The organism is Phocaeicola plebeius, assembly GCF_003437535.1.
Classification (GTDB): domain Bacteria; phylum Bacteroidota; class Bacteroidia; order Bacteroidales; family Bacteroidaceae; genus Phocaeicola; species Phocaeicola plebeius_A.
Genome location: NZ_QSQT01000012.1, coordinates 1 through 57,359 on the forward strand (window position 1 = coordinate 1; position 57,359 = coordinate 57,359).

Below are 57,359 nucleotides of genomic sequence, written 5' to 3' on the forward strand. Positions count from 1 at the left end.
AAATTTATGCCTAAACAATAAATCCCTCAGGTTTTTACGTTGACCCGGTATTAGTATGTATGGTTAGCAAAAGGGCATAAAAAAAGTCTGTAGGCTGAGCTTACAGACTTTCAATTCTCTCTGATGTTCGAGATTATTCAGCTACTACTGCTGAGTCAGCGCAAACTGCAGCTGAATCGCAAACTACTGCTGCTGAATCAACAACCGGAGCTGCTTCTTCAACTACTGCTACTGAATCTGAATCAGATGCAACTTCACTGTTAGCTGCTTTGTTTCCGCAAGAAGCGAAAGAAACTGCAGCAAATGCTACGAACAAAAATACTAATTTTTTCATTTTCTTTGCTTTTTAAATCTGTAATACTTATGTTGTTTTCTTAAAACGCTGCAAAGATATAGACTTTTTCAATACGTTGTTCTCTTTTTAGCCACTTTTTTTCTTCGTATTTTGAGAAATTTCTTAAAAGATGAAGAAATATGTGTAGAAGCAGTGAATAGAGGTTGCAAATTCAGAAACTCGTTTCAGGAATCGTGAATAATGTGTACCTTTGCAGACTTCTAAAATTGTAAAGAGATATGATTGATACAACTATTTTTCAGGATAAAGTAGCTGTTTATTATACGTTGGGCTGTAAGCTTAATTTTGCAGAGACCTCTTCTATTGGAAAAACATTAAAGGAAGCGGGAGTTCGGACAGCCAGAAAAGGTGAAAAAGCAGATATTTGTGTGATTAATACCTGTTCGGTGACAGAAATGGCAGACAAGAAATGTCGGCAAGCCATTCATCGTCTTTCTCGTCAGCATCCTGATGCTTTTATTGTGGTAACCGGCTGTTATGCCCAGTTGAAACCTGAACAGGTGGCTGACATAGAAGGAGTGGATTTGGTATTAGGAGCAGAACAGAAGGGTGAGTTGATGAATTATTTGGGCAACTTGCAGAAACATACGCATGGAGAGGCTGTAGTTACCGCTACCAAAGACATTCGTACTTTTTCTCCTTCCTGTTCCCGTGGGGATCGTACCCGTTATTTTCTGAAGGTACAGGATGGATGTGATTATTTCTGCTCTTACTGTACCATTCCTTTTGCACGAGGAAGAAGTCGTAATGGAAAGATAGAAGATTTGGTGGCACAAGCTCGGCAGGCAGCAGCTGAAGGAGGAAAAGAAATTGTGCTGACCGGAGTGAATATCGGTGATTTTGGAAAGTCAACGGGTGAAACCTTCTTTGATTTAGTAAAGGCTTTAGATGAAGTGGAAGGCATCGAGCGTTATCGTATTTCTTCTATCGAACCCAATCTTCTGACGGATGAAATCATTGAATATGTAGCTCAATCCCGTCGTTTCATGCCTCATTTCCATATTCCTTTGCAATCCGGGTGCGATGAGGTGCTGAAGTTGATGCGCCGTCGTTATGATACGGCTTTGTTTGCAGCCAAGATTGCAAAGATAAAGTCTCTGATGCCCGATGCTTTTATTGGGGTAGATGTCATCGTGGGTACTCGCGGAGAGACTCCTGAATATTTTGAAAAAGCTTATGAGTTTATTAAGGGGTTGGATGTAACTCAGTTGCATGTGTTCAGTTACTCAGAACGTCCGGGAACTCAGGCTTTGAAAATTGATTATGTGGTTCCTGCTCAGGAAAAGCATGCCAGAAGCCAGCGTTTACTGGAACTTTCAGATGAAAAGACGAAAGCTTTCTATGCCCGTCATATTGGTGCAGAAGCAGAAGTGCTGATGGAGAAATCTAAAGCAGGTACACCCATGCACGGTTTTACAAAAAACTACATTCGGGTGGAACTGGCGCACGATGAAAAACTGGATAACCATCTGGTAAAAGTGCGTTTGGGTGATTTTAATGAAGACGGAACGTCGCTTAAAGGAACTATTTTATGATAAAGACAGCTGTAGTCATCTTAAACTGGAATGGGGAAGCCATGCTTCGCCAGTTCTTGCCCTCAGTGATTGCTTGTTCGCGTTTGGAGGGAACGGAAATTTATGTAGCCGACAATGCTTCCACGGATGCTTCGTGTGAGGTGGTAGAAAAAGAATTTCCTTCTGTCCACCTGATACGCCTGGATAAGAATTATGGTTTTGCCGATGGCTACAACTATGCTTTGCAGAAAATAGACGCGGAATACGCTGTCCTGCTCAACAGTGATGTAGAGGTGACAGAAGGATGGCTTCAGCCAATGGTTGATTATTTGGATACTCATCCGGAGACTGTGGCCTGTCAGCCGAAAATCCGTGCGTATCGTCACCGGAACCTGTTTGAATATGCCGGAGCAAGTGGAGGCTTTATTGACCGTTATGGTTACCCCTTTTGTCGTGGACGTATTTTTGAAAACGTAGAGGAAGACAAAGGACAGTATGACGAGGTGATTCCTGTGTTCTGGGCTACGGGGGCAGCTTTGATGATTCGTCTGGACGTATATCGGAATGTCGGTGGACTGGACGGACGGTTCTTTGCGCACATGGAAGAAATAGACTTGTGCTGGCGTTTACGCAGTCGAGGCTATCAGCTTGTCTGTATTCCTTCAAGTACGGTATATCATGTGGGAGGAGCTACCTTGAAAAAGGAAAATCCCCGTAAAACGTTCCTGAATTTCCGAAACAATCTGCTGATGCTGTATAAGAACCTGCCGGAAGAAGAATTGAAGCCTGTGATGCGTGTCCGTACTTTTCTGGATTATTGTGCCGCTGCAGTCTGGGTTTTGAAAGGAGATTTTGCCAATGCCAAAGCTGTGTGGAATGCCCGTCGGGAGTTCTCCCGGATTCGAAGCCAGTTTACTGCCGGTCGTCAACAAAACCTAGCTCATACAGTATTGAAGACCATTCCCGAACGCTATTCTTTCAGTTTGGTGTGGCAGGCAAAAGTAAAGGGCCGAAAAACCTTTTCAGCCCTTTCACATTAAAGTTTCTTGAGTTCCTGATACAAACGTTGCACCGGAAGGCCCATGACATTGAAATAGGAGCCTTCCAGTCGGGAAACTCCCACAAAGCCAATCCATTCTTGTACTCCGTATGCTCCCGCTTTGTCCAGTGGCCGGAATTTCTCTACATAGAATTCAATTTCATCCTCTGTCAGTACGTCGAATGTGACTTGAGTAGTAGCCGAGAACGTACGTTGCAGGTCACGGGTCATCAGACATACTCCGGTAATTACCTGGTGTGTCTTGCCGGAAAGTTCCCGCAACATTTCTTTGGCTTCTTCCAGTGTCCGGGGTTTTCCCAATACCTTTTCGTTGATGCACACCACCGTGTCGGCTGTAATGATTAACTCGTCTTCCGCCATGGAATTACGATAAGCTTCCGCTTTTTCACGTGAAATGTACATTGGAATTTCTTCCCCTTTCAACGTGTCAGGATAGCTTTCATCTATATCCGGAAGTACCCTGACCGTATATTCTAAATTTAGTCCGCTCAGCAATTCCTTTCTTCTGGGAGAATTGGAGGCAAGTACGATTTTATAATGCTGTATGTTTTCTAATGGTTTCATCTTTTGCATACTTATTGGTTACCAGCCAAAGGCAGCCTGCCCGGCCATCCATTTTCTCTGTGCTTTTAAGACCTGTTCAATGACGTCGCGTCCGCAGCCATATCCTCCCTGTCGATGAGAAATGTACTTGCTGATGGCTTTGATTTCAGGTGCCGCATCTGCTGGACAACAGGGGAGTCCTACTAACTGCATGACCTCGTAATCGGGTATATCGTCTCCCATGTAAAGCACTTCTTCTGGTTTCAGGTTATATTTTTCTAACAGTTCCTTGTATTCACGGGTTTTTACGGCAGCACCTAAATACACATCCTTGATACCCAGTCCTTCGTAGCGTTTCCGTACGGCTTCCGTCTTTCCCCCTGTGATAATGGCCACATGCAGTCCGCATTTCACAGCCAGCTGCAGCGCATATCCGTCTTTGATATTGACAGAACGCATGGGCTCTCCGTCGGGATGCAAAAAGATTGTTTCGGCGCTCAGTACTCCGTCTACATCGAAAAACAGCGCTTTTATTTGAGTCAAATCGTAATTTATCATATCTGAAAAATTAAATGGTCAATGATTGGTTGTTTCATATAAATGGATGTGTTCGCTCAGTAACCGATAGATTTCTGCCAGCTTAGGTTCTTCTTCCAGCATATTCAGGTGGCGGTTAATCACATTTTTATCGTAGCGCCTAGCCGGACCGGTTTGTGCTTCCACCGGAGATAATTCATGCACCTTTCGGGCGGTTTCATCTATCAGTGGCAGCATAGATTCGAAAGGAAGTTGGTGTGCCTGAAGCAAATGCTGGCAGATGGCGTACATGTGATTGCTGAAGTTACAGGCAAAGACGGCCGCTATGTGCAGGTATTTTCGCTGTTCCGAACTGGCTTCGTACACTTTTGGGCTAAGGCTTCCGGCTATTTCCTGAAGCAGGGACAAGTTCTGCGGCGAATTGGCTTCGAGGAAAAACGGCACTTCTTCAAAATTAACTTCCCGTTGTTTGCTGAAAGTCTGCATGGGGTAAGCCACTCCGTAATTTTTGAATTTTCCCTTCCATACTTCCATCGGCATACTTCCGGCTGTGTGCAGGTACAGAGCATCCGGATTACAGTGGGCAAGTTGTGAAATGACTGTTTCCAAAACGGAATCTTTCACCGATACGATGTACAAATCGGCATGTTCGTCTACCTGTTCCAGGCAGGTGGTCCACGCACATCCTAATGTCTGTGCCAAGGCTTGTGCCGATTCCTGTGTCCGGCTGTAAATTTGTGACAAGTGGAATCCCTTTTGCTGCAGAGCCTGAGCCAGATGAGTAGCTACATTGCCTGCACCTATACATACAATGGAAAAATCTTTTTTATTCATCATCCGCGTGAAGATAAGAAGTAAAGTAAAACTCCGATGACCAGCAAGGTGGCGGGCAGGAGGAAAGTCGACATCTGTCCCAGCAGAGAGATGACCAGTCCGATATTCTGAATCAGCCAGATACCTAATAAAATGAGTCCTACCGATTTGTCACTTTTGAACCACAGAAAAATAATGGCTGCATACAGCAACATCGTATCTTTTTGCATCACCCACGGCAGTCTGAGGTGACCGAATCCTACCCATTTGTCTATCAGGTAGAGCAGCCCTGTCAGAACAAGAAAAACGGCTGTAGCCCGATAGGTATCTTTGTGTTTGCCCGATGCTGCTGCCATTATTTCCCTCCGAATTTATTGATATGTACCTTTTCCCATTGCAGGTGTGAGTCATCAAAAGGCTTGCGTTCCATTCCCTTGTGTCCTATAGCGATGACGGACAGCACTTGCAATTGTAAAGGAAGGTCCAACAGTTCATGGATGTATTCGTTGGCCGGTGTGCCGTTGGCGGTAAATCTTTCTCTTACCTGTACCCAGCAGCTTCCCAGTCCCAAATCTTCTGCCTGAAGCTGAATCATGATTGACGCAATGGAAGCATCTTCAATCCACACATCGCTGGCGAGCGAGTCGGCAGTCACTACAATAGCCAGTGCAGCATCTTTTACGAATGCCGCTCCCGATTCCTTGCAGAAAGACAACTTTTCCAGTGTGTCCTTGTCGTCTACGACAATGAACTGCCAGCAATTGGAGCGTTTGGAAGACGGAGCCATCAGGGCCGCCTTCAGTAATGTGAGCACCTGATCCTGTGTCGGTTCCTCATCCGTAAACTTTCGCATGCTTCGCCGGTTTCTGATTAAATCACTGAAGTTTTCCATAAAAATTTCGTTTGTTTGGACAAATATAAGGCTTCCCCGTTAAATCCTCAATAAAAAAATGTAAATTTGCATCACATGAACATCCGTTTAGCTACATATTATCACGCTAAGGATGTACCCGCCCTTCCGGGTTCAAACATCTTTCATTCTACAGAACTGTTTCATGTGCTGGAACAGACAAGGGGGGTTCGTCCGCTTTTGCTGGTAGCCTACGAGGGGAAATCTCCTGTGGGAAAGCTGTTATGCATCACTCGCCGTTCCACTAATCTGTTACGTTTTGCCGAAAAGAGTTATGCGTACGGCACAGGTGAATACTTTCCTTCCTCCTATCCGAAAGAACATATTTTTCAGGAACTGCTTTCCTACTTTACGCAGCAGTTTGCAGAGAAATCTTTTCTTTTAGAATTTCGTAATCTGGAAGAACCTTTGTTTGGTTACCGTTATTTCCGGCAAAACGGATATTTCCCGATACGCAGGCTTCGGGTGCGCAACTCTTTACACCATGATTCGTTGGACAAATGGATGAGCACCTCCCGCAAGCGGCAAATTCATCAGGGGATGAAGAATGGAGCCGTAATTGATGTGGCACGTACAGAAGCAGATGTACAGGCTTTTTTCAGTATGCTCAAGCATTATTATTCGCCCAAGATTCATCGTTACCTGCCCGACATCGGTTTCTTCACTACTTTGCTGACGCATTCATCCCATTGCGGACGGATTTTTATCATTCGTTATAAAAACAAGATTATCGGAGGTTCGGTCTGTCTGTTTTCCGGGGAAGATGCCTATTTGCTTTTGTCTGGTGGAATGAGAAAAACGTATCCGCTGCAGTTCCCGGGAGTGCTTGCCGTATGGGGAGCCATGCAGTATGCCCGTGAGCACGGATATGCTCATTTTGAATTTATTGAGGCCGGGTTACCTTTCAAGAAATACGGTTTCCGTGACTTTATTCTGCGTTTCGGCGGAAAGCAGATGAGCAGTCGCCGCTGGTTTCATGTGCGCTGGAACTGGCTGAATCGTCTGCTGACAAAAATCTATGTATAGCCCCCTTCTCATACTTCTGTCAATGGATTAAACTCTTTTTAAACAACGGGATTTCTTTGAAAAAATCGTCAAAAAGTTTCTTTTTTCAGCACAATTTTCTTTTCTTTGTCTGTGTGTATATTAAACACGTACTTTAATTTAATACCCATAAAAAACAATTCTATTATGAAAATCTCTCACATTGAACATTTGGGCATTGCGGTCAACAGTATCGAAGAAGCCCTTCCTTATTATGAAAACGTCCTCGGATTGAAATGCTATAACGTAGAAACCGTAGAAGACCAGAAGGTAAAGACTGCGTTTTTGAAATGTGGTGACACAAAAATTGAATTATTGGAACCAACCGGTCCTGACAGCACGATTGCCAAGTTCATTGAAAACCGTGGCATGGGCGTACATCATGTGGCATTTGCAGTAGAAGACGGAGTGGCCAATGCGCTGGCACAGGCAGAAGGAGCAGGCATTCGTTTGATTGACAAGGCACCGCGTAAAGGAGCAGAAGGCCTTCACATTGCATTCCTCCACCCGAAATCTACCATGGGCGTATTGACGGAACTTTGTGAAAAATAACCACCGGGAAAAGACCCTTATTTAATTATCAAATATAAATACTAATACCATGAGTAACCAACTTGAAAAAGTAAAAGAATTAATAGAGCTTCGCGCACAGGCCCGTCTGGGTGGAGGTGCGAAAGCCATCGAAAAACAACACGATAAAGGTAAGTACACAGCCCGCGAACGTATTTCCATGCTCCTTGACGAAGGCAGCTTTGAAGAAATGGACATGTTCGTACAGCATCGTTGCACAAACTTCGGAATGGACAAGAAGCATTATTTGGGAGACGGCGTCGTAACCGGATACGGAACAATCGAAGGCCGTCTGGTTTATGTTTTTGCCCAGGATTTTACGGTATCTGCCGGTTCCTTGTCTGAAACCATGTCACTGAAAATCTGTAAGGTGATGGATATGGCCATGAAGATGGGAGCTCCTTGTATTGGATTGAATGACTCTGGTGGTGCACGTATTCAGGAAGGTATCAACGCTTTGGCTGGCTATGCAGAGATTTTCCAGCGTAACATTCTGGCTTCGGGAGTTATTCCGCAGATTTCCGGTATTTTCGGTCCTTGTGCAGGAGGTGCAGTGTATTCTCCGGCTTTGACAGACTTCACTTTGATGATGGAAGGTACTTCTTACATGTTCCTTACCGGTCCGAAGGTAGTAAAGACTGTGACAGGCGAAGACGTATCACAGGAAGATCTGGGAGGTGCCAGTGTACATTCCACTCGTTCCGGTGTGACTCATTTCACAGCCTCTACAGAAGAAGAAGGGTTGGCGTTGATTCGTAAATTGTTGAGCTATATTCCACAGAACAACCTGGAAGAACCGCCTTATGTAGATTGTACCGACCCGATAGACCGTCTGGAAGATTCTTTGAATGAAATCGTACCCGACAGCCCGAATAAGGCTTACGATATGTACGAAGTAATCGGTGCTATTGTCGATAACGGTGAATTCCTTGAAATCCAGCGTGATTTTGCCAAGAATATCATTATCGGTTTTGCACGTTTCAACGGACAGTCAGTGGGTATCGTAGCTAATCAGCCGAAGTTCCTGGCCGGTGTGCTCGATTGCAATGCTTCTCGTAAGGCAGCCCGTTTCGTACGTTTCTGCGATGCCTTCAACATTCCTATCGTATCACTGGTAGACGTTCCGGGATTCTTGCCGGGAACAGGTCAGGAATACAATGCAGTCATCCTGCACGGTGCAAAGTTGCTGTATGCATACGGTGAAGCTACTGTGCCTAAAGTAACAGTAACCCTTCGTAAGTCGTATGGAGGTTCTCACATCGTGATGAGCTGTAAGCAGTTGCGTGGCGATATGAACTATGCATGGCCTACTGCTGAGATTGCCGTAATGGGAGGAGCTGGTGCCGTAGAAGTACTGTATGCGAAGGAAGCAAAAGAAGCACCCGATCCGAAAGCCTTTATGGCCGAAAAAGAAGCTGAATACACCAAGCTGTTTGCCAACCCGTATAATGCAGCTAAATATGGTTATATTGATGATGTGATTGAGCCGCGTAACACGCGCTTCCGCATCATTCGTGCCCTGCAGCAGTTGCAGACTAAGAAGCTGACCAATCCGGCCAAGAAACACGGTAATATTCCTTTGTAACATTCACCTTTTTAATGCGTTTAGTTATGAACAAATACATAGCCGGAATATTCTTCGCATCTGCTATGGTCGGTGCACTCAGTTCGTGCACCGCACCGGATACGGGCAGTAAAATCGTCATCAACGAAGTCTTGGTGGATAATCAAGACAACTTTCAGGACGATTATGGCGTGCATAGCGGATGGGTGGAAATATTCAACACATCTTATAATAGTGTCAACCTGGCAGGATGTTACCTGAAAGTGAGCAGTGAGCCGGGCGACACCCTGTCTTATTTCATTCCCAAAGGAGATGTACTGACTGCCATCAGTCCTCGCCAGCACGCTCTCTTCTGGGCAGACGGAGCGCCGCGACGGGGCACGTTCCATACCAATTTCGTATTAAGCAAGACCCGTGACAACTGGGTAGGATTGTACGATTCGGGGCGGAAACTGTTGGATGAAGTGGTTGTGCCTGCCGGTGTACTGAAGACGGACCAGTCGTATGCGCGGGTAAGCGACGGGGCAGACCAATGGGAAGTAAAGGATGACAGCGAGACCAAATACGTGACTCCAAGCACAAACAACCAGACGCTGGAAGGAAACCCGAAGATGGACAAGTTCGAACAACACGACTCGGCGGGGCTGGGCATGACCATTACTGCCATGACCGTGGTTTTCATCGGGCTTATTCTATTGTACATCAGCTTCCGCATCATCGGCAAGGTTGCCGTCAAGCTGCGTAAACGCAACGCCATGAAGGCTCAGAATGTCACCGACAAGCAGGAAGCGAAGGAGCGCGGACTGGGAGAAGCTCCGGGCGAAGTCATTGCCGCCATTTCCATGGCCTTGCATGAAGCACAGGGAGCCGACCACGATGTGGAAGAAACCATCCTGACCATCAGCCGGGTGAAACGGAGCTACTCACCGTGGAGTTCCAAGATTTATACCTTGCGTGAAACGCCTCATAAGAAATAACCTCTAAAGTATAACGAAAACCATGAAAGAATACAGATATAAAATCAACGGAAATCTCTACAAGGTGACCGTGGGAGATATAGAAGACAATAACGTGCATGTAGAAGTAAACGGAACGGCCTATACCGTGGAAATGGAAAAGAAGACCGGGCCGAAAATCAAACCGGTACTCCGTACGGCAGCTACCACACCGGCAGCTCCTCCTCCCGCCGTGAGCCGTCCGGCTGTAGCAGGAAGCAAGTCAGGCATCAAGTCGCCGCTTCCGGGCGTGATTCTGGAAATCAAGGTGAAGGAAGGAGATGCCGTGAAACGCGGACAGACATTGCTCGTACTGGAAGCCATGAAGATGGAAAACGACATCAAGGCCGACCGTGACGGTAAGGTAACTGCCATCAAGGTGAGCAAGGGAGAATCAATACTCGAAGGTACAGACCTTATAATCATTGAATAGTTATGGGAGAATTTATCAATTTCTTACAAAGCAACCTGGCGGATTTCTGGACTTATACCGGCTTCTACAATGCGACTTACCAGCATTTCATCATGATAGCCGTCGGTATATTCTTCATTTATCTTGCCGTGGCGAAGGAATTCGAGCCGATGCTGCTGATTCCAATCGGATTCGGTATGCTGGTGGGCAACATTCCTTTCAATATGGAGGCCGGCCTGCAAGTCGGTATCTACGAACAGGGTTCGGTTCTCAACATCTTATATCAAGGAGTGACATCGGGATGGTATCCGCCACTCATCTTCCTCGGCATTGGAGCCATGACCGACTTCTCGGCATTGATTTCCAATCCGAAGCTGATGCTTATCGGTGCGGCAGCCCAATTCGGTATCTTTGGTGCCTATATGATTGCACTTGAATGGGGATTCGACCCCATGCAGGCAGCTGCCATCGGCATCATCGGAGGTGCAGACGGTCCGACCGCCATCTTCCTTTCATCGAAGCTGGCACCCAACCTGATGGGAGCCATCGCCGTGTCCGCCTATTCGTATATGGCATTGGTGCCGGTTATCCAGCCGCCTATCATGCGTTTGCTGACCACCAAGAAAGAACGTCTCATCCGCATGAAAGCCCCACGCGCCGTATCTCATACCGAAAAAGTATTGTTCCCCATTATGGGTCTGTTGCTCACCTGCTTCCTGGTTCCTTCGGGTCTTCCGCTGTTGGGTATGCTGTTCTTCGGTAACCTGTTAAAGGAAAGCGGTGTGACCCGCCGTTTGGCAGAGACAGCCCGCGGTCCGCTGATTGACACCATCACCATTCTGTTGGGGTTGACCGTAGGCGCTTCCACCCAGGCTTCAGAATTCATCACATGGGATTCACTGAAGATTTTCGGCCTGGGTGCCTTGTCATTCGTGATAGCAACCGCGTCGGGAGTGCTCTTCGTGAAGATATTCAATCTCGTATTGAAGAAAGAAAACAAAATCAACCCGCTTATCGGTAATGCAGGTGTATCTGCCGTGCCCGACTCTGCCCGTATCTCGCAAATTGTCGGTGCGGAATATGATCCGACCAACTACTTGCTGATGCATGCCATGGGGCCGAACGTAGCCGGTGTAATCGGTTCGGCAGTGGCCGCCGGTATCTTGTTGGGATTCCTGATTTAAAAATTGTGTTTATAAGATAGAAGGAGGGATGCATCGGGTGATGTATCCCTCTTTTTTATGCTTAATGGAGTAGGCGTAAAAACGCAAGTGCGTTTGCTTTTAAACGTAAGTACGTTTTACTTGAAACGCAAGTGCGTTTGACTTTAAACGTAAGTGCATTTGGGATTGAACGCAAAGGCGTTTTGGCTTGAAGTGCAAATACGTGCTGAAGTGTACTGAGATTTCTCTTTTTCTTCATTTGATTTTACCTTGTTTTATAAGTAAGCTTCGGTGTCTCATTGGTATAGAATGACTACTCTTTTTTAGGTATCTTTCAGGTGTTAGATGAGGTGAATCAGCAGGCTGAATTATTCCTGATTTTTATATGTGATAGTAAATCAGTGACTTATGCGATGTGCCTCTTGAACTATAAAGAAACTTCCTTCTACCTATAATTGGGTATTTTTTTGTTCGTTAAATTCGTAATTTTTAGGTATTGATAGCCTTTTTTGTGTAGTCTACCTTTGCGGTGTTCAAAAATCGCAGAGAAATGAAAAAAAAAGTTAGTTTATTTTTAACCGCTCTTTGCTGTGCCGTAGGAGCTGTTTCGGCCAGTGAAGTTGATTCGGTGCAGGTGGCTGAAGTGCATGGAAATGTAGCAGCACGTAAACAGCGTACGGACAATGATGAATATACCCGTTTCCGTGTGGGAGGCTATGGAGAAGCTGTGGCTAGTTTTAAGGATTATGGCATCAACCGTTATTACGGAAATCCAAATGGAAACACCCGTGATCATCGGAACACAATTTCTATTCCGCGCTTTGTGCTGGCAATGGATTATAAGTTTACTCCGAAATGGATTCTGAGTGCAGAAATCGAATTTGAAGCTGGAGGAACCGGGTCTGCCATGGAGCTGGAGAACTCGGAAAACGGCGAATATGAAACGGAAATGGAAAAAGGAGGAGAAGTGGCCTTGGAGCAGTTTCATATCACCCGCCTTATTCATCCGGCTTTCAATGTGCGGGCGGGACACATGATTGTGCCGGTGGGACTGACCAATGCACATCATGAGCCGATTAATTTCTTCGGCACAGTGCGACCGGAGGGTGAAACCACCATCCTGCCATCTACCTGGCATGAAACGGGTATTGAGTTTTTCGGTACGTTGGGAAAAGGATATGCCACTTTCGACTATCAGGTGCTGGTGGTGGCCGGACTGAATGCCAACGGATTCGACCGGAATACCTGGGTAGCCAGCGGCAAGCAGGGTTTGTTTGAGGAAGATAATTTCAACTCTCCGGGTTATGTGCTTCGTGTAGATTACCGTGGAGTGCCGGGGCTGCGTGTGGGAGGTTCTTTTTATTATTGTGCCAATACGGCAGGTAATTCCGACAAGCCCAATTTCTACGAGGGACAGAAAGCATCGCTACGGATTTATTCAGGCGACTTGCAGTACAAGAATGACTATGTGACCGCACGGGCCAATGTGGTCTATGGTAACCTGACGAACTCCAAATTTATCAGCAGCAAGAATGTACGTTTGTCGAACAACGCTTCTTATAGCCGCGTGGTTCCGGTAGCTAAAAATGCGGTCAGCTATGCCGGAGAAGTGGGTGTGAACCTGCGTTCCATTTTCAATCACAATCCCAAAGTTCCTGTGATTTATCCGTTTGTTCGCTATGAATACTATAATCCGCAAGAAAAAGGAGAAGCAGGGCAGACCATGGACTTGCGCAACAAGGTCAGCATGTGGGTGGCCGGGTTGAATTGGTTTGCTTTGCCTAATCTGGTAGTGAAGGCAGACTATACTACCCGTCAGATTGGTACAGGAAAAATGTTCGGTACCGGACCGTATACCAGTGAAAATGAGTTTTCCATTGGCTTGGCCTACATCGGCTGGTTTTTCAAGAAATGAATCATTAATTCCTAAAACTATTATGTATATGAAAAAGAATTTCTTTTATGCGGCAGCCTTGGCAATGGGGCTGACCTTTTCGATGACAGCGTGCAGTAACGAAGACACACCGACAGAACCGACTGATGCGGCCAACATTGACTATACGTCGGAAAACGCGACGAGCTGGAACAACTACATGAAGGCAGTGGTTACCTTGCTTCGTAAAGATGCTTCCGACTTGTACGGCTACTGGGCTACCAGTTACAAAGGAGGTGAAAGTTATGCCGTGACCTTTAAAAATCATGGGGCACCGTTCAACAGTGCAGGTTCTTGCGTGCAGCAAGTGATAGACGGTTGTGTAGATATTGCCAATGAGGTGGGAGAAACAAAAATCGGTGACCCGTATTCCAAATACCAGGCAGGGAAGGTGACAGAAGCCCTCTATGCCGTGGAATCCTGGTATAGCTGGCATTCGCGCGAAGACTATTCCAATAACATCGTATCTATCTGTAATGCTTTCTGTGGTGTGCGTAGTGAGGCTTTGATTAGTGGAGCCGCTATTGATAAAACTCAGGTGGCCGCACAATCCTTGTACGCGGTATTGGTGAGCAACGGGCAGCAGGAACTGGCAGATAATACTTTGTCGGCTATCAAGAATGCTTACGATAAGATTTTAGCCATCCCGCAACCGTTCCGTAACCATATCAACAGCGAACAGAGTCTGGCGGCTCAGGAGGCCTGCAGTGAACTGAGTGTCTTGCTGAAAGATGAGGTAAAACCGGCTTGTGATGCATTATCGGAAGCAGTACTGAGTCCGGTGGTAAAGAACTACGTGGATGTAGTGGTATTACCCACTTATTCAGACTTGAAAGACAGAGTGGCTACTTTGTATGATAAAGTGAATGCGCTGGCAGCCAACCCAACCAACCAGGCTTTCAAGGATGCTTGTGATGCCTGGATTACTGCCCGTGAGCCATGGGAAAAAAGTGAGGCTTTCTTGTTTGGCCCGGTAGCCGATCAGGGGCTTGACCCGAATATGGACAGCTGGCCGCTTGACCAGGCTGCCATCGTGAATATCCTGAATTCAGGAGATTACAGCCAGATGGAATGGAGTGGCGACTACTCAGAAGACAGTGAAGCCATTTCTGCCGCACAGAATGTACGTGGTTTCCATACCCTGGAATTCCTGTTGTTCAAAGACGGACAAGCACGTACGGTAGATTAAGCATGAAGACAAATTTTTGATGAATGACAGGCAGGGGAGTAAAGAAGGGGAAGCCCTCCTTTGCTTCCTCTGTATGTTTCCGAAAATGAGAAGAATAAATGAGAATAGTAAAACTTTTGTTATACGGGCTTTTTCCCTGTCTTCTATGGAGCTGTGAGAAAGAAGGAACTGACCAACAGTACGTGGAGGTGCCGGAAGGCTTTGCACTGTCAGCCGGTACAGCTACCAATTTTCTGACTTCTTCGAAAGCTTACGACTTTGAAGCGTCGTGGCTGTCGGGTATTTACAGCAGCCGTTTCAACGACGGAGATGGATTGTATGACGATGTGCGTACCAGTAGTAACCAGGATGGCGGATTGGGTCCCGTGTATGCCGGTTATTCCTGTGGAAGTTGTCACCGGAATGCAGGACGTACCAAGCCTACCTTGTGGAGTGAAGGCGGTTCGGGAAATTACGGTTTTTCTTCCATGTTGGTATATATCACCCGAAAGAACGGAGCGTTCTTCCAGAACTATGGGCGTGTGCTTCATGACCAGGCTATTTATGGGGTGAAGCCGGAGGGTAAATTGTCTGTGAAGTATGATTATCAGACATTCGAATTTCCCGATGGAGAAACTTATGAGCTTTGCAAGCCAACCTATACCATTACGGAGTGGTATGCCGACAGTATCCGTCCGGAAGATTTGTTCTGTTCTGTCCGTATACCGTTACGTCATGTGGGAATGGGGCAGATGATGGCGCTCGACCAGAAAGAAATTGAAGCATTGGCTGCCAAAAGTAATTACCCCGAATACGGCATTAGCGGACGGTGTAATTATATCAGTGAGCGTGGAGTAACTCGTTTGGGACTTTCGGGCAACAAGGCACAGCATGCCGATTTGACGGTGGAGTTAGGATTCTCCAGTGATATGGGGGTGACCAACAGCCGTTATCCCGAGGAGATATGTGAGGGACAGATACAGATGGACCAGGGCAGTATGATGGGACTTTCGTACGACCAGTTGGACGTATCGACCGAGGACATGGAGGATGTGGACTTGTATATGCACTGTCTGGGTGTGCCGGCCCGCCGGAATGTGAATGATCCGCAGGTACAGAAAGGAGAACAGAAATTCTATGAGGCGAAATGCCATCTTTGCCATGTGACTACGCTGCACACAAAAGTAAGAGGAGCCACCCTGCTGAACGGTACGGAACTGCCGTGGTTGGGCAATCAGACCATCCATCCGTATTCAGACTTTCTGCTGCATGATATGGGGTCGGAAATTATGGGTGTGGGTTTGAACGACAATTACGTGAGTGGTTTGGCCCGGGGTAATGAATGGCGTACCACTCCATTATGGGGCATCGGCTTGCAGGAAGTGGTGAACGGACATACCTATTTCCTGCACGACGGACGCGCCCGTAACCTTGTAGAGGCTATCATGTGGCACGGGGGAGAGGCAGAAGCTTCGAAAAACTTGTTTAAGCGCATGAGCAAGGAAGACCGTGATGCCTTGATTGCGTTTTTAAATTCACTTTAATCATTAAGTATAGAAACTGATAACTTATGAAAAAAATACTGACTGCCTTGTGCCTGTCTGCGGTAATGCCATTGGCAGCACTGGCACAACATGAAGAAGATACGGAAAATGGTATCGTGTCGCTGGCTGGAAGAGAGGGATTTACCATCGCTTCCAAGAAAGGCGATTTTGTGTTCAAGCCTTATCTGTTAGTACAGACAAGTGCCAATTTCAACTGGTATGACGATGAAGGGCTGGACAAGGCCTATAATCAGGACAATGTGGCCAATTCCGGTTTTGCTATTCCTTATGCCGTGTTGGGCTTTACAGGAAAAGCGTTTGGAAAAGTGTCGTTCAACTTATCACTGAATGCAGCGGCTACGGGCGCAGCCTTGTTGCAACAGGCTTGGTTTGATGTGGAACTGAAAAAACAGTTTTCTATCCGCGTGGGTAAGTTTAAGACTCCTTTTTCGCATGCTTACTTGACTACGTTGGGAGAAACCTTGATGCCTTCCTTGCCGCTGTCGCTGACCGCTCCGGTGATTCTGCCCTATTCGTTGAATGCCGTGACTCCCAATATCGGAACGGGATTCGACTTGGGAGTGGAAGTACACGGTCTGCTGGCGGACAAGTTTGGTTATGAAGTGGGACTATTCAACGGTACAGGTATTTCGGTGAATACGGCAGGAAAGACGTTCAGTGATGACTGGCACATTCCTTCCTTGCTTTATGCCGGACGTTTTACCTACATGCCCAAAGGAGTGATGCCTTCTACGCAGGGAAATCCTAACCGGCTGAATGAAGACAAGCTGATGCTGGGAGTATCCACTTCATTGAATGTGGAGAGTGAGAACGAAAGTACGAACGATTACCGTGCCGGACTGGAGTTTGCCATGTTGAAAAGAAAACTCTATCTGGGAGCGGAAATGTATTACATGCACGTGGGCTTTACCAAACGGCAGAAAATTGACCAGGGGTATCACTATCTGGGAGGATACGTGCAGGGAGGCTATTTCGTGACTTCCCGTCTGCAAGCTACGGCACGTTATGATTTCTTTAACCGCAACGGAATGGATACAAACGGGTTCATGAATATGCCAGCTGTGGGAGTAAACTACTTCTTTAAAGGCTGCAATCTGAAACTGCAAGCTATGTATCAGTTTGTAGGGCGCTGGGGGCACGATACACAACTTGACCGCGATAATGATGACTTGGGAATAGCGACCCATAATGCCACGGTGATGCTTCAGTACACGTTCTAAAGAGGAGGGTGTGATGAAAAGAAAGGTGTATGGATGGATACTCTTGGGGCTGGGAATCCTATGCTTGGTTTCCTGCGATGAAGGACGTATCTATGAAGCGGTGCCTGCTACGGCAGAGGGCGGACGTACGGTGAAGTTCACCGGAAAGGTAACGGGTATGGATACCTGGCCTTCCGGATATACGGTAGCCGTGGCCGGTTTTGATGCGAAGAGTGAATATGCACTGACTTCTGCCAATGTGATGCCTTCGCAGGCAGGAGAAGATGGTACGGTGCAGGTGGTGATGTCGGGAGTGACAGATGAAGTCACTCAAATCGAATTGTGCGTGATTAACCGCATTCGGGAGCGGGTAGTGACCTTTGCCAGGGTCGATTGCTCGGAAACGGCAGAAGACACGATTCGTATGGACGTGGGTGAACAGCAAGTCGGCATGTTCCAGGCTGTGCAGCAGCAGGTGTTTGACTCCCGCTGTGCCAGTTGCCATGGAGGAAGCACTTCAGCGGCAGGACATTTATTCCTGACAGCAGGAAAAAGCTATGAACAGCTGGTAAATGTCCCGTCTGTAGTGAATCCGGAAGTCATGAGGGTGAAACTGGCAGATGCGGAAAACAGCTTTCTGTATCAGGTACTGCATGAAAACGGTCACGTGCACCATGACCATCAGGATATTCTTTCGGCTGAGCCGGTATTATTGAACTTGATAGATGATTGGATAAATGGAGGTGCCAAACCTTGAATATTAATATAGTATGAATATGAGCCACAAACAACTACGAAACCACAAGTCACAAGAAAATACATTAGTAGAAATTTCACGTTTTGAACCGGCTGAAGGAGTCGCTGAATACCATGTGATGATTCACGTTACTCGTCCTTCTTTGACGTATCAGGAACAATTGGATACTTTACTCGATACGTATTATCAATTGTTGGAGAATGAGTTGAAGGGAGCTGTTGCTGTGTTCAAGCGTTATTTTTTAAGCGATGCCGCCAATCAGGTCGACTGGCTGGCGGTACAGGTGCCGGAAAGCTCGGTCTGTGCCTGTTCGATTGTGGAACAGCCCCCGCTGAACGGAACAAAAATAGCTTTATGGGTATATCTGCAATCCGGTGTGCAATGTCGTGCGCTGGAAAGCGGATTGTTTGAAGTGTCACATGGGGCTTACCGCCATCTGTGGGGTGGTTCGGCTTCTAACCGGGCGGCCAACTCGGAATACCAGACCCGTTTGCTGCTGAATGATTATATCCTGCAACTGATTGCACAAGGAGGGCATCTGGCCGAGAACTGCATTCGTACCTGGTTTTTTGTACAGAATGTAGATGTGAATTATGCCGGAGTGGTAAAAGCCCGTAACGAAGTGTTTGTGACGCAGGGGTTGACACCACAAACACATTATATAGCCAGTACCGGTATCGGCGGGCGTCATGCCGATAAGCAGGTGCTGGTACAGATGGATACGTATGCCGTATTGGGTATCCGTCAGGAGCAGATTCATTATTTATATGCACCGACTCATCTGAATCCTACGTATGAGTATGGAGTAAGTTTTGAGCGTGGTACGTATGTGGATTATGGCGACCGACGTCAGGTTTTCATATCCGGTACGGCCAGTATCAATCACAGGGGGGAAGTGGTGTATCCGGGTGATATCCGGAAACAGACCGAACGCATGTGGGAAAACGTGGAGACCTTGTTGAAGGAAGCAGAAATGTCGTTCGATGACATCGGACAGATGTTGGTTTACCTGCGCGATGCGGCAGATTATGCCGTGGTGCGGGAGATGTTCGACCAGCGTTTCCCGGAAATGCCAAAAGTGATTCTATTGGCTCCTGTCTGTCGTCCGGGTTGGCTGATAGAGATGGAGTGCATGGGCACAAAAATGATGAAGCATACACCGTATCCTGATTTTTAGTTTGTATGAAAGAACGTCTGTGGAAAAACGTCTGGGTAGTTCTTTATGTGGTGCTGATGGGAGTATTGGCCATAGCTACTTTTTTAGAGCATGCATACGGAACAACTTTTGTCCAGACACATATATATCATGCTTGTTGGTTTTGTGGCTTGTGGGGTGCGCTGGCTTTCGGGCTTGTGCGGGCATGTGGCAAATGCCGGCTGTGGAAGCGTCTCCCGGTCTTGTGGTGGCATGGCTCTCTTTTAGTGATACTGGGAGGGGCCATGCTTACCTACCTGACAGGTGAAAAAGGGTATGTACATCTGGTGCAGGGGCAAGAAGTGAAGAGTTTTATCCGGACTTCCGATCAGCAAACGAGGATGTTGCCTTTCAGCCTTTCTCTGGACAGCTTCAGGGTGGTTTATTATCCGGGAACGGAAGCCCCTTCTGATTACAAGAGTTACGTGAGTTATAAAGTGAATGGAAAATGGAAAGAAGAGGTAATTTCAATGAATCACATTCTTTCTGTAGAGGGTTATCGTTTTTATCAGTCATCATACGAACCGGATTTGTCTGGAAGCTGGTTGAGTGTAAACTATGACCCTTGGGGAATTGCTGTGACCTATGCCGGGTATTTGTGTCTGGCTTTCTCTTCCTTGTGGTTGTTAGGTAGCCGGAAGGAGACATTTTTCCGTTTGTTACGTCATCCGCTATGGAGAAAAACGGGACTGGTATGGCTAGGAATATGCGCTTTCCAGTTGATAGCTCAAGCTCGTCCGGTCAGTGTCCTGGCTCGTCAGGATGCGGAAAAGCTGAAGATGCGTCAGGTGATATACCACGACCGTGTGGCGCCCTTCCATACCCTGGCCCGTGACTTTGTTATCAAGTTGAGTGGAAAACCTTCTTATCATGGTTTGACACCGGAACAGGTGGTGGCCAGTTGGTTACTTTATCCCGAAGAATGGCAGCACGAACCGATGTTTCGAGTGAAAAGTGAACGGTTGAGGCAGGAATTGGGATTGAAATCGGAGTATGCCGCACTGGTAGACTTGTTCGATGGAAAGACCTATCGATTGGAGAGGTTGTTGCAGAGACTACAGGACGAAGTGCGAAATACGCATGAGAAAGGCTGGTTGGAGAACCGTCAGGCAAAAAAGTTGGAAAAAGAAGTGCTGGAACTGGATGAGAAGGCCGGTATGGTACTGATGCTTCAGAAAGGTACTTTTATCCGTCCTTTGCCGGAGGATGGAAGTGTCACTCCGTTATCTCCGTTAAGAATACGTGCAGAGATTTTCTATCATGCGGTACCGTTCACTAAAATTTTGTTTATGGCTAATCTTTCTTTAGGTTTGCTAGCTTTGGGCTGGTGGATCTATTCCTGTGTGATGCAAGAAGGCGATAAGGCAAGAAACTGGAGGAGTAGGTGGCGATGGATATGGGTGTGGGCTGTATGGATGGCCTGTCTGTTTCATTGGACTTCTTATTTGCTTCGTTGGTATATTGGAGGACGGATTCCTTTGGGAAACGGACACGAAACGATGCTTTTTTTAGCGGGATTTCTGTTATTGTGTACTTGTATATGGCAGCGGCGCTTCTCGTTTTTGCTTCCAGCCGGTTTATTGCTTTCCGGTTTTACCTTGCTGGTAGCTTATCTGAGCGAGATGAATCCGCAGATAACCCCGTTGATGCCGGTATTGCTGTCACCCTGGTTGAGTCTGCATGTATCATTGATTATGGTGTCGTATGCCTTGTTTGCTTTGATGTGTCTGTGTAGTATCCTGGCACTGGGTATTCGGCGGCATACGTGGCAGCGGCAACGGCTGACTTTATTTTGTCGGGTCTTGCTTTATCCGGCAGTGTTGTGCTTGGGAATCGGAATTTTTATCGGTGCGGTATGGGCCAACGTGTCCTGGGGAAGCTATTGGGCCTGGGACCCGAAAGAAGTCTGGGCTCTGATTACTTTCATGCTTTATGGAATGGCTTTTCATGTGCAAAGTATCCCTCGTTTCAGAAATCCGTACTTTTTTCATTGGTTTTTAATCGTTTCGTTCTCTGCCATACTGATGACCTATTTCGGCGTAAACTATGTACTCGGAGGAATGCACAGTTATGCCGGATAAGTGATAGCTTTTTATCCTTTTGGGCGAATGATTTGTTTATTGATAGTTTTTCATTACCTTTGGATAGTGAATTTAAAAATGGACGAAGTATGAAATCTTTGAATTATGCATTAGTCAGTTCGCTCTGTGCATTAGTTATCGGTATATTATTGGTCACATGGCCAGATGTAGCAGTGAGTTATTTGGTAATTACTATCGGGGTGTTGTTCCTTATTCCCGGACTGGTCGGATTGTTTTCTTATCTGGCCCTGTTGAACAAGAGTAAGGCGGATGCTCCTCGTCCGGTTTTCCCTATAGTTGCGTTAGGCAGTACACTTTTCGGTGTATGGCTGATTATCATGCCTTCTTTCTTTGTCGGAGTGCTGATGTATGTGTTAGGCATTCTGTTGGTGTTGGGCGGTATCAGTCAGTTGGCTAACCTGATTGCTGCACGTTCATTCATGCCGGTTCCATTTGGGGTATATATAGTGCCCGTATTGATTTTGGCGGCGGGAATCACAGTCCTGTTCAATCCGTTTGCCACGGCTGAGATACCCTTTATTGTGTTGGGAATTTCTTCCATTGTATATGCATTGATGGATATGGTCCGTTTGTTGCGTTTCCGCAAAAAGAACAAGAACATACAAGATGTGACACCTATAGAAGAAATTAAGGAATGAAGCGATTTGACAGACTTGATTTGTTACCGGAAGGCCAGGATATGGTGGCGGGTATAGACATGACGGGTGGTTTTTACCGCTTGTTCCAGACTTCGGCACCTTTTCCGGGATGTGCTTTTCTGCTCTGTCTTAGAGGCAGTTGCCGGGTGAAAATCCATTTGACATGTTATGACTTGAAAGAAGGGTCTTTGGCCATTATATTCCCGGGAGTATTTTTTCAGATTCAGGAGCAGAGTAAGGACTGCCGGTTTATTTTTGTCGGTTTTTCCAAAAAACTGATAGAAGGAGCCAAGTTGTTTTCTTATACCGTGGAGTATACTCCTTATATCTTTGAGCGACCGGTAATTGAGATGAAGAAAGACGTATATGAACTGTTCCGGGATAGTATCCGTCTCTTGATTCGCCGGCAGAAGATAAAAGAAGAAATGAGCGGAATGCAAATCAGTTTGATTTATACGCAGCTGCTTCTTTCTTTAGGCAGTGTATACAAGAAAAGAGGAGAGGAAGAAGATTCACCGAGATACAATCGAAATCAGGAAATTGTAAAGGAACTGGTTCGTATTATTGTGCAATATTATAAAACGGAACGCAATGTGTCTTTTTATGCCGAGAAGCTGCATCTTTCGCCACAGCATCTGAGTACAACGGTGAAGAAAGTTACCGGAAAGACCTTGACCGACATTCTTTCTTCGTTTATCATACGCGATGCCCAGGCTAAGCTTCGTTCTACGGATATGACGGTACAGGAAATAGCCTATTCGTTGAATTTTTCGGATATTTCCTTCTTTGGGAAATACTTCAAACGTTATACGGGCATGTCGCCCAAGCAGTATCGGAACATGTAAAAACAATAAGGGGCAGGTGTATTTGTTTACGCCTGCCCTTATTGTTTTTGAAGATAATCTTTTATTCAAACATTGGAGTGATATATTGTGTCAGCAGGTATCCTCCGCCTACCAGCCAGATGTAAAGCAGTCCTGCTAGCAAGAACGGTTTGGCACCAGCTTGTTTGAATTTCTCCAGACTGGTATCTGTACCCAGTGCTGTCATGGCCATTGTCAGCATGAAGGTATCGATGTACTCAATGGCACCGTTCAGTGGAATATCTTTTACGGTCTCGGCTCCTGTAAGGTATTGCAGCAAGGAGTTCAGACAGATGATACCGATGAATCCAAATGCAAACCAGGGAATAGTGATTTTGCTCTTTTCGGCTTTACCTTCAGGATTTGCTTTTTTCCGTCCTGCCAATGCAAAGCTCATGATGACCAGTACCGGTGCCAGCATCATGACGCGAATCATCTTGGTGATGGTAGCTGTTCCGGCAATTCCTAATGAATCGGTCGGGTCCATGGCATTTCCGGCTCCTGCTACGTGAGCAACTTCATGCAGGGTACTTCCTGTATAGATGGCTACTCCCGTATCTCCCAGTGCATCCAGCATACCGGCACGGTACATAATCGGATAGAGGAACATGGAAATGGTTCCGAAAATGACTACCGTAGATACGGCAATGGCCGTTTTATGTCCTTCACATTTTACCACCGGTTCTGCACCCAATACGGCTGCTGCTCCACAGATGGCGCTACCGGTAGCTGTCATGAGAGAAGTATCTTTGTCCATTTTCATCAGTTTGCCCAGCCAGATGCCCAGGAAAATAGTACCGGCTACGATGATGGTATCGATAACCACTGCAGGGAGTCCTACGGCGGCTACTTGTGTCAGTGTCAGACGGAATCCGTAGAGTACGATACCGGCACGCAGCACCTGCTTGGTGCAGAACTTGATACCTGGAACCCATGTCTCAGGCAGTTTGTTGCGCAGGCTGTTGGCATAAAGCATTCCCAAAATGATACCCACAATCAGTGGACTGAAAGAAAGACTTTTCACGAAGGGGATTTCGGCAATGTAGAAGGCTGCAAAAGAAAATAATGCAATCAATAAAATACCATGGAGGGTATTGGCTCTGTTTCCTTTCTTGAACATATCAGTTTGTTTTTAGTGATTTTGATTTTATTTCGGGCGCAAAGATAGAAGATTTCCATGGAATGTCCTATTTACATTTTTTTATGCGTGATAACCAAAAGTAATAATGTGTATTGTCCTGACCTTTATTCGGTGGTTTTGTGCTTCTTGCTTTTTATGCTATCTTTGCATGGAATTAAAAATGGAAAAGAAATGAAATTATTGATCAAGTCATGTCTGGCGGTGGCTTTATTTGCTGGCATCTGTCTGGCTGGATGTAAGGAAAAGGACATGTCAATGAAAATGAACAATCCGCGCAATATCAGGGGAGTTATCAGCTATAAACGTTCGTTTGGAGATTTGAATGATGTGCAACTGGCTACAGCCAAGAAAATAGGTATCCGTCCTATCAGTACCCGTGAAGAGGCGGAAGAAATGAAGGACCGGTTGATTGAAATTGCCGCTTGTGAACGGTATGGTCTGGACTCTTTGACGCATTCAATTCCCTACCTGATACCTCAGGCCAGTGCGTTGCTGGATACCATCGGGGTTAATTTCTTGGATTCACTGGAAAACAAAGGACTGAACCCCAATAAAATCATTGTAACGTCCGTGACTCGTACGAAGGATGACGTAAAGCGTCTGCGGAGAACCAACGGAAATGCTTCGCTGAACTCCTGCCATTTTTATGGAACTACGTTTGATGTGAGCTGGAAGCGTTTTGAGAAGGTAGAAGACCCCGATGGTCGTCCTATGCAGGATGTAAGTTCGGATACATTGAAGCTGGTGCTGTCGGAAGTATTGCGTGACCTTCGTAAGGCAGACCGCTGTTATGTGAAATACGAATTGAAACAAGGTTGTTTCCATATTACTGCCCGATAATTCAAGAAGTTATGTTCAGATATTTCATTTATTTGGCTTACGACGGTACTAACTATCATGGCTGGCAGATACAGCCGAACGGAAGCAGTGTGCAGGAAACGCTGATGAAAGCGCTGCATACTTTCTTGCGGGATGAGGCCATTGAAGTGGTGGGGGCCGGACGTACGGATGCTGGAGTACATGCCCGCCTGATGGTGGCACATTTTGATGTGGAATGGATGCTGGATGAAGATACGGTGACGGATAAACTGAACCGTTTGCTGCCGCCGGATATATCGGTGTACCGTGTGCGGAGAGTGAATCAGGATGCGCATGCCCGTTTTGATGCGACTTATCGTACGTACAAATACTACGTTACCACACAGAAGAATCCGTTTAACCGGGCATATTGCTGGCGTTTGTTCCAGCCTTTGGATTTTGCAAAGATGAATGAGGCAGCACAGACCTTGTTCGATTACACGGATTTTACGAGCTTCAGTAAATTGCATACGGATGTGAAAACCAATAACTGCAAGATTATGCACGCCCACTGGGAGCAGGTAAGCGAAACGGAATGGGTATTTACCATTCAGGCAGACCGTTTCTTGCGGAATATGGTTCGGGCCATTGTTGGTACGCTGGTAGAAGTGGGACGCGGCAAACTTTCGGTGGAAGGTTTCCGGAAGGTGATAGAAGAGAAGAACCGCTGCAGTGCAGGTACATCCGTACCGGGACATGCACTCTTTTTGGTCGATATAGGCTATCCGGATGAATTATTCCCGCTGGGTTAGTCTTTCTCTGTAAGATATTTCCAGAAACGGACCGGCATATCCTTTTTGTGTTTTACGGGATTCAGTCGGGATTGAATACATACACTGTGAAAATAGCTTTTCCAGCCCTCCTGGAAAAGCTTTTCATTTTTATCCAGCAGCTCATCTTCCAACTTGCCATGTCGCAGGAAGGCAGCACGAGAGTCTTCAAATGTAATTTCGTTAACCTCTTTCAGGTCGTAATAGTAGCCGTAGCGACGGCGTGCATCGTAGATTATCCATGGCTGGTCGGCAAACCGGTCGCGAAAATGATAGATGGTCAGTGGATAGACGTTATAAAGAGGTTCCATGATACCGAAATATACCTGGTCGGCTGTTTTTTGAAAGCGCATGAACTGAAGTACTCTCATTCGCTCGTCTGCTACTTTTTTGCTGAGCTGATACACTCCTAACACATCTGGGTCTGCGAAATTTTGTTCGATAGAGGCCGGTGCATCGATTACTTTCCGCATGTAGCGAAAAAGGAGCATGGCTGCTTCCGGTGTTTCCGAAAGCCAGCAATAGGTAAGGGAGGCAAGTGCTCTTCGGGAAAGTTTACGTGATAACAGTTTCCAAACCCGTTCTGTCTTTTCCGCATCTGTTACCACCTGATGTACCTCCTCATGAAAAAGCGGAAGCGGTTCCTTCTCTGTAAGCAGCAGGTCGGGAAAAGTCCGGCGATAATAGGCATCGAACAGGGCGGTAAGCAGACCTTCAAAAGTGGAATCGTATTGAAAAACTGTCATGGTTTATGAGAATTTCGTATCTTTGTGTATAGAGGATTTCAGGGAGCAAAAGTAGTAAAAACGATAAACTGAAACAAAAGGAATAGTTTTTTGTTATATAATAAAAACAGATTAAATGATGAATTACAAATCTATGCTCTTGGGACTGATGGCCACAGTGGCCGTCTTCCAGTCACAGCCTGCTCAGGCTTGCACAGGTATCACCTTGACAGCAAAAGACAGCACACGCATTCTTGCCCGTACCATTGAATGGGGTGGAAGTGACTTGAACAGTTGCTATGTGGTGGTGCCACGTGGCTATACGGTTCAGTCGTATGTGCCCGGCGGACAGGATGGCATGAAATTTACGGCAAAATATGGATATGTGGGCCTTGCGGTAGAACAAAAGGAGTTTGTGGCAGAAGGTTTGAACGAAGAAGGTCTCTCTGCCGGTCTGTTCTATTTCCCGAATTACGGACAGTATGAAGCGTATAAAGCAGAGTATAAATCGTCTTCCATTGCCGATTTGCAGTTGGTTTCCTGGGTATTAGGCAACTGCAAGACGGTGGATGAAGTGATGGAAAGCCTGAAGCAGGTACATGTAGTGGCCATTGACCCGCGTGCATCGACTGTACACTGGCGTTTTGCCGATGTGTCAGGACGTCAGGTGGTATTGGAAATCGTAGACGGTGAATTGCATTTCTTTGAAAACAACTTGGGAGTACTGACTAACTCTCCGGGATTTGAATGGCAACTGACCAACCTGAATAATTACGTCAATCTGTATCCGGGCAGTGCCCAACCTCAGTCGTTAGGGAATGTGGCTCTTCGTTCTTTCGGGGCTGGAAGCGGATTCTTGGGTATTCCCGGTGATGTGACTCCTCCCTCCCGTTTTGTGCGGGCTGCCTTTTATCAGGCTACAGCTCCTGTGCAGGATAATGCCCGTCAGACCGTACTTCAAGGATTTCAGATTTTGAACAACTTTGATATTCCATTGGGAATTGAGTTTGCGGAAGGAAAAGTGCCTGTCAATATCCCAAGTGCTACACAGTGGACTTCGGCCACGGATATGCGGCATCGGATGATTTATTATCGTACCATGTATAATTCTGCTATACGTAGCATTGATTTAAATAAGATTGATTTTCAGCGTGTCAAGTACAGAGCGGTACCATTGGATACCATAAAGGAACAGCCTGTAATGGAAGTTTCTATCCGCTGAAAATGTAGAATGCATAAAAGTAAGGAAGCTGCCTTCACTCGTTTGTGGGGGCAGCTTCTTCTGTATCTCCAAAGTCGAAACTCAGCTGACGTTCGTCTATCTTCTTGCGGGGAGTAGGGAGTAGAAGTTTCCGTACTCCGTAGGCACCTAGCTCATGAATGGTCTTTTCGGGCAGCTCATTGCAGGTGATGAAGTATTTGGCTTTCTTCATGACGGCTCCCATCTTCTTCAGTTCGTAAAATCCGATACGGGAGAAACGGCGGGAAGCCACAATCAGGCGGGCCGATTTTACTCCGATGCCCGGCACACGCAGGATGGCTTCATAATCGGCGGTCTGTATATTGACGGGGAAGAACTCCGGATGGCGAAGGGCCCAGGCCAGTTTCGGATCAATCTCCAAGTCCAGATTAGGACTCTGGTCGTCCACTATCTCATCTACCTTGAACTGATAGAAACGCAGCAGCCAGTCGGCCTGGTAAAGACGGTTTTCTCGTACCAGAGGCGGTTGCTTCAAGGTAGGAAGTCGCTTGTCATACGTATTTACCGAAATATAGCCTGAATAATACACTCGTTTCATGGTAGGTTCTTCATACAGCGAAGAAGATACCTGCAAGATATCCTTGTCTGTTTCGGGGGTGGCTCCTACAATCATCTGGGTACTTTGTCCGCCAGGAGCAAAGCGGGGAGTGTGACGATAGTGCTTGCGCTCTTCCTGATAGGTCTGTATGCCTTGTTGAATGTATTTCATCGGAAGATACACACTCTGGTGATCTTTCTCCGGTGCCAGCAGTTTTAAATTCTTTTCTGTCGGAATCTCCAGATTGACACTGAGACGGTCGGCATATAGTCCGGCTTCCCGTACCAGTTCTTCACTGGCACCGGGGATACTTTTCAGGTGGATGTAACCATTGAAACGGTGCACCAGTCGCAGGTCTTTGGCCACCCGTACCAGGCGTTCCATGGTGTAGTCGGGGTTGCGTACCACTCCCGAACTGAGAAATAGTCCTTCTATATAATTTCTTCGGTAGAACTCCATGGTCAGCTCCACCAGTTCCGTAACGGAAAGAGTGGCCCGTGGAATGTCGTTGCTTACCCGGTTGATGCAGTAGGCACAATCGTAGATGCAGTAGTTGGTCAGCATAATCTTGAGCAGGGAAATGCAGCGTCCGTCTTCTGAAAAGCTGTGACAGATGCCCCATCCTCCTACTGTATTACCGACTCCTCCCCGTGTGTTTTTACGGGAAGTACCGCTGGAAGCGCACGACACGTCGTATTTGGCGGATTCAGTCAGGATTTTTAGTTTTTGTATTACCTGTTCGTTCATTTCATTCAAAGTTAGAGAGAGTTTTTGAATTGTGCAATGAGTTTGGGATTTTTGTCGTACCTTTGCGGCGGTTTACAAAAATCAAGAAAACATGTGGTTATTACTGGCTTTTTGCTCAGCGGCGTTGCTGGGCTTTTATGATGTCTTCAAGAAAAAATCATTGGCAAACAATGCGGTTCTTCCGGTACTGGGACTGAACACGCTGTTTTCGAGTCTGATTTTTTTACCGTTTATTTTAGTTTCGTACTTTCATCCGGAGGCGTTGCAGGATACGCTTTTTTACGTGCCTTCAGCAGGTTGGGAGGTGCATAAGTTCATTATCCTGAAATCGTTTATCGTGCTTTCTTCGTGGACGTTCGGTTATTTTGGTATGAAACACCTGCCCTTGACCATTGTCGGCCCCATCAATGCTACCCGTCCGGTCATGACGCTGGTAGGTGCCTTGCTGATATTTGGTGAACGCTTGAATGTGTACCAGTGGATTGGTGTGCTGATGGCTATCATTTCGTTTTTCATGCTGAGCCGTTCGGGAAAGAAAGAAGGAATAGATTTCAAGCACGACAAATGGATTTGGTTTGTGGTGCTGGCGGCTGTGTTAGGTGCTGTCAGTGGTTTGTACGATAAATACCTGATGGGACGCTTCAACAACATGGTGGTACAGGCGTGGTACAATGTGTACCAGCTTTTCCTGATGGGAGGAGTGCTGATGTTCTTGTGGTGGCCCAAGCGGAAAAGCAGTACACCGTTTCACTGGGACTGGTGCATTATCCTGATTTCCGTATTCTTGTCGGCGGCTGATTTCGTGTATTTCTATGCGCTTGGTATGGACGGAGCCATGATTTCCATCGTGTCTATGGTGCGACGGGGAAGCGTGGTGGTTTCCTTCCTGTTTGGTGCCATGATATTCCGCGAGAAGAACCTGAAGAGCAAGGTGGTTGATTTGATTTTAGTGCTGATTGGTATGTTCTTCCTCTATTTAGGAAATGTATTAGGATAATTACAAGGTCTTTTCTTGAACGACTGGGATGTGTCAGTACTTCCTTGGCAGTACTCCAGTACTTTCTAATCAGTACTCTGCTACTTTCACGGCAGTACTGCAGTACTTCCTAAGAAGTACTGGGAAAAGAAGATTGTTACGGGTATTTTTGCCTGAAGAAGGCTGGTGTAGTATCTTGATAAGATAAAAAATGCCGGAGCGTATTTTTTACGTTCCGGCATTTTTTATATCCTGTCTTGGACAAGGCCTTTTTTAGTTTCGCATGTATTTCTTCATACCCTCAGTGGAGTAAGTCTGCAATTTCCCGTCTTTGTCCGAGTAGATGAAATAGGCATCCAGCTCAGGATGGGCACTACAGATGGCCTTGGCTGAATCCAGTCCCAGTACCATGAAGGCAGTGGCGTAGGCATCGGCTGTGGCACAGTCCTTGGCGATGACGGTAGATGAAAGAATATTGTGCTGTACCGGGTATCCCGTGCGAGGGTCGATGGTATGTGCATACTTCTTTCCGTCTTTGTAATAGAAATTGCGGTAGTTGCCCGAAGTAGCCATACCGGCATTGGTAATTTCTAATACGGTCTGTAGTTCCTGGTTGACGGACAGGGAATCGTCGATGGGTTTGTTGATTCCGATACGCCAAGGCTCCATTTTACTGTTTTGTCCTTTCAGCACCAGTTCCCCGCCGATGTCAATCATGTAGTTCCTGATGCCTTTGCGGTCGAACAGCCGGGCGACACAATCCACGCCGAAACCCTTGGCAATCGAGCTGAAGTCGAGCATCATGCGCGGGTCGGCCTTGACGACTTCTCCCTCTGCATTCAGCTGTATCTTGTCGATACTCACGAACTGGCGCAGGCTGTCGATGGTCAGTGAATCGGGAAACTGGGAATGTTTGAACCCGAATCCCCATGCGTTGACCAGTGGGGCTACGGTGACATCATAGGCTTTTCCGGTCTCGTTGGAGATAGTCTTGGCCAGATTGAACACATACGCAAACAGGCTGTCGGCACGCATGTCTGTATTGTGGTTGATATGCGTGATGACCGACTGCTTGTTGAACGGCGACAAGGAATTGTCCACCTTTTGCAGTTCTTTCTCAATTTCCGCTTTCAGGTTCTCAGATGACTGGTAGGTAATCTTATATACCGTACCGAATACCAGTCCCTGGTCGGTCTGGTAAGGAGATTGTTTTCTCAGAATCAGTACCGTTCCTACGATGAGCAATACAAGAAACGGCAACTGCCATTTTAAGTTGTTTTTGTTCATGATTTTATTGCAAGAATAAATGTTCTACTAATATTTTGATACCGATGCCAATCAGCACCAGTCCCCCGAAGATTTCCACCCGCAGGTGAAAACGCTTGCCGAAGAATACGCCGATGAGGCTTCCTGCCAGTGAGAGTACGAAAGAGGCAATTCCAATACTGGTCAGAGGCATCCAAAGACTTTCCAGTTGTTTGAATCCGGCAAAGGCAAACGAGATACCGATGGCCAATGCATCAATACTGGTGGCTACAGCCAATGCCAGTGTCACTTTCAGGCTGGTAGGGTTGAAGGAAGCAGTCTCTTCTTCTTTAAACTGCGCACGTATCATGCGGATACCTAAAAATGCCAATAGGGCAAAGGCAATCCAATGGTCGTAGGCTTCAATCAGATGCTGGAAACGGCTGGCACCTAACCATCCCAAGAAGGGCATTAGTGCTTGAAAGAGTCCGAAGAAAAAAGCCATTCGTAAAAACGTGCCCCATTGAATGCGGTGCAAAATAATTCCGCTGGTTACGGATACGGTGAAACAGTCGATAGCCAGACTGACGGACAATAAGATGGTTTCGATTAAATTCATGTGAATCAGAAGGGTAAGTTGTAAATGAGATTATACGTCAAGTTAAAGCTGCTCCCGGCATTTTTCCCGAATCCGGGCACATACCATGGAATGGAATTGTCATGACCTTCCACGTTCATTCTCATTTTATATCGCACGCTCCAGCCCATGCAGAAACCTTTGTATATTTTCACTTTAAGTCCGAGCACTCCTTCTAGCCAGCTGGCTCTGCTCTTCATATCGGAATAAGCAAACGGATAGGAGACTTCTCCACCATAGTTGGGGTCGGTCATGCTGGGGCCGTCTACATCATAGCTGAAAGAACTCATGCCGTAGCGAAGACCCACATACAAATAACCCGGGAGATGTGTCTTTTTGTAAAACACATTATAATCCATTCCGATACGGAAGTAAGGAGCGGAAGTCTTGTAGTGCAGGTTGTTTCCGTCATTTATGGCATCTGCCTTTCCGTATCCCACTTCAATGACGGGAAGAAAGCGATTTTTCAAGTTGGCTTGTACGGCAATTTCAGTATTCAGAATGTCGCTGCCTAACAGGTAACTTCCCAGTCCGGCAATTTCCACTCCTATGCTCGTGCCCTGATAGAACGGGACAGACTCTGTCGGCTCAGCTTTCTTCTTGTCTTCCTTTTTAATCTCTGCGGGAGTTGCTTTATGTACGCCCGGTTTCTGTGCCTGCAAGGGAGAAAGCAAAAGACAGCTACTCGTTAGTATCAGAAATAGTGAAATATATCTTGAAATTCTCTTTCTCATAATTATCTATGTTCGGATTGGTAATGACAAGCGAATCGAGCATACGGGTAGTAGTTTCCGCACCGGTGACTTCATAAAACATCATGGTACCGCAATCCAGGTTGATAAAGTAAGGAATATTGCGGTGGGTGATTGTAAGGACGTCTCGCTGGCGGTTGGCATACTGAAGGATAAACCGGGTTTGTTCTCCGTAGCTGAGCGGTAGGCTGAGCGTACTTGTGTTGGTTGACTTATTAATCAGCGTGTCGTAAATTGTCGTATCAGCGGTCTCCAACTGCCCGATGACCGTCAGTGTATCGGTGTACTGCACAGACCGTCCATATTGGTCAACAAATGCAAACTGGGCATACGCCAGTGCATTGGGCGGACAGTTTTCCACTTCACAAGCTGGGAAAAAGGAAACGACTGCCACCAAGAGGATACCTAATACAATCGGTAGTTTCTTCATTATTCAATTTCTTTCTCGATTTGATAGTTGTTTCTTTCAGGAGAATTGCGTGCAATCAGTTCTCCGATAAATCCGGCCAGGAAAAGCTGGGTCCCTAATATCATGGTGGTAAGTGCCAGGTAGAAATAGGGACTTTCAGTTACCAGGCGATAAGGATTGCCGCAATACATGTCATAGAGCTTGGTAGCGCCTACTACAACGACAGCGATAAATCCCAGGATGAACATGATGGAACCTAAGAAGCCGAAGATGTGCATCGGTTTCACGCCGAAGGTAGACAAGAACCACAAGGTAAGCAAATCCAGATATCCGTTGACGAAACGGTTCAGTCCGAACTTGGTCTTTCCATATTTGCGTGCCTGATGATGTACAATCTTTTCTCCGATACGGTTGAAACCGGCATTTTTAGCCAGGTAGGGAATGTAGCGGTGCATTTCGCCGTACACCTCAATGTTTTTCACTACGTCCCGGCGATAGGCTTTCAGTCCGCAGTTGAAGTCGTGCAGATTATGTATTCCCGAAACCGCACGTGCAGTAGCATTGAATAGTTTGGTCGGGATTGTTTTCGACAGCGGGTCATAGCGCTTCTGTTTCCATCCGGAAACCAAGTCATAGCCGTCTTCTGTAATCATGCGGTAAAGTTCCGGAATCTCATCCGGACTGTCCTGTAAATCAGCATCCATGGTGATGATTACATCTCCCTCTGCTTTCTTGAATCCGCAGAATAAGGCAGGTGATTTTCCATAATTACGGCGGAACTTGATGCCTTTCACTTCTTTTGACTTCCGGCTAAGCTCTTCGATGACCTGCCAGGAGTGGTCTGTACTACCATCATTTACAAAGATAACTTCGTAGGTAAAATGATGCTCATGCATTACGCGTTCAATCCAAGCATACAGTTCGGGTAAGGACTCCTCTTCATTATATAGAGGTACGACTACAGATATATCCATATTTATATTGCTAAAGCGATTAGTTTTTCTTTTTCATGACTACCAGACCGGTGGGAATGGCTAACAGGATTCCATAGAAGAAATTCTGCGAAAGCAGCTGAAAGGTCAGTTGCAAAGAACTGAGAGAAGAAATGACATTCAGACTGCCGATAAGTTGTTCTACGGAAATCTTCATGTCGCCGGTTACGGAATCCTTTATAGTTTCCAGTTGGTCCAGATACGTATTCAACAAATAACCCTGATCAATAAAGCGGAAATACACGTAGTGTGCCAGCGCTGTCAGGATAGAAGCAAAAAGATACATCAGAAAGCAGAAACTGAAAGCCTGAGTGAAAGAAAAATTGCCTTCATGATACTGGTTGCGGTAGCGGCGTGCATAAATGTAGCCTAACACCGGTACAAAGAGGGTCATCAGGATAAACAGGAGCTGAAGCAACGGGATGGAAAAGCCTATGGGGAGGAAGATAAATTTGAAAATCCAGAACAATCCCATGTAAGTTCCAAACCGCATGGCGTATTCCTGTAAGGTTATCGGTCTTTCTGTTGTCATGATAGTTACGTTTGATAATGGTTACAAAAGTAGTCTTTTTCAGTGAGCTGTGGTATATAAAAAGACTGAAAAATCATATTCTTTACCATTTTGGTATATTTTTTTTCATGAAGGTATTGCGTATTCAAAAAAAATGCCTACCTTTGCACCCGCAATCGAGAAACATCGATAAGATGTCTGTCGAGAACATGTTGAAATACGGGTAAGTCCCATACGGCCAGCTCCCTTCGAATCCTCCAGGGCTTGATCGCAGCAAAGGTAGTTGGTTGTAGCGGCGCGATATGGTAAGCTTACCCACCCGCCTCTTTAGCTCAGTTGGCCAGAGCACGTGATTTGTAATCTCGGGGTCGTTGGTTCGAATCCGACAAGAGGCTCAGGAAAGTTGGACAGTGTTGTTCAACTTTTTTGTGTCTATAAATTAGGAAAAAAAAGCCTTCATTCAAACGTTCATTGGATTTTCTTCCGATAAGAAGTCGGTGTCATCCCTGTATGCTTTTTAAAGCACCGGTTAAAGTGTGCGACTGATTCAAAGCCGCATTCCAGACTGATTTCTGAAATATTCCATTTCCCGTTTAGTAATAGTTTGCAGGCATAGCCAATTCGCATGTCTGTGATATGTTGTCTGAATGTCTTTCCGGTGTTTTCCTTGAAAAAACGGCAGAAGGCAGTTGGGTTCATGGCAGCGTATGAGGCTACATCCTCCAGACAGATTGGCTGGGTGTAATGCTTGTTGAGGAAGGCCATGACCTTTTCAATCTTTCGTCCGTTAAACCGTGCTGGGACTGGGTCATAGGCTGGAGAGGAGATGACTTTTTGGGGAGTAAGATGCGTCAGTGCATCCAGCAGTTGCAGAAACTCCACTATTTGTCCCACCCCTTCTTTTTGCGGGATGCGCTTTATTATCTGCGGAATATTATCCGTGCAATTGGATAGTGAAAACAGCAGCCCCCTTTGTGCCTCTTCCAGCAGGCGATTGATACCTTGAAACTGGCTGTAGTGCGAGAAAGCATATTGCATGAAATCCTTTTCGAATTGGATGATAACCCCGTTCACTCTTAATTCTTCCTTCAGGTCGTATTCCGGTGCGTTTTCCAGGTAATGAGGAAGGTTGGAACCTAAAAGAAACAATTGCTGGTCGGAGAAATCGGTCATACCGTCGCCTGCCATTCCCAGGCCATATCCCTTTTCGATGTAAATCACTTCAAACTCACTATGGAAATGCCAGGGATAAGTGAAGTTCTTGTAATCGTAGAACCGGGCCTTCAGCGGGTGGGCATCTGTAATATCCAGTTGTTCGTTGAGTATCTTTCTCATGTCAGGAAAAGGAAAAAGTAAGATGCTGCAAAGTTACGCAAATAACCTGCAAAAATTGGCAAATGTTCATGTTTATTTCTCCTCTAACTTTGGGGCAGATAAAAATTGACATAATATGAACAGTTTGTTTGATGTATCCGGAAAAGTGGCTGTAGTTACAGGCGGTTCCGGGGTATTGGGAAGTAACATATCTGAAGGTCTGTTGAAGGCTGGAGCCAAAGTTGCAGTGATTGGAGCACATTCCGACCGGGTGGAAAAAGCGTTGGAAAGACTTAGAAAGACCGGGGGAGAAGTTTGCGGTTTTACCTGTAACGTGCTCGACATGGACAGTTTGCGGGAAGTGAAAGAAAAAGTGTTGGCCCAGTGGGGAAGGGTAGATATTCTGGTCAATGCAGCGGGAGGAAATATCCCGGGAGGTACGCTGACCGAAACGCAGCACGTGTTCGATATGAAGGTGGAAGACTTGAACAAGGTGGTAGACTTGAACCTGAACGGTACGGTATATCCTTGCCTGGTGTTCGGGGAAGTTATGGCCGCACAGAAAAGTGGTAGTATTATCAATGTGTCTTCCATGGCATCTTATGAAGCCATTACCCGTGTACCGGGCTACTCCATGGCCAAGAGTGCAGTAGAGAATTTCACTCGCTGGATGGCTCAGGAAATGGCCTTGAAGTTCAGTGAGAAGATTCGCGTGAATGCCATTGCCCCCGGTTTCTTTATCGGCAACCAGAATCGTGCCGTACTGATAAATCCTGACGGTTCGCTGACGGAACGTAGCCGGAAAGTCATAGCTAAGACTCCGATGAGGCGTTTTGGTGACATCTCAGAACTGAATGGAGCCGTACAGTTCCTGTGCAGTGAGGCGGCCAGTTTCATTACGGGAGTTACTTTGCCCATCGACGGAGGATTCAGTTCATTCAGTGGAGTATAATTTAAGGGAACGGTAACGATGGAAAAGACTTGGAGATGGTTTGGTAAGAAAGACCGCATCACGCTTTCCATGCTTCGGCAGATTGGAGTGGAAGGCATTGTGACGGCGCTTCACGAGGTACCCAACGGGGAGGTTTGGAGCACAGAGGCAATTAATGACCTGAAAAACTATATTGAATCGTACGGCATGAGATGGTCGGTTGTAGAAAGCCTTCCGGTGTGCGAGGCTATCAAGTACGGCGGCCCTGAGCGTGATGCCTTGATAGAGAATTATAAAATCAGTCTGGCTAATTTAGGGAAGTGCGGAGTGAAGACTGTATGCTACAACTTTATGCCGGTCATCGACTGGATACGTACAGACCTGCATTATGCCTTGCCCGACGGAAGTTCTTCGCTTTATTTTAACCGGATACGTTTTGCCTATTTCGACTTGAAGATTTTGCAGCGTGAAGGAGCGGAGCGTGATTATTCTCCTGAAGAACTGCAGAAGGTGGAAGAACTGGACTGCCGTATTACTCCTGAGGAAAAGGCCGAACTGATAGATACGATTATTGTAAAAACGCAAGGGTTTATCGACGGTAACATTCAGGAGGGAGAACAATACCCCGTCCGTAAGTTCCGCGAACTGCTTGCATTATATAAAGGAATAGACCGCCAGAAGCTGAGAGAAAATCTGTGTGAATTCCTGAAAGCAGTGATGCCGGTGTGCGATGAGTATGGAGTCAATCTGTGCATTCATCCGGACGATCCTCCTTTCCAGGTGCTCGGCCTTCCGCGTATTGTCACCAGTGAAGAAGACATCGACTGGCTGTTGAATGCCGTGGACAATCCGCATAACGGACTGACTTTCTGCGCCGGTTCCTTGAGCTCCGGAAGCCAGAATGATACCCGTGAACTGGCCCGCCGTTTTGCCCGGAGAACCCACTTTGTCCATCTTCGCAGTACGGAAATATTGCCCGAAGGAGATTTCAGAGAGACATCACATCTGGAAGGAAGAGGTCATCTGCTAGAGTTAATCCGTATTTTTGAGAAAGAAAATCCCGGACTGCCCATGCGAGTAGACCATGGACGTACGATGCTGGGAGATGAAAAAGAAGGATACAATCCCGGTTACTCTTTCTACGGACGTATGTTTGCCCTGGCGCAAGTGGAAGGTATGATGGCAGCAGTTCGTAATGAAATGGAAAGCGGACTCCTGTAATTCAGGGCTGTTTTTGCGTGCGGTACTCTTTGGGAGAGATACCGGTATTTTTCTTGAAAAAACGGCTCAGGTAAGAAGAATCCGGAAACTGACAGAGAGAGGCTATTTCTGCAATGGATAAAGCCGGATTGTTGAGCAGGACTTTCAGTTCGGCAGTCAGCTGTTCGTCGATAAGTGCTTTCGGAGTCTTTCCGTTGGAGTAGGTTTCCGTAATTTCGTGCAGGTAACGCGGAGAGATACAGAGCTGTCCGGCATAGAACGATACCTGATGCATTTGTGCGGCATGTTCGTGAATCAGGTGCATGAACTTGTGAAACAAGAGTTGCTTCCGGGTGTACGATTCGGCCACTGATACGTACGTGTCGGGGATGGAACTGAAAATCCACATCAGCATACCTTGCAGGAAATTCAGTTCCAGCCGTTCGCTGAATGCAGAAGGAGGCTGGGTAAAAAGCAGCTGTCCCATGTTCATCCATAGGCTGATGTTTTTCCAGCTCTCTTCTTCGTGGTTGTATTGTGGAAACTCTCTCATGTAGTTGAAATACGTGGTGTCGAGTGAAATGGCTGCCTGTAGAAAGAGCTTCTTGGGATAAAGCAGGAAGCGGACATGAAAATCATCGGATGCCTCTATAAGTTGCATGATACTTCCTTCCCAGAAAATAAGTTCTGACATTTTGTGTAGGTGAAATTGCTGTGCACCGGTGGAGAGAATACCTTCTCCGCTGGTGCATTGTAGTTGGATGCCACAGTCGAAATGGAGCAGGGAGGCTTTCAGAAAAGCCAGATTGCCTTCGTCATAATGGATGGCGGTGAGAGATGATAATAAGGAAATATCCATGTGAAGATGATTTTATGAAACAAAAATACGGTTTTTCTTCGATAAAAAGAGGAGCTAGTTCCGATTTTGAAAAGTTTTGTGCGGTAAAAGGAAGGTGAAAACTTCTTCATAATGTCTAATTTTGCAGCGTTTTAAAGAAGGACATTATGACAAGAAGTAATTCTCAATTATTTATTCTCGTATTCTTAGGTATATTGACCGCATTTGGCCCGTTTGTAACCGATATGTATCTGCCTACTCTGCCTGCCATGACTGACTATTTTCATACCACTTCCTCACAGGTGCAATTAGGGTTGACGGCCAGCATGATAGGATTGGCTGTCGGGCAATTGTTCTTTGGTCCGCTGAGTGACAAGTATGGTCGCCGGCTTCCTTTGATTGTGGCCATGTGTCTGTTTCTTTTGGCTACATTGGGATGTCTCTATTCACGGACCATCATGCAGTTTGTGGGCTGGCGAGTGGTGCAAGGAATAGCGGGTGCCGGAGGAATTGTGATTTCACGTTCCATCGCAGCCGATAAGTATTCCGGCAGGGAACTGGCAAAGATGCTGGCTATTATTGGCGCTATCAATGGAGTGGCTCCGGTGGCGGCTCCTGTGGCTGGAGGAGGAATGGCCGAAAGTGTAGGCTGGCACGGCATTTTCTGGGTATTGTTCGGATTAGGTATATTGTTGTTGCTCGGAAGTCTGCATTTTGCGGAGTCCCTGCCGGCTGTACGTCGCCAGAATGCACGTTGGGCAGATGTGTATAAGAGTTTTCTTACCGTCATTCACAACCGTCGGTATGTATGTTATATCCTTCAGTTTGGTTTTGCCCAGGGGGTGTTGTTTGCCAATATTGCTTCCTCTCCTTTTATTATGCAGGAGCATTATGGCTTTTCGCCTTTGATGTTCAGCATCTGTTTTGGAGCTAATGCCATAGCCATTGTCATTTCTGCGACTTCGGCTGTTAGGTTTGCCCATCCGGAACAAGCTTTATATAGGGGAAGTGTCGGAATGGTAATCGCTTCTTTCCTTTTGTGTGTGGCATTGTGTGCCGGTTGCAGTTTCTGGATTTATGAAGTGCTGCTTTTGGCGTTACTTTCCATGTTAGGACTCACCTTTACCGCATCCAATACCTTGGCGATGGATAGTGAACGGGCAAATGCGGGTATGGCATCGGCCTTGCTGGGGGCATTGGGGTTTGCCTTTGGCGGTGTGGTGTCTCCGCTTGTAGGACTGGGAAATATTATGGTCTCCACCGGAGTCCTGTTTTTTACAGGTCCTTTATGTGCGTTCGTTTGCACTCGCATAGCGCTCCGGCGCGCTTTTTCATTGGCACAATATTACCGTAAATGAATTTGTGGTAATTTTCTGTTTTCATTTTTTCCTTTTGGGAATAGGGATATACGTGTAATTCTATATCTTTGTATAAACTAAACTTATCTTATGAATACACGTATCCGAATAATTCCCTGGGTGATGCTTGTGGTGGGCTTCATTTTACTTTCTGCGGGAGTCGCCGAATTGTATCCCTTATGCAGGGCCGCCCGGAATTGCCATCATACAGTGGGAATTGTACAGAGAGTCGAAACCAAGAAGAATTACCGCCATCGTAAACTCAGATACGATACTGAGATGACTGTCATTTATTCCACAGAAAAATACGGGGACTTATCTGTGACCAGAACCAGTCACTGGCCTTTTACAAGGAAGGGAGATGAGATTTCAGTATGGTATCATCCTGAACGTCCAAGAGAGGTTCATCTGCCTGTTTCGGAAGGAGTGTTTGGGGGAGGTCTTGTCGTAATAGGAGCATTGTGTATTTATGGTGGGTGTTTTTTCCGAAAACTATTAAAAACAACATAAATGATGACTAACCAATCTAAATGAAAGTTTTATGAAGAACAGAGTGTTTTTGAAAGCAATTGTGTGCCTGATGTGTGCAGTATCGTCCGTACCGGTCATGGCGCAGTTTAATCTGAAGAAAGCGATTAGTGGGGCTGTGAAAGCCACTCAAGCTGTGACGTTGACCGATGAGCAGATGGGTGAATACGTAAAAGAGTATATCACTTGGATGGATGCCAACAATCAGGTTTGCGCAGATGACAATGAATATACCATTCGCCTGAAGAAGTTGACTGAAGGATTAGGAGACGCAGACGGTATCCCTTTGAACTTTAAGGTGTATTATGTGACCGATGTCAATGCGTTTGCCTGTGCTGACGGTAGCGTACGTGTCTTTTCTTCTTTGATGGACATTATGAGCGATGAAGAGCTATTGGGCGTGATAGGACATGAAATCGGTCATGTGGCTCATCGGGATTCTAAAAAAGGTTTCCGTACGGCATTGCTTACTTCGGCATTGAAAGACGGTATTTCTTCTCAGGGTGGAAAGGCTGCTACATTGACCGATTCACAGTTGGGCGACTTGACAGAGGCGCTGGTGAATGCCCGCTATTCTCAGAAGCAGGAATGTGCAGCAGATGATTACGGATATGAGTTTCTGAAAAAAGCAGGGAAGAATCCCTGGGCCATGGCGCTTTCATTCCAGAAATTGAAATCCTTGCAGGAACAGAGTGGTGGTTCATCTTCCAGTAAATTGAATCAGTTGTTCTCCACACATCCGGATCTCGATTTAAGAATCAAGCGTATGGAAGAGCGTGCTACCAGTGAGGGCATTGAAAAACCGGTTGAAAAGACTGCAGAATAAGAATTTTAATTTGGCAGAATAGATGAAGAGGTCGAAACGCATTGGGATTCGGCCTCTTTTTTGTGGATGTATGAATGGCTTTTCAGCATGGATAAAAAAATAAAAATCCCCATAACTCATGGAGTTACAGGGATTTATTATCTTGATTAAGTATAGATTACTTATTCAAAGCAGTAGCAACGTCAACTGCGCAAGCTACTGTACAACCTACCATCGGGTTGTTACCGATACCCAGGAATCCCATCATTTCTACGTGAGCAGGAACTGATGACGAGCCCGCAAATTGCGCATCTGAGTGCATACGACCCATAGTATCTGTCATACCGTAAGAAGCAGGACCGAGCATCCCTGTAACCAGCTTAATTAACTATAAATCAAATCTATAGTGGCAATAGATAAACTCCGTGTAAATAAATAAAAGAACTAATTATAAAAATGGGCTGCATTATGGTCAAATTCCCAATGCAATTCCGTTTGTAAGAGAAATCCATATTTGGATTAAGACCGTGTTCTGATTTGAGTGTCGATAAAGTATAAATCACCGTCAATGCCATAAAGTACATTGTTAGGAACTACATCAAACACTTCATATTCTGAATTATGATATTCGTCGTAATAGTCCATTTCAAAGCCTAATGCTTTCATATAGGTAGCTATTTCATCTTCTGTAGCTTCTCGTTCAGCCAAAATGTAAGGTTGTATAAGAACTGCACAGAATTCTTGTTGGCTATTATAGGCGAAACCTATCATCTGATAAGGTACGTTACCAAATAATTTGTTGTGTGCATTTATGCGGATGAAGAAATTCTCCAAATCATCACCTGCGTATTCAAAATTATTCAGTTTAATAACGATATTATCTTTATTTCCTGTATAGACTTCGTTTTCTCCACCTTTACTAAGAAATTCAACATTTAGTTCAGAAAGAGAAATCCATAAATTGTTGGATTTGGCGAAGTCAATCAGCTCTTTTGTTTGCCCTCTCTTATAGCTCTCTGTTGGTTCAAGCGTTCCTGCTGTTTCCTTTTTTCTTCTAGCGATATAGGCTGCTTGCTCCAAGATGCTATTGATTGGCGAGTGCGTTCTATCCATTCTTTGTGAAATTCATTTATATATTCCATAAATCTTATGTTTATGAGTTCAAAACAAAGATAGTTATTCCTTTTTTAACTTCCATGATTGGTACGACATTTTATTTCTTGGGGTTTATAATCTGGATATTTCCTTAAAATGTAGTAGCTCTATAAAAGAAAAACAGCATAAGAGTTTTTAGTCTCAAATGCTGTTCTTTTATTAATGATGCTGTCTTTTCATATTTATTGTAGCTTAGAGGTGTTAAAGCAATAGATTACATCATTTTGTTTATCCGAACATTCGAAAGTGTAATCATCTTGGAAGGCTGCTACTCTTATTGGCAATGGGATTCCTAATTGCTTATTTCCAACGGCTATAACAGAAGCTACACTATTGCTGTATATAGCAATTGTTAAGGTCACTTGATTTGTGTATTTAAGATATTGATTAGGAAAGATACCTGAAATTCTTGCGACTTTGGCGGTTACAGTAAATGTGCTGATTATTTTAATTTCGTCTTGAGGTATTGTAGCCTCTTCTTTGTATATTGTTTTGTTATTATTGTAACAATATCCATTAGTGCATAGTGTGAACAACAGAAAAGCAGCTAAGAAGTTTAATATTTTCATTGTAGATGATTTAGTTTAAAATGTGTTTATTTTTTTGCTGTAATTATAATGCTTTTATTGGTCATCAGCCAGTAATTTTCGTTTAATCCTTCCCAACCTTGGGACGGTTCAGATTTAGCTTTCTCATATTTTTTAAAGATAGTGAGGTCTACATCTAATTCAACTTGTGCATTGATGTTAATTGTAATGCTATTATTAAATGTTTTTTCATCGATAATGGCATCTATTCCATCACCAGAATATTTCCCATTCCCTTTATAATCAAGGATGAACTCTTTGTTATTGCTGGCATCAAGAATCTCAAGTCTGATAGATTTATCGTAATATGTAACTCTTATTTTTTGTCCTAATCTTTTTAGTCTATATTTTTCTAAGTCCTGTTTGTTGCAAATAGGAGTTCCATAATCATAATTCATGTACAATGGTTTAAAAATATTATTCTTAAATTGTACATCTGTTATTTTAAACTCGTCTTTATCACTCTTACATCCATAAGAGCATAAAGTCAAGATTATCATTATTATATGTATTATTGATTTCATTATAGATTGGGTTTTAATCTTTTGTACTATTTATGATAAGAAATATAATAAGTCCCCCAACAAAGAATCCTGTGACAAAAACTGAAAATATATCCATTAATTCAATTTTATGATGATATGTAAGCCTAACCCAACATTTGCATTATATCTGATGTCTAAACCATTTGCAGAGAATCCCTCAAATAGTTCATCAAGTACGATTTTTGTTCCTGTCTTAAACCATTGATTGACAAACATTGTGGTATATGGATTATTAGGAGTATTCCACTCTATCCCTCCAACATATCTCATGAATGAATCTTCAAACCAAATATCAAATTCATTAGTTTGTTCATTGAAATATAAATATGAGTTATCCAGTCCTTTACTTAAAGTAATGCGTAGGTTCTCTACATCAAACCAAATGTTTGTGTCATTACGAAATAGTTTTAATACTCGAATTGTCATAATTCTAAGTACTTCTTCTGGCATTAAAGGTAAGGGACAAAGAGGAAATGGTCTATCTTTATCTATTTTACGATAGGTTTTTGCTTCTCGTTCCATATAGATAATTTCCTTGGCTTCATCGTCTGGAACATATCTAAAGATTAAAATATTTTCCAGAAAACATATTGAGTTAAGTGATTGAACTTGCCAATCTTTTAGTGGACTATTATAAACGTCCATATCAATATTAGACAATATTTCATTAATGTTGATGTCATCAGTTCTAAATCCAGCTTCATTAAAAGCCAAAATCCAATCGCTGTTATCGTTATAGGTGGACTTATTAGATTCTTTTATTAATAATGACAGCAGTTTAAGGATGGAGATTCTATCCTCTCTATCTAAGACTTGAAATAGCTCTTTCATTGCAATAAATATTATGCGCTCACCTGTCCCCTTGAATAAGCAATAAATAAAAAAGGTGTGAGGACACTATATTGCTTTATTCTACATTCAGGTCTTCGCACTACCTCTAGCATGAATAAAACAATAGCCCCACACCAAGCAGTATATAGAAACCTTATAAACATAAGGTAGGTATATATCAAGTATGGGTGCTATTGCTACCATCTTCATGCTAGTTTTCAAAGTTGCGAAGTTTGAATGTAGAAGATAATTTCAATAACACCTTTCGTTAATTATGTCCTTTCAGCTTGCTAACACTATAACTCACTGGAATTGTTGCAAAGTTAGCGAAAGGTTTTAAATAATTCTATACGATGTAGGGATAAATAGTAAATCTTCTGCTATCAAACATTATTCGTCTTTATCCCAACATATCTTTGGCTATTTACAAACAGTTATCTCCAGTATGGATTATAAGAGTTAAGTTGGCTTTAAAGTCTAAAAACTTATGGATTTGACCTATTACTATAAGGCTGAAATGCCAAACACAAATAATCGGACTTTAGGTATATCTGGAGTTTAAAATTTAGGTAGGACAAACTTTGATTGGGGTATATAAAGCTAACCTTGTTCTTTATTTGTCCTACCTGTTATTTAGAAACTCAATGATTCATAAGTCTGCAAGATTTCTTCCTGTCTTAATCCTAAGTATCTTTTAGTAATGGCAACAGAACTATGATTGAACAGTTCCATCAGCTTTACTAAAGCAAGTTCTGAATTATCACAGTTCATATTATAGACCTGTCTACCAAAAGTCTTTCTAAGTGAATGACAGGAAAAGTTCTTAATCTTTAGCTTGTATTTCTTCTTCACTTCTTTAAGAATGATATTTATTCTCTGGACTGAAAAGACTGTACCTTTCTGACTTACTAAGATGGGTGCATTGATTCCAACTGGTTTTATATGTTCGTAACATTCTCTGATATGTTCCTGTAGCTGGGGATTCAGTCTTATGGTTCTTACCTTACCTGTCTTTTTCTCAATTACAGTAAATTCGTCTGTATCTATTATCTGCTTCCATCTTAAAGCCAGAATATCAGAAATTCTTAATCCTGTGAAACAACCTAAAGCTATAAGAAGTGATATTTTATAATTATCATCTTTTGCCAGTTTCCTAATAAGATTCATTGCATCTGACCAAACAAGATAGTCTGCTGTTGTGCTTGAATATTTAAGTGACATAATGTTCTGTTTTATAAGTAAATGAATAAAAGTGGATATTAATTTTGAGTTGGATTTACTAACTCCTTGATTTATAAGGAAACATTCACTAATTATCAAAGTGAATATTATAAAGTAAGGACACTCAACTAAAATATTGAGTGCCCTTGTTTATGCTACAGCATTCCTTCATCTGCAAAACTGTAGTATTCTGTATCTGAAAGGATGATATGGTCTAAGATTTTTATCCGCATAAACTGTGCTGCATCCCTTACCTGTTTAGTAATATCCATATCCTGCCTGCTTGGTTTCAGATTACCGCTTGGGTGATTGTGTGCCAGAATTAAAGCTACAGAATTGGTAAGTAATGCAGCTTGCATAATTAATCTGACATCAGCACAGGTTTCTGTGATTCCTCCCTCTGAAATAAGAGTATATCCTAAAATCTGGTTGGCTTGATTTAGGAACAGGACTTTGAAATATTCCTTGTAGCATATAGTTCCTTTCTTATATGTGGAAAGCATATATTTATAAGCATCCTCTGAACAGGTTACTTTTTGCTGATTCTTGAATTTGGGTTTATAAGATAGCTTCACTTCTCCTACTTTATAATCTATATTCATAATTGTAAGTTTTAGGTATTGGTAGAAATAAAAAAAGGACAACTAACTAATAGCTGCCCTTTTCTCTCTCAATCAATAATTCACTTAGCCCAAAAACCAAGCGTATTCACTATCTCCTAATTTGGCACGTTGAATGCCCTGTACAAACTCTGTGCAGTTAAGATTCCTCTCTAAGAAGTTATCTATGTAGCTTGACTTCACACTACCATTAAGCAAATTGAGCAATTGCCAACCAGTAATGCTGTCTCCTGTACTTTTAAAGTTTGCATCAGAAACAAATGCCCTGCAAGCTGCATTAATCTGACTGTCCCCCAACAATAGACGAGGTAAACGTTTTTGTTGGTTAGGTGTAAGAGCTTGATATAATCTCATCCTGCCTATTATCTGACAAAATTCGCTTGTGGTGATTGACATCTGTCCAAGCGTTCTTAACAGGTGCAGGTCTTTGGATGGGTTGTAAGCATGGAAGAGATTCAATGCAGCTGCATATAGTTCCTGTACATTTAAGACTTCTATCTTGTCCTGCAAGCCATCAGTAGTAAGCATTAAATTAGAGCACACACGATTACGAAATCCTATGAAAATTTTAAACCTTTCCACAGATTTCTTACTGTACAAGTTAATCTCGTTATATGCTCTCACTCCACCAATAGATAAAGCCAAATGATTACCGTATTCATCATGTACGATAGATGGAATTTCAAAACAGAAACACATTCTCTGATAGAACAAAGTTTTCTCTTCGTCTGTCAGTTCTGAAGCTTTCTTACCTAATGCACTTGGTATTCTACCATTGATAGGGTGTGAGATTCTAATCTCTGGTATATCAAACTGCTCTCCATGAAAATAATCCTTGGCTGCATCCACTACTGCACCTATAAAAGATTGGTGACTTATGGTTTCCTCCATTGATGCAAAACTTGGGATGATGCAGTCTTTGGTGAGATGCTGTAAGGTTACTTCCTGTGTGTTGGCTTCAATGAAATGGTTTACTCTCTTGGGTGTTGTAACTTCTTCTATAATAATAGCTTCTTCTGCAAACTCACCCATGTTTAATGATTCTTTACGCTGTGCCATAGCTGGCATAATTACTAAATTTCCCATAATGTAATTGAATTAAATGATTATTGATTGAATTGATTAAACAAGAACAAGCCTAAAACACAAATGAATTTCTTCGTTTGCATCTTAGGCTATTCTTGTGCTTTTCCCTAAAGAGACTTTATTTGAAGTGAGGAGCTTAGTAAATTATTCCATTAACAATGGTAATAGTGCATCGTGCCAGTTTTCTTATTAATAAGCATTCTTTTTTTAGTCAGCCACCAAAGAAAGTTTTTAAAGTATTCTTTTTTCTTAAAGTTACCATGAGGGGGAGTAAAATAGTGGTATGGTATCTCGTATATAACTCTTTATATATAGAAACAGGATTTGAGTTTGATTTATAAAATAATATCTTGAAGTTCTTCATTGTCTTTTATATCTTGCTTCGTGCCAACTAATCCACTTTCCAATGATTTCATAAAAGCGTGCATGTTTTGGATTCCTTCAAATAGTTTCTCTTTGCACTTCTTATAAATCATGCATTCTCTTGAAATTGGATTCCCTCTGCTTTCATTATAAGCTATCATGTGCTCAAAGCGAGCTTTAACTTCTTCCACATATTTATCTTTGGGTTGGTCTAAAATGAGACCTTTGGCTTTTAATATGGTTGAATCACCAACTTCGTCTAATAAGTCCAGTTCTATTAGCTGGTCTATATATTTATTAATGGTATCATGCCCCATGTGAATTAGTTTTTCCAGTTTTCTCATGGGTAAAATAATGGTATGGCTATGTGGTTCTGCTGCACTGAACAGTTTAAGAATGAATCCTCTAAGTTTCAAATCCAATGTATCATTATATGAATCGTAAAACTCCCTGCTGATTCTTCTGTAATTTCCATAAGTAACTGGAGAAAAGATATAATCAGTCCAAGTTCTGTCCTTTTTGCCACTGTTCTTTTCTTGTATGGTAACTTCTCCTGTATCTCTTAACTTGTCATTGAATGATTTGGTTTTCCTGTTACCTTTATAGTTGAATTTTGATTCATCAACAAATGATGCAAGCTCCTCTATGGTAGTATCAGTTGTTAGTGTGCTTTTATCTGCTATTAATAGTAACACATAGGTTCTGTAAACATCTGCACAACCAAGTTTCTGAATAAGAGTATTATTTATTACGGTGTATTCTTTGAATGGTAGTTTCGTCATAAGGCAATCGCTCAATATGGTTAATAAGAATGATTTGGTTGGTCTTTAATAGAAATCTCATTTTAGAAGAACTTAATCTGTTGATTTTCCTTAGTTCGCTTAGCTTGTCATATATATGCTTGTTGTAAATCCACATATCATTGTTTTTTATAAATCCCCAATATCCAAATTACCATTGCAATGCTCGTAAGAGGATTGCATGCTCTAATAGGAGTGTAGTAGTAGGAATGTAGAGAGGGGGTGATTAAGCACACGGTAAAAAGGGAATAAGCACACCCAATAAATTAGACAAAATCAATCTCTGTACTTTAAATCTTATCTTTTCAGTAAGCCAGTTTTTGCAATGAGATATAATAGGTAGTAACCTTTCCATTTTTCTTTCTCCTTATTTTTAGATAGTTATTAATATTAGCCCATAATCCTATATGAACCCTGTTATCTTTTACTCCTTGTCTTAGTGCTTTTTCTCTGATTTGCTCATAAGTAAATTCTTGCATTTTAGAAATATTGAATGATTTGTAAATAGGGAATCTTGGTAGTGGAATTATCTGTTTGAAGTTGTATAAAGATAGTTACTTTATAGGTGGGGAACTAATCATAAGTTCACTACTTATAAAAGATAGGTTTAACGGTATTTCAGATAATTCTGTAAGGGTAGGACAAAAGTGTAATGGGGTATAAAAAGAAGAACTTTATTTGTTTTTGTCCTACCTGTAATTATAATAGTTCTGCTCTGAGGAAATAACCTCGTTCCCGTTTTTTCCCGATTCTGCATGGAACTGTATCGAAGTAATGATTAATGGTTTCCCCACGGATGCTTTTATGAGGATGGATATTCAACATTTCAAAGATTCGGGTCAGTTCAGAAACTATCTGTGAGCATTTGTATTTGTAGCCAGTCTTGAAACTGTTCTTTATCAGTTTGACTGTTGTATTGCCCTGCATCCGTTTTAGAATAATAGCTTCGTTCATGCGTTTTTGGGAATAATCCATTTCCATGATTGAATCCAAGCCTAAAAGTTCGTATGCTTCTATCAATAAGGAATCAACTTTTCTCATTTCGTTTATAAAGTCCAAATCAAATTCAGATAGCGGTTCTTTCAGTTCGGATAGTATGGCTACCATTTTCTTGCGTTTTTCTTTGACTGTCATTTTAGAGCCTTGAAGTAATAGTTGGCTAAAGTCCTTAAACTGATAGATATATCCTGTACAGGATGGGCGGAACATGTAACAGGCATAATATAGAGATATGATTCTGTCACTGTCATGGTAACTGCCTGTTACCAGCTTGTCATTGGTATCATTGTCAATGGCAAAATAGTTTTTCTTTCCATCTGGATAAAGCATCCTGTTGAATGGAAGTGAACGCATGGCTTCTCCGAAAGCATTCCTTTCTGTTTCGGATGCTGCACTGTTATATAATGTTCGGATTGTATTGTATGCGTGTTCCTGTGCAAACTGGTGTATTCTAATTTCTTCCGTAGTCATTATTGGTAGATTATTGTCTGTTGTATAAATATGTGTAAGTGTAGATAATCCGTTACGGAAACGACCTGCAATCTGTACACAATCCGTATTAATATCAAGTATGGTATATGGTGATGCCTTTATATCAGTAAGCATTACAACATGTGGGGTATAATCCACTTCCAAGTCAAAAGCATTATAAAACCTGCTTGTGAAGAAATTGAACTTTCTCATTCTGTCAGATTTCCATTCATCATAGGCATTGTTGAATTCAAGTTCGTTCTTTAGCTTCTGTACACTTTTAGGTGCACAGAATATGGAGGATTCGTTCTGGATTCCCAATTCTTTTATTAATGAATGGCTATAGTCAACCAGATTAATAAAGAAACATATTGGGGAATCATTATGTTGCTCCAGATAATCTTGGATGCTTTGCAGTGTATTGTTGGTATGAATTAATGTAATATCCTGTTTGTAGTTATAGTCAGCATCAATAGTGACAGTTCTGAAACCTTGTTCTTTGAAACGAGGGTCTGAAAATGCAATCGGTGTTGCCGAAACCAGAGCTTTCTGTTTAAAAAGGAAAAAATCATTTATCGGCAGAACTATGTTATCTCTATAATCCACATCTTTTACTAACAGGTGGGATTCATCCATCAAGCAAAAGAAATGGGAATAAAGGTCTATTCCAACATTATTTGCAGCCTGTTTGATTTTGGGAAAGCTTTCTGGAGTAGTCATAAGTTTATGGTATTTGTATGGCTCTTGCAGGTAATCGGTTATTTTATCGACTGAAACACCTTCGTAAACTCCGAACAGTTTAAAGTCTTTGTCTGATTTTGCACATTTACCTTGAATGACAGGAACATTAGGCTCTATCAGTATAGAAGGTCTGGGAGAATGGATTTCCAGATAGGTAGCTCCAATGCCAGGAAATTTTTTGGCAAGATTAATGTTTGATTCTATTTGTGGCATTATATCGGATAGCTTCTGTCCTTTACTGATAATGTAGTGATTCATATATTGTTGGAGTTTAGATATCCTACGATAGGGTCTGTCAGTCTGATTCTGAAATAGATTTTCCCGAATTTGAAAACAGCTATAAGGTTTATGTATGGTTGGGTTTCTCTTAGAAAAGGAATCCTGTAGATTTTATGTTTCTTGTCAACTAATGCTTTAAGGAATGTAGTCTGGAAATCGGGTAATGATTCTTCCTGTAATGGAAAGACTTTGAAATCATCTGGATTTCCTGTTTCCAGATAATTTATAATCCAGTTCCAAGATGCTGTATTTAGCATGTATTTTAACCTTGACATATCTGAGTTGCTTATCCAAGCACAAGGAGTATCATCAACTCGGATTGACAGATTTTTCTTTTGTTCCATTAGTTGTTTTACTTGATGATGGGCTGATTCATTATCGTATGCTGGGGGTAGTATAATGTTCATGCTATTATGTATTGATAAAAGGAGAGAGGTTTTACCCTCCCTCCAAAATTTGATTCGATTATGCAGTAAGAGCCTTGTTCAATAGTTCTTCAATGTGTTCATCCCTTTTAAGGTAGAAATGTATATCATAATGGAATCCGATAGAGAAAACAGCATGAAGAAATCTGTCACCGTTTGAGCTTATGAAATCATCTTCAATCTTTAAGTGATATGAGGATTCCATGAATTTCTCAAACATTTCCAGTTCAAAATTTGTCGAGGTTTCTTCTATTGTGTTGTTACCTTCCGTTTGGAATGCATGGATTGGTTTCAAGTTACTGCCCATTGCTGAAATGACCGCATTGATAAGTTCACCGTTTGCAATGGTTGTAAGTTCCTCTTTTATCAATCTGCCTTTCTTATCTCTGTAAGTTAATATAACTGTAATGGCAGGCATATTGTTGAGTGTCTTGAATCGTAAACGGATTTCTGTTGGAATTCTTAGCATACCGTTTAAGAATCTGGTTACAAATACTGTATCAATAGTGTTATTTACTAAGACTTGGTTCTCAGCTATGCTCTGTTGTAAAATTTGGATATTCATCTTTTTATAGTTTAAAGTATTAATAATTCATGTAATCTGTAACTTGGCGCCTTATCGTTATTGATTACGTTGCAAAGGTGAGAACTTTTGAGAAGATTAAAAGAGAGAAAAAAAATCCTGCTTTCATGTACCCTTTTAATGAGATGAAGCAGGACTGTATTGGTTATCAGTTTATTATTAGAAGTATATGCTGTTTATAGTATCAATCTTTTTGTCTTTATATTGCTTGATGTAGCCTTTTAAAGTAAATTCGTCCTCTGAAAAATTCTTGTTCTTAGATAGTTTGGTGAAGTAGATAAGTTTTGATATTAGTAATGTCTTACTAAGTGAAACGGTACTTCCTTTCTTTTGTCTAACATTAAACAACTTGTTATATGGTTTTAAATTGAAGAAATCATTAAACATTTTATAGAACAACCATATTTGAATGGATTCCTTTTCTTCAGTGGGTGTGTTCATTCTGACCTGTTGGATTTGCATCCAAGGATGTTCCTCTATCTCCTTTAAATTATTAGCAATAACAGCAGCCAAATAGCCTATTGCATTGGCATTATCAATTATTATCTGATGCTTGCCCTCCACTTTTACAGAAATAGTAATAGGCTTCTTAAAACTTACTCCAAACCGATTAACTTCTTTATGGTTATCAGCTATGGCTTTAGCAAACTTAGTGAGTTGTTCTACCCCAACTCCTGTAGCTTTTATTCCATCCAAACACGTGCCACAGGTGTAATCAAAGATAAATAGAAGTAAAAACCAGAACTTATCTATGTCAATTCCCAAGCCTTTCAGCATTTCTTGTATGCTTTCATTGCCTGTATAATCTTCGTATGTGAAGTGACCATATAATCCGTTTTGATTATATCTATTTATAAAGAATGGCAAAGCAGCTGTACCACAAATATATTTTTCACCTGTAGATGGGTCTATGTCTATATCTGGAACATATAATGTAGCTATCTGTTCCATATATTCTAAACGAGGGTCAATGTTTATATAATTTTCTTTTAACTTTTCCATAATGTTTTAGTTTGGAGCAAAATTAAAAAAGAAAATCCCACTCACAATATCTGCAAGTGGGATAATCATAGTTTGTAAGGCTTAGTAGTTGGAATCTCCTGTAAATGTGTCCATGAGCTTGTCCATCTGTTCACCTATGCACTTATCTATCAGTTTGGCATAATGGTTGGTCATTCTGGTATTGGTGTGACCAAGCATCTTAGAAACGACTTCCAGTGAGATATTATTAGCTAAAGTAACGGTGCTGGCGAATGTGTGGCGGCTTGTATGAAATGTGATTCGCTTCTTGATGTCGCACAAAATGGCTATATCCTTTAGGTATTTGTTTATATCTGCTGGGTCTTGGATAGGAAGTAATTTCTCTCCACCTTTGTACTTATCCAGTATCAGTTTGGCAATAGGGAGTAGGGGGATGCGTGATAGAACTCCAGTCTTAACCCTGCGTTTCTTAATCCAAATTCTGCCTGTATTGTCCTTTTCAAAATGTTCTGGTGCTAAGGTTTTGATGTCAATGTAGCTCAATCCAGTGAAGCACCCAAAGAGGAACATATCTTTTGCTCTCTCCAGTCTGGGTAGGGGAGTGTCAAAGTTGATAATCTTTCTTAGTTCTTCTTCATCCAAGAAATCTATTTCTACGGGTTCACGTTCTATCTTATAAGTAATGAATGGATTGGTAGCCATGTATGAATTAGCTACTGCAAGGTTGACAATCTTTTTAAGTAGCTTTAGATGTTTGGTAGATGAATTTTGTGCCATTCCTTTGTCTATTCTTAGGAATGTATGAAAAGACTGGATAAAGTTCAGATTCAATTCACGTAGGTATAAATCTTCTCTTTTGTATTTCTGCTGAACAAATTTTTTGAGTAGCCTTACTGTATAGACAGAAATCCAATAAGTAGCTTTAGAAACTCCATTTCCAACCAGCTTTTCCTGTTCTCTGTTATGTTCTTCAAAAAATTCAAACAGGCTTTTTTCGTTCAATGCTTCTACTTTGTCTGCAACAGCTTCTTTTAGTAGCTCTGCTGTGATTAGGTAGCCCATTTGAAGTAGCTCAATTTCTTTCTGGTATATTTTGTTTCTTAGCTGTGTAAGATAACTATTTACTAATTGAGCTTCTTCACTCTTACCTTTTACTAACTGTTTTTCTTTATTCCAGTCTGTAGAGCGTGCATATTTACCTGTGCTGAAATAGATTCTTTTTCCGTTTGTGGAGATAGAAACCTCAATAGGTGATAAACCTTTCTTGTTTTGCTTACTTTCTCTCAATGAAAAGTAAACCATCGTACAATGTTTTTCCATATTAAAATGATTGTAAAATGGAGTATATCTCATTGTACTATAGCTGATTATATAAGTTTTTGCAGCCCATTTTTGAAAATGGCAAATTGGGCTGCAAATGGGCTGCAAAAATCACCTTTTCAGGGCTTAATTAAGTGACAATTGCTCAGCTTTGGGCTTGAGTATAATGGCCTTTGGGTGAACTATATTTTAGGTTGTTATAGTCTCATTTTTCTTCTTACTTGATAAGACAAGATAACCAAAAAGAAGGCTATTAGAATATCCCTAAACTATAATTTACGGCAAATAAAAAACTCCTGCAACCATTTAGATTACAGGAGTTTATATATTTGATAAAGTATAGATTACTTATTCAAAGCAGTAGCAACGTCAACTGCGCAAGCTACTGTACAACCTACCATCGGGTTGTTACCGATACCCAGGAATCCCATCATTTCTACGTGAGCAGGAACTGATGAAGAACCAGCGAACTGAGCATCTGAGTGCATACGACCCATAGTATCTGTCATACCGTAAGAAGCAGGACCAGCAGCCATGTTATCCGGGTGAAGTGTACGACCTGTACCACCACCTGAAGCTACTGAGAAGTAAGGCTTACCTGCAAGAACACGTTCTTTCTTGTAAGTACCTGCAACCGGGTGCTGGAAACGAGTCGGGTTAGTAGAGTTACCTGTGATAGATACGTCTACACCTTCTTTCCACATGATAGCTACACCTTCGCGAACGTCGTCAGCTCCGTAGCATTTTACTTTTGCACGAGGACCGTCTGAGTAAGCGATTTCTTTTACAACTTTCAGTTCGCCAGTGTAGTAGTCAAACTGAGTCTGAACGTATGTAAATCCGTTGATACGAGAGATGATCTGTGCAGCGTCTTTACCCAGACCGTTCAAGATACAACGCAAAGGTTCTTTACGTACTTTGTCTGCTTTAGCAGCGATTTTGATAGCACCTTCAGCAGCAGCGAATGATTCGTGACCTGCCAAGAATGCGAAACATTTAGTTTCTTCGCGCAGCAACATTGCAGCCAAGTTACCGTGACCCAAACCTACTTTACGGTCATCAGCAACTGAACCCGGGATACAGAATGACTGCAAACCGATACCGATTGCTTCAGCAGCTTCAGCAGCGTTTTTGCAACCTTTCTTAAGAGCGATGGCGCAACCTACTACGTAAGCCCATTTTGCATTTTCGAAGCAGATAGGCTGAGTTTCTTCACAAGTTTTATAAGGATCAAGACCATATTGTTCGCAGATAGCGTTAGCTTCTTCGATGTCTTTGATACCGTTAGCGTTCAAAGCAGCAAGAATCTGTTTGATACGACGGTCCTGGCTTTCAAATTTTACTTCTCTAATCATAATGTTCTTTCCTCCTTATATTATTCGTGACGTGGGTCAATATGTTTAACTGCACCTTGTTCTGCTGTGAAGCGTCCGTAAGTACCAGTTACTTTCTTCAAAGCTTCGTTTGCGTCAGTGCCTTTCTTGATCTCATCCATGAACTTGCCCAGGTGAACGAATTCGTATCCGCAGATTTCGTCGTTCTTGTCAAGAGCGATAGTTTTGATATAGCCTTCAGCCATTTCCAGGTAACGAGGACCTTTTGCCAAAGTACCGTACAGAGTACCTACCTGGCTACGCAGACCTTTACCCAAGTCTTCCAGACCAGCACCGATCATCAGACCGCCTTCAGAGAAAGCTGACTGAGTACGTCCGTACACAATCTGCAAGAACAATTCACGCATAGCTGTATTGATAGCGTCGCACACCAAGTCAGTGTTCAATGCTTCCAAGATGGTTTTTCCCGGCAGGATTTCAGATGCCATAGCAGCTGAGTGAGTCATACCAGAGCAACCGATTGTTTCAACCAATGCTTCCTGGATAACACCTTCTTTTACGTTCAGTGTCAACTTGCAAGCACCCTGCTGAGGAGCACACCAACCAATACCGTGAGTTAAACCAGAGATATCTTTAATTTCTTTTGATTTAACCCATTTTCCTTCTTCAGGAATTGGAGCTGGACCATGATTAGGTCCTTTTTTTACAACACACATGTGTTCAACTTCGTGTGAATAAGTCATATTCTTTACGTTTTATTGGTAATAAAAAATAGGTATTTCGTAAACCTTGATTTAGGAAATTTCTTCCTTAATCCATTCGCAAAGTTAGTCGTTTTATTTCGTTCTGCAACGGGGGAAACCAAACTTTTTGTTACATTTTAATGATATTTTTTTCGGTTTGGGCCGTTTTGCAAAGTCCGCTTGACAAAATGTTTTTTATCTTCTGAGAGAAACTTGTATCTTTGCCTTGAATACGGCGATATGCCCAGTGAAGGGTTTGCATAAAAATAGGTAACAATTATTAGGTATAGAATGGAAATGAATCAGATTACGGTTTCGGATGCGGATTTGCGCAAAGGAGCAGAAGAAGGAATGGATGCTTTTTTGAAAGTATTTATTGACAAATACCTGGAAGTGACAGGGGGGAAGATTAATGCGGATACCATGCCGTTGCTGAACGGGTATCAGCATACATTGTTAGGCTATCATTTCTTTCGTGAGGAGGTGATGGAAGGAGGTTTCGTGCAGCTTATCCAGAATGGATACGGACCGTATATCTTTGATAATCCGTTTGCCAAAGCGATGCGTATGTTTGGGGCAAAAGATTTCTCTAAATTGATTTACGAAGCAAAAAAGATTTACGATGCCCATCGTGCGGATTTGGAGAAGGAACGTACGGAAGAGGAGTTCATGGCCATGTATGAGCAATACGAGGCTTTTGATGACTTGGAAGAACAATATATGGAAGAGGAAGAGCAGATTACTGCGCAGATAGCAACCTACGTAGACGAACATTTGGACAGTTTTGCTCAGGTACAATAAGCTTAAATGGTTTATTTGTGTTAAAATAACACTGCTCT

At 43.3% G+C, this 57,359-nt stretch carries 58 protein-coding genes, 1 tRNA gene and 1 pseudogene; 27 read left to right on the plus strand and 33 right to left on the minus strand.

Going from position 1 to position 57,359, the window contains the following annotated elements; genetic code table 11:
• Positions 1-133: 133 nt before the first annotated feature.
• Positions 134-334: a PG1828 family lipoprotein gene (locus DXD04_RS07500; RefSeq protein WP_117672279.1), complete on the minus strand. Its 201-nt coding sequence runs from the start codon at positions 332-334 to the stop codon at positions 134-136.
• A 239-nt stretch (positions 335-573) separates the two neighbouring features.
• On the opposite strand from DXD04_RS07500, the gene mtaB reads away from it, so the two are divergent.
• On the plus strand, positions 574-1,890 hold the full coding sequence (gene mtaB / locus DXD04_RS07505; RefSeq protein ID WP_117672280.1) for a tRNA (N(6)-L-threonylcarbamoyladenosine(37)-C(2))-methylthiotransferase MtaB: 1,317 nt from the start codon (positions 574-576) through the stop codon (positions 1,888-1,890).
• On the plus strand, positions 1,887-2,909 hold the full coding sequence (locus tag DXD04_RS07510; protein ID WP_117672282.1) for a glycosyltransferase family 2 protein: 1,023 nt from the start codon (positions 1,887-1,889) through the stop codon (positions 2,907-2,909). The genes mtaB and DXD04_RS07510 overlap by 4 nt, the downstream gene beginning before the upstream one ends.
• On the opposite strand, the gene DXD04_RS07515 is transcribed toward DXD04_RS07510, so the two are convergent.
• The 5 genes from DXD04_RS07515 to DXD04_RS07535 are packed head-to-tail and all read right to left on the minus strand — an operon-like array spanning position 2,906 to position 5,714.
• Positions 2,906-3,502, minus strand: coding sequence for a Maf-like protein (locus DXD04_RS07515; protein ID WP_117672284.1), 597 nt, complete (start codon positions 3,500-3,502; stop codon positions 2,906-2,908). The two genes, DXD04_RS07510 and DXD04_RS07515, sit on opposite strands and share 4 nt — an antisense overlap.
• Before the next feature lie 9 nt (positions 3,503-3,511).
• Positions 3,512-4,030, minus strand: a complete 519-nt coding sequence (locus DXD04_RS07520) for a KdsC family phosphatase (protein WP_117672286.1) — start codon at positions 4,028-4,030, stop codon at positions 3,512-3,514.
• Between the two features lie 18 nt (positions 4,031-4,048).
• Positions 4,049-4,846 (minus strand): Rossmann-like and DUF2520 domain-containing protein, encoded by a 798-nt coding sequence (locus tag DXD04_RS07525; protein WP_117672288.1) that lies wholly within the window; start codon positions 4,844-4,846, stop codon positions 4,049-4,051.
• Positions 4,843-5,178 carry a hypothetical protein gene (locus tag DXD04_RS07530; protein WP_117672290.1) on the minus strand — a complete coding sequence of 112 codons (336 nt, stop codon included), beginning with the start codon at positions 5,176-5,178 and terminating at the stop codon, positions 4,843-4,845. The genes DXD04_RS07525 and DXD04_RS07530 overlap by 4 nt, the downstream gene beginning before the upstream one ends.
• Complete coding sequence (locus DXD04_RS07535; protein WP_117672292.1) at positions 5,178-5,714, minus strand: nitroreductase family protein; 537 nt, start codon at positions 5,712-5,714, stop codon at positions 5,178-5,180. The genes DXD04_RS07530 and DXD04_RS07535 overlap by 1 nt, the downstream gene beginning before the upstream one ends.
• A gap of 75 nt (positions 5,715-5,789) precedes the next feature.
• Between DXD04_RS07535 and DXD04_RS07540 the strand changes: the two genes are divergently transcribed.
• From DXD04_RS07540 to DXD04_RS07610, 15 genes are all read left to right on the plus strand, one after another.
• Complete coding sequence (locus tag DXD04_RS07540) at positions 5,790-6,758, plus strand: GNAT family N-acetyltransferase (protein ID WP_117672294.1); 969 nt, start codon at positions 5,790-5,792, stop codon at positions 6,756-6,758.
• A 165-nt stretch (positions 6,759-6,923) separates the two neighbouring features.
• The gene (gene mce, locus DXD04_RS07545) at positions 6,924-7,328 is read left to right on the plus strand and encodes a methylmalonyl-CoA epimerase (protein ID WP_007563149.1); all 405 of its coding nucleotides are present in this window, start codon (positions 6,924-6,926) and stop codon (positions 7,326-7,328) included.
• A gap of 49 nt (positions 7,329-7,377) precedes the next feature.
• A complete protein-coding gene (locus DXD04_RS07550; RefSeq protein WP_117672296.1) occupies positions 7,378-8,931 on the plus strand; it encodes an acyl-CoA carboxylase subunit beta in 1,554 nt (517 codons plus the stop codon).
• Between the two features lie 26 nt (positions 8,932-8,957).
• Positions 8,958-9,887, plus strand: a complete 930-nt coding sequence (locus DXD04_RS07555; protein WP_117672299.1) for an OadG family transporter subunit — start codon at positions 8,958-8,960, stop codon at positions 9,885-9,887.
• Positions 9,888-9,909: 22 nt separating this feature from the next.
• The gene (locus DXD04_RS07560; protein WP_117672301.1) at positions 9,910-10,338 is read left to right on the plus strand and encodes a biotin/lipoyl-containing protein; all 429 of its coding nucleotides are present in this window, start codon (positions 9,910-9,912) and stop codon (positions 10,336-10,338) included.
• A gap of 2 nt (positions 10,339-10,340) precedes the next feature.
• A complete protein-coding gene (locus DXD04_RS07565; protein WP_117672303.1) occupies positions 10,341-11,501 on the plus strand; it encodes a sodium ion-translocating decarboxylase subunit beta in 1,161 nt (386 codons plus the stop codon).
• A 529-nt stretch (positions 11,502-12,030) separates the two neighbouring features.
• A complete protein-coding gene (locus DXD04_RS07570; protein WP_117672306.1) occupies positions 12,031-13,395 on the plus strand; it encodes a hypothetical protein in 1,365 nt (454 codons plus the stop codon).
• A gap of 28 nt (positions 13,396-13,423) precedes the next feature.
• The gene (locus tag DXD04_RS07575; RefSeq protein WP_181977465.1) at positions 13,424-14,602 is read left to right on the plus strand and encodes an imelysin family protein; all 1,179 of its coding nucleotides are present in this window, start codon (positions 13,424-13,426) and stop codon (positions 14,600-14,602) included.
• Between the two features lie 98 nt (positions 14,603-14,700).
• The gene (locus DXD04_RS07580; RefSeq protein ID WP_117672310.1) at positions 14,701-16,125 is read left to right on the plus strand and encodes a di-heme oxidoredictase family protein; all 1,425 of its coding nucleotides are present in this window, start codon (positions 14,701-14,703) and stop codon (positions 16,123-16,125) included.
• Between the two features lie 26 nt (positions 16,126-16,151).
• On the plus strand, positions 16,152-17,366 hold the full coding sequence (locus DXD04_RS07585; protein WP_117672312.1) for a porin: 1,215 nt from the start codon (positions 16,152-16,154) through the stop codon (positions 17,364-17,366).
• 13 nt (positions 17,367-17,379) lie between these two features.
• On the plus strand, positions 17,380-18,102 hold the full coding sequence (locus DXD04_RS07590) for a hypothetical protein (protein ID WP_118425135.1): 723 nt from the start codon (positions 17,380-17,382) through the stop codon (positions 18,100-18,102).
• Positions 18,103-18,121: 19 nt separating this feature from the next.
• On the plus strand, positions 18,122-19,279 hold the full coding sequence (locus DXD04_RS07595; protein ID WP_117672455.1) for a Rid family hydrolase: 1,158 nt from the start codon (positions 18,122-18,124) through the stop codon (positions 19,277-19,279).
• A gap of 5 nt (positions 19,280-19,284) precedes the next feature.
• Entirely contained in the window at positions 19,285-21,378 is a 2,094-nt protein-coding gene (locus tag DXD04_RS07600) for a cytochrome c biogenesis protein CcsA (RefSeq protein WP_117672316.1), read from the plus strand.
• Positions 21,379-21,467: 89 nt separating this feature from the next.
• Positions 21,468-22,037: an HdeD family acid-resistance protein gene (locus DXD04_RS07605; protein ID WP_117672318.1), complete on the plus strand. Its 570-nt coding sequence runs from the start codon at positions 21,468-21,470 to the stop codon at positions 22,035-22,037.
• A complete protein-coding gene (locus tag DXD04_RS07610; RefSeq protein WP_022053624.1) occupies positions 22,034-22,882 on the plus strand; it encodes a helix-turn-helix domain-containing protein in 849 nt (282 codons plus the stop codon). The genes DXD04_RS07605 and DXD04_RS07610 overlap by 4 nt, the downstream gene beginning before the upstream one ends.
• 61 nt (positions 22,883-22,943) lie before the next feature.
• Here DXD04_RS07610 and DXD04_RS07615 read toward each other — a convergent pair whose 3' ends face one another.
• Positions 22,944-24,020, minus strand: coding sequence for a YeiH family protein (locus DXD04_RS07615; protein ID WP_117672320.1), 1,077 nt, complete (start codon positions 24,018-24,020; stop codon positions 22,944-22,946).
• A 192-nt stretch (positions 24,021-24,212) separates the two neighbouring features.
• On the opposite strand from DXD04_RS07615, the gene DXD04_RS07620 reads away from it, so the two are divergent.
• Together DXD04_RS07620 and truA are read left to right on the plus strand one after the other, a co-directional pair.
• Positions 24,213-24,881 (plus strand): DUF5715 family protein, encoded by a 669-nt coding sequence (locus tag DXD04_RS07620; protein ID WP_022053623.1) that lies wholly within the window; start codon positions 24,213-24,215, stop codon positions 24,879-24,881.
• Between the two features lie 11 nt (positions 24,882-24,892).
• The gene (gene truA, locus DXD04_RS07625; protein ID WP_117672322.1) at positions 24,893-25,651 is read left to right on the plus strand and encodes a tRNA pseudouridine(38-40) synthase TruA; all 759 of its coding nucleotides are present in this window, start codon (positions 24,893-24,895) and stop codon (positions 25,649-25,651) included.
• Here truA and DXD04_RS07630 read toward each other — a convergent pair.
• Positions 25,648-26,415: a TIGR03915 family putative DNA repair protein gene (locus DXD04_RS07630; protein WP_117672324.1), complete on the minus strand. Its 768-nt coding sequence runs from the start codon at positions 26,413-26,415 to the stop codon at positions 25,648-25,650. The genes truA and DXD04_RS07630 overlap by 4 nt on opposite strands.
• Positions 26,416-26,548: 133 nt before the next feature.
• Between DXD04_RS07630 and DXD04_RS07635 the strand changes: the two genes are divergently transcribed.
• Entirely contained in the window at positions 26,549-27,616 is a 1,068-nt protein-coding gene (locus DXD04_RS07635) for a linear amide C-N hydrolase (protein WP_117672457.1), read from the plus strand.
• Positions 27,617-27,650: 34 nt separating this feature from the next.
• On the opposite strand, the gene DXD04_RS07640 is transcribed toward DXD04_RS07635, so the two are convergent.
• Positions 27,651-28,940 (minus strand): putative DNA modification/repair radical SAM protein, encoded by a 1,290-nt coding sequence (locus DXD04_RS07640; RefSeq protein WP_117672326.1) that lies wholly within the window; start codon positions 28,938-28,940, stop codon positions 27,651-27,653.
• Between the two features lie 91 nt (positions 28,941-29,031).
• Between DXD04_RS07640 and DXD04_RS07645 the strand changes: the two genes are divergently transcribed.
• Positions 29,032-29,937, plus strand: coding sequence for a DMT family transporter (locus DXD04_RS07645; protein ID WP_007563094.1), 906 nt, complete (start codon positions 29,032-29,034; stop codon positions 29,935-29,937).
• Positions 29,938-30,189: 252 nt separating this feature from the next.
• On the opposite strand, the gene DXD04_RS07650 is transcribed toward DXD04_RS07645, so the two are convergent.
• Genes DXD04_RS07650 through DXD04_RS07675 form a run of 6 tightly spaced genes read right to left on the minus strand, consistent with a single transcriptional unit; the run spans position 30,190 to position 34,483 of the window.
• Positions 30,190-31,203: an FAD:protein FMN transferase gene (locus DXD04_RS07650; protein WP_117672328.1), complete on the minus strand. Its 1,014-nt coding sequence runs from the start codon at positions 31,201-31,203 to the stop codon at positions 30,190-30,192.
• A gap of 4 nt (positions 31,204-31,207) precedes the next feature.
• A complete protein-coding gene (locus tag DXD04_RS07655; RefSeq protein ID WP_022053610.1) occupies positions 31,208-31,780 on the minus strand; it encodes a manganese efflux pump MntP in 573 nt (190 codons plus the stop codon).
• Positions 31,781-31,785: 5 nt separating this feature from the next.
• A complete protein-coding gene (locus DXD04_RS07660; protein ID WP_117672330.1) occupies positions 31,786-32,532 on the minus strand; it encodes a DUF6048 family protein in 747 nt (248 codons plus the stop codon).
• On the minus strand, positions 32,480-32,980 hold the full coding sequence (locus DXD04_RS07665) for a DUF6452 family protein (RefSeq protein ID WP_022053608.1): 501 nt from the start codon (positions 32,978-32,980) through the stop codon (positions 32,480-32,482). Before DXD04_RS07665 ends, DXD04_RS07660 begins: the two co-directional genes overlap by 53 nt.
• Complete coding sequence (locus DXD04_RS07670) at positions 32,980-33,933, minus strand: glycosyltransferase family 2 protein (RefSeq protein ID WP_117672332.1); 954 nt, start codon at positions 33,931-33,933, stop codon at positions 32,980-32,982. The genes DXD04_RS07665 and DXD04_RS07670 overlap by 1 nt, the downstream gene beginning before the upstream one ends.
• Before the next feature lie 19 nt (positions 33,934-33,952).
• On the minus strand, positions 33,953-34,483 hold the full coding sequence (locus DXD04_RS07675; protein ID WP_007563080.1) for a DUF4199 domain-containing protein: 531 nt from the start codon (positions 34,481-34,483) through the stop codon (positions 33,953-33,955).
• Between the two features lie 300 nt (positions 34,484-34,783).
• On the opposite strand from DXD04_RS07675, the gene DXD04_RS07685 reads away from it, so the two are divergent.
• Positions 34,784-34,857: transfer RNA gene (locus DXD04_RS07685), tRNA-Thr, on the plus strand.
• A gap of 73 nt (positions 34,858-34,930) precedes the next feature.
• Here DXD04_RS07685 and DXD04_RS07690 read toward each other — a convergent pair.
• Positions 34,931-35,797, minus strand: a complete 867-nt coding sequence (locus tag DXD04_RS07690; protein ID WP_117672336.1) for an AraC family transcriptional regulator — start codon at positions 35,795-35,797, stop codon at positions 34,931-34,933.
• A gap of 115 nt (positions 35,798-35,912) precedes the next feature.
• On the opposite strand from DXD04_RS07690, the gene DXD04_RS07695 reads away from it, so the two are divergent.
• Positions 35,913-36,728: an SDR family oxidoreductase gene (locus tag DXD04_RS07695; RefSeq protein WP_117672338.1), complete on the plus strand. Its 816-nt coding sequence runs from the start codon at positions 35,913-35,915 to the stop codon at positions 36,726-36,728.
• A gap of 18 nt (positions 36,729-36,746) precedes the next feature.
• The gene (gene uxuA, locus DXD04_RS07700) at positions 36,747-37,928 is read left to right on the plus strand and encodes a mannonate dehydratase (protein ID WP_117672340.1); all 1,182 of its coding nucleotides are present in this window, start codon (positions 36,747-36,749) and stop codon (positions 37,926-37,928) included.
• 1 nt (position 37,929) lies between these two features.
• Here the strand turns inward: uxuA and DXD04_RS07705 are convergent, their stop codons facing one another.
• Positions 37,930-38,766: a helix-turn-helix transcriptional regulator gene (locus tag DXD04_RS07705; RefSeq protein WP_117672342.1), complete on the minus strand. Its 837-nt coding sequence runs from the start codon at positions 38,764-38,766 to the stop codon at positions 37,930-37,932.
• A gap of 143 nt (positions 38,767-38,909) precedes the next feature.
• Here DXD04_RS07705 and DXD04_RS07710 point away from each other — a divergent pair, with 143 nt between their 5' ends.
• Complete coding sequence (locus tag DXD04_RS07710; RefSeq protein WP_181977467.1) at positions 38,910-40,103, plus strand: multidrug effflux MFS transporter; 1,194 nt, start codon at positions 38,910-38,912, stop codon at positions 40,101-40,103.
• 541 nt (positions 40,104-40,644) lie between these two features.
• Entirely contained in the window at positions 40,645-41,457 is an 813-nt protein-coding gene (locus DXD04_RS07720) for a M48 family metallopeptidase (protein WP_117672348.1), read from the plus strand.
• 157 nt (positions 41,458-41,614) lie between these two features.
• Here the strand turns inward: DXD04_RS07720 and DXD04_RS07725 are convergent.
• The 16 genes and pseudogenes from DXD04_RS07725 to DXD04_RS07805 all read right to left on the minus strand — a co-directional run.
• Positions 41,615-41,797, minus strand: a pseudogene (locus DXD04_RS07725) (GGGtGRT protein); the annotation flags it as partial.
• A gap of 158 nt (positions 41,798-41,955) precedes the next feature.
• The gene (locus DXD04_RS07730) at positions 41,956-42,549 is read right to left on the minus strand and encodes a putative polyvalent protein kinase domain-containing protein (protein WP_117672350.1); all 594 of its coding nucleotides are present in this window, start codon (positions 42,547-42,549) and stop codon (positions 41,956-41,958) included.
• A gap of 224 nt (positions 42,550-42,773) precedes the next feature.
• Entirely contained in the window at positions 42,774-43,160 is a 387-nt protein-coding gene (locus tag DXD04_RS07735; RefSeq protein WP_117672352.1) for a hypothetical protein, read from the minus strand.
• 26 nt (positions 43,161-43,186) lie between these two features.
• The gene (locus DXD04_RS07740) at positions 43,187-43,702 is read right to left on the minus strand and encodes a hypothetical protein (protein ID WP_117672354.1); all 516 of its coding nucleotides are present in this window, start codon (positions 43,700-43,702) and stop codon (positions 43,187-43,189) included.
• Between the two features lie 96 nt (positions 43,703-43,798).
• Positions 43,799-44,554, minus strand: a complete 756-nt coding sequence (locus DXD04_RS07745) for a hypothetical protein (RefSeq protein WP_117672356.1) — start codon at positions 44,552-44,554, stop codon at positions 43,799-43,801.
• A 633-nt stretch (positions 44,555-45,187) separates the two neighbouring features.
• Positions 45,188-45,775: a tyrosine-type recombinase/integrase gene (locus DXD04_RS07750; RefSeq protein ID WP_117672358.1), complete on the minus strand. Its 588-nt coding sequence runs from the start codon at positions 45,773-45,775 to the stop codon at positions 45,188-45,190.
• Positions 45,776-45,930: 155 nt separating this feature from the next.
• Entirely contained in the window at positions 45,931-46,377 is a 447-nt protein-coding gene (locus DXD04_RS07755) for a JAB domain-containing protein (protein WP_117672359.1), read from the minus strand.
• 84 nt (positions 46,378-46,461) lie between these two features.
• On the minus strand, positions 46,462-47,481 hold the full coding sequence (locus DXD04_RS07760) for a DUF3871 family protein (protein ID WP_181977466.1): 1,020 nt from the start codon (positions 47,479-47,481) through the stop codon (positions 46,462-46,464).
• A 335-nt stretch (positions 47,482-47,816) separates the two neighbouring features.
• On the minus strand, positions 47,817-48,626 hold the full coding sequence (locus tag DXD04_RS07770) for a hypothetical protein (protein WP_117672363.1): 810 nt from the start codon (positions 48,624-48,626) through the stop codon (positions 47,817-47,819).
• 717 nt (positions 48,627-49,343) lie between these two features.
• Positions 49,344-51,113, minus strand: coding sequence for a hypothetical protein (locus DXD04_RS07775; protein ID WP_117672365.1), 1,770 nt, complete (start codon positions 51,111-51,113; stop codon positions 49,344-49,346).
• Positions 51,110-51,541, minus strand: coding sequence for a hypothetical protein (locus DXD04_RS07780; protein ID WP_117672367.1), 432 nt, complete (start codon positions 51,539-51,541; stop codon positions 51,110-51,112). Before DXD04_RS07780 ends, DXD04_RS07775 begins: the two co-directional genes overlap by 4 nt.
• Before the next feature lie 58 nt (positions 51,542-51,599).
• Entirely contained in the window at positions 51,600-52,124 is a 525-nt protein-coding gene (locus DXD04_RS07785; protein WP_117672369.1) for a hypothetical protein, read from the minus strand.
• Between the two features lie 177 nt (positions 52,125-52,301).
• A complete protein-coding gene (locus tag DXD04_RS07790; RefSeq protein WP_117672371.1) occupies positions 52,302-53,144 on the minus strand; it encodes a hypothetical protein in 843 nt (280 codons plus the stop codon).
• 81 nt (positions 53,145-53,225) lie between these two features.
• Positions 53,226-54,443 (minus strand): site-specific integrase, encoded by a 1,218-nt coding sequence (locus DXD04_RS07795; RefSeq protein WP_117672373.1) that lies wholly within the window; start codon positions 54,441-54,443, stop codon positions 53,226-53,228.
• Between the two features lie 344 nt (positions 54,444-54,787).
• Positions 54,788-55,798, minus strand: a complete 1,011-nt coding sequence (locus DXD04_RS07800) for a GGGtGRT protein (protein ID WP_007561050.1) — start codon at positions 55,796-55,798, stop codon at positions 54,788-54,790.
• 20 nt (positions 55,799-55,818) lie between these two features.
• Positions 55,819-56,520 (minus strand): iron-sulfur cluster assembly scaffold protein, encoded by a 702-nt coding sequence (locus DXD04_RS07805; RefSeq protein WP_007561052.1) that lies wholly within the window; start codon positions 56,518-56,520, stop codon positions 55,819-55,821.
• Positions 56,521-56,811: 291 nt separating this feature from the next.
• On the opposite strand from DXD04_RS07805, the gene DXD04_RS07810 reads away from it, so the two are divergent.
• On the plus strand, positions 56,812-57,321 hold the full coding sequence (locus DXD04_RS07810; protein WP_117672375.1) for a DMP19 family protein: 510 nt from the start codon (positions 56,812-56,814) through the stop codon (positions 57,319-57,321).
• The last annotated feature ends 38 nt before the right edge of the window (positions 57,322-57,359 follow it).

Coding starts and splice junctions, on each gene's coding strand:
- truA (WP_117672322.1), top strand. CDS start 24,893: ATGTTCAGATATTTCATTTATTTGGCTTACGACGGTACTAACTATCAT.
- DXD04_RS07615 (WP_117672320.1), bottom strand. CDS start 24,020: ATGTTCAAGAAAGGAAACAGAGCCAATACCCTCCATGGTATTTTATTG.
- DXD04_RS07670 (WP_117672332.1), bottom strand. CDS start 33,933: ATGGATATATCTGTAGTCGTACCTCTATATAATGAAGAGGAGTCCTTA.
- DXD04_RS07500 (WP_117672279.1), bottom strand. CDS start 334: ATGAAAAAATTAGTATTTTTGTTCGTAGCATTTGCTGCAGTTTCTTTC.
- mtaB (WP_117672280.1), top strand. CDS start 574: ATGATTGATACAACTATTTTTCAGGATAAAGTAGCTGTTTATTATACG.
- DXD04_RS07525 (WP_117672288.1), bottom strand. CDS start 4,846: ATGATGAATAAAAAAGATTTTTCCATTGTATGTATAGGTGCAGGCAAT.
- DXD04_RS07595 (WP_117672455.1), top strand. CDS start 18,122: ATGAGCCACAAACAACTACGAAACCACAAGTCACAAGAAAATACATTA.
- DXD04_RS07600 (WP_117672316.1), top strand. CDS start 19,285: ATGAAAGAACGTCTGTGGAAAAACGTCTGGGTAGTTCTTTATGTGGTG.
- DXD04_RS07750 (WP_117672358.1), bottom strand. CDS start 45,775: ATGTCACTTAAATATTCAAGCACAACAGCAGACTATCTTGTTTGGTCA.
- DXD04_RS07590 (WP_118425135.1), top strand. CDS start 17,380: ATGAAAAGAAAGGTGTATGGATGGATACTCTTGGGGCTGGGAATCCTA.
- DXD04_RS07605 (WP_117672318.1), top strand. CDS start 21,468: ATGAAATCTTTGAATTATGCATTAGTCAGTTCGCTCTGTGCATTAGTT.
- DXD04_RS07785 (WP_117672369.1), bottom strand. CDS start 52,124: ATGAATATCCAAATTTTACAACAGAGCATAGCTGAGAACCAAGTCTTA.
- DXD04_RS07510 (WP_117672282.1), top strand. CDS start 1,887: ATGATAAAGACAGCTGTAGTCATCTTAAACTGGAATGGGGAAGCCATG.
- DXD04_RS07665 (WP_022053608.1), bottom strand. CDS start 32,980: ATGAAGAAACTACCGATTGTATTAGGTATCCTCTTGGTGGCAGTCGTT.
- DXD04_RS07570 (WP_117672306.1), top strand. CDS start 12,031: ATGAAAAAAAAAGTTAGTTTATTTTTAACCGCTCTTTGCTGTGCCGTA.
- DXD04_RS07735 (WP_117672352.1), bottom strand. CDS start 43,160: ATGAAAATATTAAACTTCTTAGCTGCTTTTCTGTTGTTCACACTATGC.
- DXD04_RS07585 (WP_117672312.1), top strand. CDS start 16,152: ATGAAAAAAATACTGACTGCCTTGTGCCTGTCTGCGGTAATGCCATTG.
- DXD04_RS07620 (WP_022053623.1), top strand. CDS start 24,213: ATGAAATTATTGATCAAGTCATGTCTGGCGGTGGCTTTATTTGCTGGC.
- DXD04_RS07650 (WP_117672328.1), bottom strand. CDS start 31,203: ATGAACAAAAACAACTTAAAATGGCAGTTGCCGTTTCTTGTATTGCTC.
- DXD04_RS07755 (WP_117672359.1), bottom strand. CDS start 46,377: ATGAATATAGATTATAAAGTAGGAGAAGTGAAGCTATCTTATAAACCC.
- DXD04_RS07705 (WP_117672342.1), bottom strand. CDS start 38,766: ATGGATATTTCCTTATTATCATCTCTCACCGCCATCCATTATGACGAA.
- mce (WP_007563149.1), top strand. CDS start 6,924: ATGAAAATCTCTCACATTGAACATTTGGGCATTGCGGTCAACAGTATC.
- DXD04_RS07695 (WP_117672338.1), top strand. CDS start 35,913: ATGAACAGTTTGTTTGATGTATCCGGAAAAGTGGCTGTAGTTACAGGC.
- DXD04_RS07775 (WP_117672365.1), bottom strand. CDS start 51,113: ATGAATCACTACATTATCAGTAAAGGACAGAAGCTATCCGATATAATG.
- DXD04_RS07565 (WP_117672303.1), top strand. CDS start 10,341: ATGGGAGAATTTATCAATTTCTTACAAAGCAACCTGGCGGATTTCTGG.
- DXD04_RS07795 (WP_117672373.1), bottom strand. CDS start 54,443: ATGGAAAAACATTGTACGATGGTTTACTTTTCATTGAGAGAAAGTAAG.
- DXD04_RS07520 (WP_117672286.1), bottom strand. CDS start 4,030: ATGATAAATTACGATTTGACTCAAATAAAAGCGCTGTTTTTCGATGTA.
- DXD04_RS07560 (WP_117672301.1), top strand. CDS start 9,910: ATGAAAGAATACAGATATAAAATCAACGGAAATCTCTACAAGGTGACC.
- DXD04_RS07555 (WP_117672299.1), top strand. CDS start 8,958: ATGAACAAATACATAGCCGGAATATTCTTCGCATCTGCTATGGTCGGT.
- DXD04_RS07810 (WP_117672375.1), top strand. CDS start 56,812: ATGGAAATGAATCAGATTACGGTTTCGGATGCGGATTTGCGCAAAGGA.
- DXD04_RS07675 (WP_007563080.1), bottom strand. CDS start 34,483: ATGACAACAGAAAGACCGATAACCTTACAGGAATACGCCATGCGGTTT.
- DXD04_RS07580 (WP_117672310.1), top strand. CDS start 14,701: ATGAGAATAGTAAAACTTTTGTTATACGGGCTTTTTCCCTGTCTTCTA.
- DXD04_RS07780 (WP_117672367.1), bottom strand. CDS start 51,541: ATGAACATTATACTACCCCCAGCATACGATAATGAATCAGCCCATCAT.
- DXD04_RS07515 (WP_117672284.1), bottom strand. CDS start 3,502: ATGCAAAAGATGAAACCATTAGAAAACATACAGCATTATAAAATCGTA.
- uxuA (WP_117672340.1), top strand. CDS start 36,747: ATGGAAAAGACTTGGAGATGGTTTGGTAAGAAAGACCGCATCACGCTT.
- DXD04_RS07530 (WP_117672290.1), bottom strand. CDS start 5,178: ATGGCAGCAGCATCGGGCAAACACAAAGATACCTATCGGGCTACAGCC.
- DXD04_RS07740 (WP_117672354.1), bottom strand. CDS start 43,702: ATGAAATCAATAATACATATAATAATGATAATCTTGACTTTATGCTCT.
- DXD04_RS07645 (WP_007563094.1), top strand. CDS start 29,032: ATGTGGTTATTACTGGCTTTTTGCTCAGCGGCGTTGCTGGGCTTTTAT.
- DXD04_RS07550 (WP_117672296.1), top strand. CDS start 7,378: ATGAGTAACCAACTTGAAAAAGTAAAAGAATTAATAGAGCTTCGCGCA.
- DXD04_RS07770 (WP_117672363.1), bottom strand. CDS start 48,626: ATGACGAAACTACCATTCAAAGAATACACCGTAATAAATAATACTCTT.
- DXD04_RS07535 (WP_117672292.1), bottom strand. CDS start 5,714: ATGGAAAACTTCAGTGATTTAATCAGAAACCGGCGAAGCATGCGAAAG.
- DXD04_RS07540 (WP_117672294.1), top strand. CDS start 5,790: ATGAACATCCGTTTAGCTACATATTATCACGCTAAGGATGTACCCGCC.
- DXD04_RS07760 (WP_181977466.1), bottom strand. CDS start 47,481: ATGGGAAATTTAGTAATTATGCCAGCTATGGCACAGCGTAAAGAATCA.
- DXD04_RS07690 (WP_117672336.1), bottom strand. CDS start 35,797: ATGAGAAAGATACTCAACGAACAACTGGATATTACAGATGCCCACCCG.
- DXD04_RS07610 (WP_022053624.1), top strand. CDS start 22,034: ATGAAGCGATTTGACAGACTTGATTTGTTACCGGAAGGCCAGGATATG.
- DXD04_RS07655 (WP_022053610.1), bottom strand. CDS start 31,780: ATGAATTTAATCGAAACCATCTTATTGTCCGTCAGTCTGGCTATCGAC.
- DXD04_RS07575 (WP_181977465.1), top strand. CDS start 13,424: ATGAAAAAGAATTTCTTTTATGCGGCAGCCTTGGCAATGGGGCTGACC.
- DXD04_RS07745 (WP_117672356.1), bottom strand. CDS start 44,554: ATGAAAGAGCTATTTCAAGTCTTAGATAGAGAGGATAGAATCTCCATC.
- DXD04_RS07640 (WP_117672326.1), bottom strand. CDS start 28,940: ATGAACGAACAGGTAATACAAAAACTAAAAATCCTGACTGAATCCGCC.
- DXD04_RS07790 (WP_117672371.1), bottom strand. CDS start 53,144: ATGGAAAAGTTAAAAGAAAATTATATAAACATTGACCCTCGTTTAGAA.
- DXD04_RS07660 (WP_117672330.1), bottom strand. CDS start 32,532: ATGAGAAAGAGAATTTCAAGATATATTTCACTATTTCTGATACTAACG.
- DXD04_RS07635 (WP_117672457.1), top strand. CDS start 26,549: ATGCTCTTGGGACTGATGGCCACAGTGGCCGTCTTCCAGTCACAGCCT.
- DXD04_RS07805 (WP_007561052.1), bottom strand. CDS start 56,520: ATGACTTATTCACACGAAGTTGAACACATGTGTGTTGTAAAAAAAGGA.
- DXD04_RS07730 (WP_117672350.1), bottom strand. CDS start 42,549: ATGGATAGAACGCACTCGCCAATCAATAGCATCTTGGAGCAAGCAGCC.
- DXD04_RS07720 (WP_117672348.1), top strand. CDS start 40,645: ATGAAGAACAGAGTGTTTTTGAAAGCAATTGTGTGCCTGATGTGTGCA.
- DXD04_RS07800 (WP_007561050.1), bottom strand. CDS start 55,798: ATGATTAGAGAAGTAAAATTTGAAAGCCAGGACCGTCGTATCAAACAG.
- DXD04_RS07630 (WP_117672324.1), bottom strand. CDS start 26,415: ATGACAGTTTTTCAATACGATTCCACTTTTGAAGGTCTGCTTACCGCC.